The organism is Gemmatimonas sp. (assembly GCF_031426495.1).
In the GTDB taxonomy this organism is placed as follows: Bacteria; Gemmatimonadota; Gemmatimonadetes; order Gemmatimonadales; family Gemmatimonadaceae; genus Gemmatimonas.
Genome location: NZ_JANPLK010000027.1, coordinates 1 through 57671 on the forward strand (window position 1 = coordinate 1; position 57671 = coordinate 57671).

Here is a 57671-nt window from a genome sequence, read left to right on the forward strand (position 1 = left end):
GGTGGGTGCCGTGAGGGGGGGGGGGCCGTGGTGGGCCCGCCGCCGGCCACGGTTGGCGTGGGGACTACGGTGTGTTGCCTCGCAACACACGGAGAGCCTCGGACTTGGCGAGACGCTTTCTGTCTTGCGTAGTCCCTGCGAGTCCACCGCCGCCGCTGCGGCATCAGCCCCGACACAATGACTACTCCAGGTATTGCTGCGCCTGACATGGCCCGGCTGTTTACGAAGTTGGCCACTGTCATGGGTGCCGTCGCACGCGTGCCGAAGAACGGGCACAACGCGTACCACGGGTACCGCTATGTCACCGAGGCTGACTTGGTTGAAGCGGTGCGCGAGCACTTGGCATCGCAGAACGTATGCTTGTTTGTCAGCGCCGACAGCAGCAAGCAAATCGATGCATCGAAAGGGGGGCCGGTGACGCAGGTGCAGATGACGATCACATTCGCATGCGGCGACACGGGCGCCACGTTCACCGTCAACTGGATCGGCGCAGGGCAGGATACCGGCGACAAGGGCGTCTACAAAGCATTCACTGGTGGACTGAAGTACGCATTGCTGAAGTGCTTCCTCGTGAGCACTGGCGACGATCCCGAGCAGGTCGCTTCCGGAAGTGACACGCGTACAAGTAAGCCAGCGTTCGCGCAGTCACGTCCGCCGGTACCCCCAGAGTCGGGGGAGCGAACCTCATCGCGTCCGGTGCGCACGCCCTCGCTCGAGGCAGCGCGCGCGACCCTGATGCCGATGGGGCGCACCAAGGGCAAGCCGTTGTCCGATCTCACGGCTGACGAACTCCGCTCGGCGAGGACGTGGATGGCCCGGAACGGCAGATCCTATCCCGAGTTCGAGGCGGCATGCGCAGTGATCCTCGCGAGTGACGAGAAGGCTGCGTAATTGCTGATGGTGCCGGGGGCTGACCGCCCCCGCGCCCCCACCTCCCATCGCCCTGCTCAACCCGTTACGACGTGAGGCTCCGCCAACCGGCGGCGCAGTTCGAAGGAACTGCCAGCAACGGATCCCCCCGAAGCGTGGGGACGGGGAGCGACCGCCCATGCCCCTTGGCTAGTGATCCCGCAGGAGCGTTGGTGGCACGCCAATCAGGTTCGCCCTACGCTCTGGACGATGCTCGCCGGATACGCCGGTGACCCGTTCTCCAGACCATGAGAGTCCTGTGCTGAAAGCAGTCGGAGTACCCAATTATAAAGTGTCCGCGGTCGCTCGCGAGGATCGCGGGCGTCGGATCTACTTCCAATGGCCACGCGGGGAGGTCAGCGTTAGCGGTCGCCGCGGTGGATACACGAAGCTCGCCTCTGACCTGGTCTGGCCGTCGGATCCTTTGGAGCAAGCTCTCAAGCTGCCGGAGGTCCACGCGCGAGCGAAGTCGCTTTCTCAGGCGCGCCGTGACGGGGCGGACCTCGAGACGCTGGCCGGGCTCGCCGCGCCTACGGCGGTCGCGGTACCCGTGGTCGAATCCGCTCCCGCACCGGCGCCGACATCGCCGGCGGGCATGCTGCATCAAATCACCGTAAGTCAGGTGATGCTGGCCGCCATCGGTCCGTCACCGCGCAACGTGCCGGCTAGGGAGCACGGCAAGCGGGCAGCGTGGTATGCCGAAAACGCCCCGTCCGTTAAGGGGCTGTACAAGGACTGGTCCGATCAGGCTCGCATGGTGCGCGGTCTCGCGGACACCATCGAGGACCGCCTAGGGGCCAACACCCCGTTCTACTCTCTCACCCCCAACGACTTCCGACGCCTCTGGAGTCCTGGCGTGGCGGATAACGCTGTTAAGCGCATCCAAACGCTCCTGCTCGTCAGCGGATGGGCCAGCGTCGAGTACGCCGAGCACGGCTATCGTCAGCTGGCCTCTCCGGCCGGCGCCTGGCAGCAGAACATTCGGCAGAAAACTCGCGCACCAGGTGCCACGCTCGCTCGTGAGGCTCGATATACCGGGGCAGAAGCTGGGCGCGTCTGGCGCGTGTTGCTTGACCCGGAAGCCGCGATCAACCCCGCCCTCCGCCTCGCTGCGCTCGTGGGCGCCGAGGCGCGCTTGGGACAGGTGCTGAACCTGCGAGTGGAGCACTGCGACAAGATCTGGGGCGCCCACTACTTCAAGGCTCCAGAGGCCGGTCGCAAACTTTCCTCGTGGTTGGTCGTGCCCTTGGAGCATCAGGGAGAGTTTGCGGCGGCCTTGGAAGCTGCTGAAGCGCGGGCCGACGGGCGGCTTTTCCCATGCACTCGACGCAATGCACTCTCCGCGTGGCACAAGATCGAGCGGCTCGCAGGCGTGCCGGAGCACGGCTGGTACGCGATGCGACGGGCCATGACCGACCTGTGTGTCACCGCGCTGACGGAGCTGAAGAACGAACCCGACGCCATAGACATCACGGACAGCGTGGTGCTCGATGTCATCTCAGGTCATCAGCCGAATGGCGTCCGCGAGGCGGTGTACATGGACGTGCCCGTGGGAGACCGGCCGCTGCCCACGCGTCGGTCGACGGCGCACAAGTTGGTGATGAGCGCACGGGTGGTGGTCGACCGGGCCCGCGCGATGGCGCTCGCGCAGGCGGACAGTCCGATGGGTTGATGGTTTCTTCGCTTGGTAGAGTGCGAAATGTGAGCATTGAGAAACCGCGTAGTGAGCACGCGATGTGGGGTGCCGATTTCGTCGTGGCACTCCACTGCATCGTTTGTCGGTGCCGAGCGTAGTGATCGCGTTATGGTTGCCGGCGACGAGCGCGAGCGCGCGGCGGGCGAGCACCGCGGCCGAGACCCCAAAAGATTTTGCGCGAGTACGCGCCAACAGTCGACTAGCGTGCATGGCCGTCATTCAGCCGGAGGCCATCACAGGCCCGTGTTGCTAGGTCAATCTCTCGTCAACCAGCGCGCTCGCACGGACCTCGACGAGTCGACCCTCGACCCATCGGTACGCCCGTGGACGCCACGCTCGTTTACGGACGCGCTCCATGATGAGCAGCACCGGTTCGCGACGACCGTAGCTCGGGTTGTGGCTGATCCAGGACATGCTGCCTCGGTCGACGTAGCTCGGCCCTCCAGCATCGGGATGAGAGTGCCACTCGCCGATGTAGTCGTCACGCCCATCGGACGTGTGATGCAGCCTATCCACTTCGGACTGCGCGTAGTCGCCATCTCGTCGAAAGCGGCTGCGCGTATGCACAGCGTTCGGGCCCGGCCCCACAACTGCCGTCACCACTGTGCGACCGTCGCCATCAGCGTGACCAACGAGAACGCCGCCGGTTTCGTTCGGAGATGCACGCTCGGACTCCCGCCGCAGCGTCTCCTCGATGTCAGTGCTCAACACCAACGCAGGCAGTGGCGCGACATCCTCAGCGGACACCGTCGGCTCCATGCGCCACCACATGCACCACCATCTCACGTGACGGTTTCCTAGGCCGTGACGGGCCGCGCGCTTCCGTGCGCATCGTCGCAGCACTCGCACCCCATCACCCGTGCAAACACGTCCCAGTGCACGCCGACCACCGCCAAGTCCCCGGAGACATCTGCCAGCTCTTCATTCACAACCAGCAGGTGATTGCGTGGACCCAACCGATCCTGAAGTAGCCACAGGACAGCGCGCGCAGCCCAGTTCGCGGTTGCCTCCACGTCCAACGCCGGCGCTTCGACGGTCGGGACGCCACACCCCTCGTCAAAGAACTCGCCTTCATCACCTGCGGGCACGATAGGGTAGCGCGTCGATTGCGCGTGCGCCTCGTAGCACAGCAGACATGCATCACGTCCGGGCCGGATAACACGCACACGACCGAACGCCGCGCGACGTGTCGTTTCGACCTGGACGAGCGGGCGACCGGCGGCGACGCAGACCGCATTCAGCAACAGCGAGAAGGGCTGCTCTGCGGTCGCATCTACGACGACATCGGCGCGTGCGACGTACGCGCGCAGTCGCTCGGGATCCCACGTCGCTACGTGCTCTTCGACGTACACATTCGGCACGTGGTAGATGATGTCCATGAACAGCACACTGGTTTTCAACCGCCCCGTGTGGCTGATGTCGCCGACGTGGCGTACCGCGTTGCCAGGCCGGATGCGGTCGCCGTCGACGAGGATGAGGCGTTCGATGCCAGACCGCGCGAGCAGGAGTGCCATGGTGCCGCCGAGCGCGCCAACCCCGAACACGAGAACCGTCTTCCCCTCGACCGCCGCGGCGATTGGCCCCGTGCGACGCATCAGCGCCGCACGGTTGATGGGCACTGTCTCCGACGCCGACACGCCGGCCTGCGCCAACGTCTTCGCCTCACGCCAACGTATGGGTGTGCCCGGCCCCGCTGGCCGTGCCTCGAGGAAGAGCCAGCCCTCCCGCGCGCCGAGCATCGGGTCGGGGTACCCGAGCGCGAGGAAAACGGGACGCTTCCCTCCGGCATCAGCGCCGATCATTCGTCGGCATTCACCAAGTGCCCATCCCGCGTCTTGGCCGCTCGCCCGGTCGATCTCCGCCAGCACCGCGCCGAGCGACCCCCGGGGACCTGGCTCGCGGTCGAGGCGAAACCAGACGCCAACCGCCTCCCGCGCTTGATCATAAAGCCCAAGCACTATGTTCACGCGCTCGTCGGCAGGCTTGGCGGGCACCACACCGACGTCGGCGACCGGGCCATCCGCGAGGACGATGCTCGCACTGCGTCGCCAAATGCCGAAACGGCCGAACCGGGACCCACTCGGGGGCAGCCATCCCTCGCCCACCAACGTCATCGCCGGGTCACCCTTGGCCTGCGGAAACGCGGTGTGCAGGTCGGGCGGCCGGTCGTGCTCGTCCCATTCGCCACTGTGCATGCGGGACAGCAACTCGCGGAGTCTGGCCAGATACTCCTCGCCCGTCCGCCACGGCGCCCAGCCTCGCTGGGTGTCTGGGCGATAGCTGGCGGCATACAGACATAAGGATCCGTTGGGGAGCGGTTGCGCATGTCGGCTGTTCGGCATCGCCTCGCGCGGGTCCATCGCAAATGCCGATGGCGCCTGAAACGGGAATCCAGACCAGAGCGCGATCCGGATCTTGTGGGTCGCCTCACGCTCCTCGCCCGACTCGGGATCGCGCCACTGCGCTATCGCGGTTCCGTCCCAACGCTCGGTGCCGTTGGCCTCTCGCCCGAACAGCGTGAACCCGGCCGCGGCAAGTGCCGCCCGGAAGCGCTCGCGCGCGACCGGGAGTAGTCCGCCGGGTTTGGCCTCGGGCGAGAGAGGGTCACCCAAAGGTCGGGGCCTGCCGAATGTCCGGACGGGTCAGCACCGACGTCGCCGCCAGCTTGCGCGCGTCATCATCCGGGAGCGGAAACTCGTCGCCAAAGATCTGTCGCCAGACCTTCGCGCTCGCCTTGAGGTCAGTCCCCGCAAGGTCCCGGGCGCGCTGCGCCAGCGGGAGCGTCGCGGCCAACTTGTCGTAGAACAGGACGAAGTCGGCGAGCTCCATTCCCGTCTTGATCGTCTCGCCTGGCAGCCCTGGGTCGTTGAACACCGGCACGAGCTGCGCGTCCCGGTACGGCTTCAACGCCGTCACAGTACGCTCCACCCACGCGATGAAGACGTCCGCCCAATCACGCGCGGCAGGGTCATGGTAGTAGCCCGCCATGAGCTCCATCATGTGTCCTTTCGGGTGCCGCTTCGAGCGGAGCTGCTCGCTCTTCCACCAGCGCGCCATTTTCACGAGCGGCACGAAGCGCCCCTTGTCGTTGTCGCTGTCCTTCGTGTCAGCGTTCAGGTTCTGCGTCCACGTGATGTGCCCCTTCGGGTTCGTCGGGAACCACTGCGTCACGTCGCGATCCGGAATCAGCAGCGGTTCGTCCGCGCCGTCGGGCGCGACCGTCGGCACGATGTCCATGTCGATGTTGGACAGCTCGATCTGAATCGAACGACGGCGCGGCGTTGTGCGCGTCTTGTACTTCTTGTTGTCGTCGAGCGCCGCCTTGAGCTTCGTCAGCAACGTCTTCGGATCCTGCGGATCGTACTCGCTCATGGCGCACACCACGACGATGTCCACGTCCTTGATGGGCGTGACCGAGGTGCGGCGCCGGTACGACCCGGCGAGGAACGTTTCGACGTGCGCCGCACCGAACGTCTTGTGGTTCGCCAGCCAATCGCGCACGGGCTCGTGCGCCTTGATGGCTTCAGCGCGCGTGTCCTCGTCCGGCTCGATGTTGCTGAGGAACACGACGAACAGACTGTTCAATGTTGCCATGCGGAATTCTCAGTGAAGGAGCACACGCGTGTGCGCGCGACGTCGCGAGCAGACGTACCACATTTACAGCGCATCGATGGTGCATTCGGACGCACCGGCGTGCCGTAGCTAACCGGTCGCATCACTCTGAATTCCGCGTGGCCACCGGCCGTCGCGTCGCGCCTACCGCGCCGAGCGTGCAAGCGCGCACGTACGACCCCGTAGTGGGATGCCACTGGTGCACGGTGATCCTGCCAACGGCATTGAGTGTGTGTCCCAAGAGCACGCACCATTCGGCTGGCGCCGCGACGTAGAGATGGATGTGCCGGACGCCGTGCTGATCGTGCAACGTCCGCAGGCACTCACCCACCTCCCACGCCGCCGACATGGCCCATGTGGCGTCGACTACGGCCTGTTGACTCGCACCGCTGGATGGCGTGAGTCGCACGGAGTGTCCCGGTCGGTCGCTCAGGCCAGCGGCATGGCCGGCAACCGTCTGGCTCAGGTCCCGCGCGATGGCCACTTCGACCAGCGCCACCGAGCGGTCCGTTCCGGGCGCCGCCAGATCGTGCCGGACGAGCACCGGCGCGCGACGCCGTGGCGCTACGGTCGACCATGCGCCGTTCGCGCCGTCGAACGTCAAGGTGTATTTGGCGGTCGCCGACAGCACCTCACCCAGCGCGAGCGGCGCCGACAGCCGGGCCTGGACGTGGACGTGTGCATGCCGTCGTGACAACTCGTCGAGAACGGCTCGCGTGTCGTGGAGCGCGGGCATAAGCTCATCGCGCCACTCTGTCGCGCTTGGGCACCCCGCCTCGAACGGCGCGGTCCAGTCGAGGTCGAGGTCCACGCCCTGCTCTCCGACCGAGTGCGGCTGCGCACGGAGCAGCAGACGTGGCACGTACGCGGCGTCTGCGGCAATGCGAGGACGAAGGCCGGCGCGCAGCGTGCGCTGGGCGACCCGCCGGAGCTCGGCATTCCGGACCTTCTTGGTTGCCCCAGGGGCGACAGAATGCCCATTGAAGGCACTCAGATCGCCGAGACCGTGTCGTGCACACATCGCGGTCAGTTCTGGCGGCGTGACGCCACAGAACAGGGGAATGATCAGAAATCCGGGGTCGCGCCGGTGCCGCTCGAGCGCCTCGGGGACCTCGACGTTCCAGATGACCGGGCGTGTCAGGAACGTGGGGGTGACGAACGCGATGAAGGCCGAGACTTCCTCTCGGATGGCCCGTCGAATGGCCGCCTCGAAGAGCTCGCCGAGCTCCAGATGGTCCACATCCCGCCATGCATGAAGCCCGCGGAACTGGAGCGCCCGCTGTAGCGCGGCAATATCCGAGGCATTCCCCCGCCAATGGCTCATGAAGAACCGCGGAGGACGGCGAGGTTCCGGCGCCGCCTCGAGCGCCGCGTCGCCGGAATGGGGCAGGAGTGCGTCAGGCATGAAGGGAGCGAGGCGGGAGAAGGCCAGAGGGGGCGGATGCAGACCGCGTCGACGGGTGCCGGTGTTCCTACGGGAAATCTAGCGGGTCTGCGGATCGGAAGGGCTCACGGCACGGGCTGGTATCGGGCTGCCCCCAAGGGCGGTCTTGCCTTCCGTTCACGCGGCGCGTGTCCGTAGCTTGGCCCATGCAAGAGACTGCCGTGGGCACGCTTCGAAGGACCCATCGATCCGGAGTACGATGAACCCTGCGAACTGGTGCTCCCCCCGTGGTCGGCCATCGCGTACCACGCGTTCGCGCGGGACGTCGAAGCGGAATTGTACGAAGCCTTGAGCGACACGCCCTTCAACTACCTCGCGGCCCGGCTCGGTCTCAAGCGCGGTTAGCCCCGGCGGTCCGGGGGGCATCAGCCAGTTTTGCCGCAGCGCGGACGTCCAACGCTGGCCGCCCAACTCGGCCAGGCCACCTGGCCCAGCACCATTTCCTGGTTGCCGGTAACCCGTAGCCCTATTCTCATCTTTCGCGACCTTGCCTGCGCCGCAGAATTTGCGTTAACCCCACGCTAACCCCACCCAACACCATGAAAACAAAGCGGCGCCCCAAATTCTGAGGCGCCACTTCGCGGTAAGTCGTTGCTGTTCAACACTAGAGCGGGAGACGGGACTCGAACCCGCGACATCAAGCTTGGAAGGCTAGCGCTCTACCAACTGAGCTACTCCCGCGTTCTTCGATGCTACCCGCTGGAATGACCGGCGGTCCTGCAGTGGTGAGGGAAGGATTCGAACCTTCGAAGGCTTGCGCCGACAGATTTACAGTCTGTTCTCGTTGGCCACTTGAGTACCTCACCGAGGCTCTCTCCGACGCGCCATTGCGGGCGCGGCTGCCGAGCTTTGAAAGAGCTGACGGTCGGGATTGAACCGACGACCTGCTGATTACAAATCAGCTGCTCTACCAACTGAGCTACGTCAGCAGAACGGGCAAACGGCCCACTCCGGACAAGACGAGCAGGATAATCCGACGGGGCCCCGAATTCAAGCAGCCCCGCGCGGATACCCGATGGATTTTACCCCTTCCGCCAGCGCGTTCCCTCGGGGCCGTCCTCAATGAGGATGCCGCGGGCGGTCAGTTCGGCCCGCGCCGCATCGGCCGCCGCGAAATCCCGGCGCTCGCGGGCAGCCCGACGGGCCCCCAACCGCTCCTCGACCCACGCGGCCAGCTCGGCGTCGATCTCCTGCTCGGGCACGAGGTCGAGCACGCTGTCCATGAGTCGGAAAGCGGCCCGGGCCCGCTCCAGCGCCGGCAGGTCGGTGCCTTGTTCGTCGAGCTCCTTGTTGGCTTCACTGATGAACGTGAACAGCGCGGCCAGCGCCTCGGGGGCGTTCAGGTCATCGAACAGCGCGTCCAGAAACGCCTTCTCGGCCTTCGTCGCGGCGTCGGCGAGCGCCGCGGTGCCCGACGTGGCTTCGGATAGCCGCAGCGCAAACGCGCCGATGCGGTTCACCGCCGCCCGCGACTGCTCGAGCGAGTCGTCGCCAAGGTTGAGCTGCTTGCGGTAGTGCGCGTTGAACACGAAATGGCGGTACACGGTGCCGCTGATCCCCTGATCGCGCATCTCGACGACGTTGGCGACGTTGCCCACTCGCTTGGCCATCTTGGCGCCGTCGGTGAGCAAAAACTCACCGTGGCACCAGCAACGGGCGAACTGCTTGCCAGTGGCCGCTTCCGACTGCGCGATCTCGTCTTCGTGGTGCGGGAAGATGAGATCGATGCCGCCGGCATGGAGGTCGAAGGTTTCGCCGAGGTACTTCATGGCCATGGCGGAGCACTCGAGGTGCCAGCCGGGACGACCACGTCCCCACGGCGAATCCCAGGCGGCGCCGGTCGCTTCGTCTTCCGGTTTGGCCGCTTTCCAGAGCGCAAAGTCCTGCGCGTTTTCCTTGGCATACTCGTCTTGCGCGACGCGCGCGCCGGCGCGAATCTCGCGCTTGTCGAGCTGCGACAGTTTGCCGTAGTCCGGGAAGCGATCGATCGCGAAATACACGGAGCCGTCTTCGGCGATGTAGGCCACGTTGTTGGCCACCAGACGTTCCACGAGCGCGATCATCTCGGGGATATGCTCGGTGGCCTTTGGATACCGCTCCGCATCTTCGATACGGAGATACCGACGGTCGCGATGAAAGAGCTCGGTGAAGGGCTCCGTCACTTCGAGAATGTTCGCGCCGGTGGCGGCCGCTTTCCGGATGATCTTGTCGTCGACGTCGGTCAGGTTCATGACCTGTTCGACCTGCCAGCCGGCCAGCCGAATGACACGCCGCAGCAGATCCTCGAAGAGGAACGTGCGGAAGTTGCCGAGGTGCGCCGGGTTGTAGACCGTCGGTCCACACGTGTACATGCGCACCGTCTGTCCATCGGCAGGTGCGAACGGCTCGACGCGACGCGCGAGCGTGTTGTACAGGCGGAATTCTGGCATCGGCGTGAAGGAGGCGTGGTCCGGGCTGTCGTTCGGGATGTCGCTTCGGGATCTCCCGACGATTTCTTGCGTTCGTTGAATGTAGAAGGTAAGTCACCCATGTTGCCCCCCCACTTCCACCCGGACCGTCTCCATGCAGCCTCGCCAGGATCGCCCGCGCGTGCTCTCGCGCGTTTCTACCGTTGTCGGCATCGGCGCCCTCGTGGCGGTCGCCATGGCGGCTCGCAGTCAGGGTGGCCAGCAGGCCACGCCGCCGTCGGCACCGGCATCGCAGCCCCCGGCCGCAGCGGCCAATGCCGCACCGGCCGTTGCCGACTCGACCATGCAGGACTCCACGCAGCGTGCCGACACCGCGGCGATGGCCGACTCGATGTTGGCCATGCCTGATAGCATGATGATGCAGCACACGGCCGCCGCCCCGGCCCCGCAGGCGTCGGGCACCTGGCCGGTTGACCCGGTGACGGGTCAGACGATCATCAACGGCGAGCCGGTGGTCGGTCGCGTGTTCATCATGCAGAAGACGGATGGAACGGTGAAGCTGGGCACCTGGCAGGCCCAGTACGTCGGGGAGCCGCCCGCACCCGAGGCCGCGAACATCGGGACGTCGTACACGGTACCGGCGCCTGAACACACGCGCCGCATGCGCGGCATCATGATTCAGGCGACGCTCTGGGCGATGGATGGGAAGCGGTCGGCGCGTGAGCGTCACTACTACCGCCCGCAGACCACGGGTGCAGCGCTCGGACAGCAGTAAGTCGCTCGGACTTCGACTCTTGGCGGGGCGTCCTGACACTGTGCAGGCGCCCCGCTCGCAGTTCGAGCCGACGAATCGTGCGCGACGGCTCCACCGGGGGCTCCGACGCATACCACGCGGCCGGCTCGTGCGTTGATCGGACCATTGACGCGTGCGACGCATGGCCGCGGCTGGCCGACAGCGGCGAGCAGGCAATCACGATGCCGTCTCGGCGCTCATGTGCTTCCCGGCCCCATCGCCGCCATGCGGCCGCTTCACGCGGTGTCAGTGCACCGGCGCGTGACGCGCGCAGCAGGTACAACGTGCGTGACGCGTGAGAGGTCGACGGCACCTGCGCTTCCTGCCAGCCGCGCATGATTTCGTGCACCGCATCCAGATGGAGCGCGGCACGACGTATGCGAAGTCCCGGCGCGGCATGGCGCACCGAACGCACGTAGCGATGGCGCCGTGAATGCTCGTGCCCCGCCAGTGCCGCGAGCAGCATGGATTGGCCCATCGCCTCAGGCGCCTGCAGTAGCAGCAGCTCGCCCGCGTGAATGCGCAGTGTGACGTCGTCGAGCACGCGCACACTGACGGCGCAGCGTCCGGGAATGCCGGCCGAGATTTCGGCGCGCGCGCGCGCCACCGAGAGCAGTCGTGGATTCATCATGGGCGACACGATGTGACCGTGCCGCCCATCGTGTGTCACCCAATCGTTGCCGGCCGGGTCAAAACATTGCGTTCCGCCACGCGCTCCACGTGAAACGCGGAAATGGCTTCGGCGATCACGAGTGGTTCGTAGCGCACCGGATCGGTGGTGGGCAGGCCAGTCTCAGATCGCACGCGCTCGATCACGTTGCGTGCTTCGCGGTCGTCGAGATCGAACGTGTTGAGCGCAATCGCGATCACCGGCGATGGTCGAAGCGGTTCCATCGCCGATTCGTACAAGCGGATCATTTCACTGAGCGACGGGATCTGCACCCAGGGATTCCGGTGAATCGTAGTCCGTGATGGCTGCGCACAGAGCACCATGGCGTGTGGCAAGGCCCCATGCATGAGCCCGAGGGTGACACCGGAGTACGCGGGATGAATGAGCGATCCCTGCCCTTCCACCAACACGATATCCGCCCCATCTGCCGCCTCGATCGTGAGCGATTCGGCAGCCCCGGCGATGAAATCGGCGACCACGGCATCCACCGCGATGCCGCGCCCTTCCACCAGAATCCCGGTCTGTCCCGTCGCTGCGAAATTCACGCGATGGCCGAGTTGCCGTACGGACGATTGCACTTGGAGCTGCGCCGTCATCTTCCCGATGTTGCAGTCGGTTCCAACCGTGAGCACGATCGTCGCCTCGAGATCGCGAACGCGTCCTGACGCCACGTCGAGCCCCGACGGCGTCCGCCGCAGGTCGCGAATGGTCGCGCCGGAAGCGGCGGCCAGTGCACCGAACTCCCGGTCGTCACCAAGCATGGTGTGCAGGCCGCTCCAGACATCGAGACCGGCGCGCAGTGCGTCGCACACGATGGAGCGCCACGCATCAGGAAACTGCCCGCCCGCCGGTGCGATACCGATCAGCAACGCCGTAGGCTTGTGCGTCATGCCCTCCGCGAGCGTGGCAACGACGGGAATGTTGCCGCCAAAACCGAGCACATCCTGCGCCCTGCGGCCGGCGGTCCCACTGTCGAGAACAGCCGCTACCTCATCCGGCACATACCGGATGCAAGCGTTGGCCGTCTTGGAGCTGAGCGGGCCGAAGCTACCTTCGGCGAGGATCAGAAAGCGACGCGACAGAGCCATGATGCGGAGGGGCGAATACGCCGACGGCGGCCCTTGGAAGGGAGCCGCCGTTGGCGACCGGAAGGGATTCCGGAAATCTACAGCTGAGTCGCGACCCCGTGAATCACGATCTCGGCTGAATACCGCCGAGCCGTTCGATTTCCGCGATCAACTCCGCTTCACCCGTTTTGGCCTGTTCGGCGGCAGCCGCCGCCGCAGCTTGGGCGGCAGCGGCTTGCGCGGCCGCCGCCGCAGCAGCGGCGGCGGTCGCGGCGGCGTCGGGTCCGGCAGCCAACTGAGCCGGCGCGGCGGCGGACGCCGCCTCGGTGGCTCCCGCGGCCAGCTGACGCGAGGCGGCCGGCGCACCGGCACCCAGCATGCCCATGCGCTGCTTGAGCTGCAGCAACTGCTGATCGGCGTTTACGCCGCCCGACGCCCGCTCGAGCTGCTTGAACTCGCCGGCCAGACGATCGCCGCTGAACTCCTCGTCGATCTCCTGCGCCGCCTGCAGCTGCCGTTCGTTGGCCGTGATCTTCTCTTCCATGCGATTGAACGCATCGAAGGCCGAATTGTCGGAAAGACCGGACATCGTTTGCGAGATGCGCGCCTGCGCCTCGGCCCGACGCTGACGGGCGAGCAGCAGATTCTTCTTGCGCTTCGCTTCTTCGATCTTGTCGTTCAGGTCACGGAGGGACTGCTTGAGCTTCTCCGTTTCCATGCGGTGCGTCTCCCACGTGCTGGCGAGCTGCTGGCCGTGCTCGAGATGCTCCTGCCCGCGAAGCAGCGCCTGCTTCGCCAGGTCGTCGCGTCCCTCCTGCACGGCGAGCATGGCGCGACGCTCCCATTCATCGGCCAGCTTGAATTCCGCATCGGCCTGATCCTTCAGGCGCTTCTCATCGGCGATGGACGCGGCAACCTGCTGCTTGGCCTTGGCCAGCTGGTTACGCATGTCGACGATGATCTGATTGAGCATCTTCTCGGGGTTTTCCGCCGAGGAAATGAGCTCATTCAGATTCGACTTGATGAGAGTCGAGAGACGGTCGAAGATACCCATGGTTCAGCGAGCCTCGCGGAAGGCGGCCAGCTCACGAAGATGTGATGTGAGCGAAAGAGTCATGCTCTCGTACGACGCGAGGAATTCCTCGAAATCGAGATGCGCGAGTTCGAGAGCCTCGGTGAGCACGACGTTGTCCTGATCGATGCCGTAGGAGCCGTGCAGCAAGTCGCTGGCATTGAGCTCGAGCAGGCGCCGGTTGAGCGCTGCCTGATCGGCGGCCTCCGCCGGGAGTGGCATCACCTTCACCCGGAGCAACACCACGGGCGGATTGTGCGTGACCACCACATCGAATTCCAGCGCGCCGCTGGGGCGCACGAGCCATAACCCCGGCTCCAGTTCCTGATGGGAGGCGCCGTCTGCACTCAGTCGATCGAGGAATGCCTCGATATCTTCTCGCGTGACCATGTTCGATTCCTTGAGGTTCGGATATCGGTCTGTACGGCGGTGCCCGCCAAATCGTTTCGTCGGGTGTGTCGAATTGTACCGCCGAAGTATGGCCGTCGCATCATCTGAACGGCAGACCGGACGTCGGCGAATGGCTCAGGGACAGCGTCCGCGATAGAGCTTGGCGCCGCGTCCCTCGTTCACGAGCATGAGCCGGCCATCGGTAAGCCAGGTGATGCCCTCGGCATTCCGCTCGCCCGGTGGAACGGCGCAGCGGGCCACCTGAGCACCCGGTCGACCGGTCACCGGGTCGGCGTCGAACACGTACACCGAGCCGTACGTGAGAATCGCGACCAGACGGCGACCATTAGGCATGACGCCAGAAAGCGAGGCGTCGGTGACCCAATCGCGCGACACCGACGTGCCCGGCACGATCGGCAGCGAATCCATCAGGTGAGCCGTCGCGATGGCCTTTCCTGACCACGCCGCGGCCGACACGCGGTACAGCTGCGACGGGCGCAAGCCCCCGCTGTCGTCGGCATTCGGGCGCTTGGTGGCGAACCAGATGCTGGTATCAGGCGCGACCCACATCGCTTCGACATCGCGCGCGCCACCGGGATACACGATGCGCAGTGACGCAGGGGATTCGGTTTCGCTCGCGCTCGTGACCGGCACGGAAACGCGCCATACGCGCACCTCGGCACGCGCAGCATAGTTGTCACCCACGTCACCGATATACACACATGATCCGCTGGCGCACGGACCGATGGCGATCGCTTCCCAGTCGGTATTGTCGGCGCCGCGCACGCGCACAGTGCCCAACGGCACGCCCGCCGAATCATACGCGTACAGTGTGGCCGCGTTGCCGCGGTCATTCTGCGACCAGAACACACCCGGCTCGGTGACACTCGCCACGACGCCAGACGCTTCCGTGAGTCGTGCGTCGCCCAACATGCCCGTGCGCACCAGATCGCGGAGCGACGGCTCTCCCGGCACGGTCCAGCGGTCGCGCTTCGGCTTCTCCGCACTACTGTCGCCCTTGCCACTCGAGCACGCCGACAGCAGCGAGAGCACGAGCAGCAGCGCACGCGCTCGCTCAGGCACCGGCGCGCTTGATCTCGTACAGACGTTCTTTCGCCAAGCGACGACCGGTTGGCGTCGCGGCGAGTCCGCCGCCGGCGGTTTCGCGGTAGCGCACATCCATGTTCGCGCCGATTTCGCCCATCGTGTCAATGACTTCGTCAGCCGGAATGGCGAACTCGATGCCAGCCATGGCCATTTCGATGGCCGCCATCGCAATCGCCGCACCCGTCGCGTTGCGGAACACGCACGGCAGTTCCACGAGTCCGCCGAGCGGGTCACATACCAAACCAAGCGTGCCCTGCTGCGCGAGGGCGGTGGCGTGTCCGACCTGTCGCGGCGAACCACCCAGCATCTCCACGGCTGCTCCTGCAGCCATGCCCGCCGCAGCACCCGTCTCGGCCTGACAACCACCTTCGGCGCCGGACAGCGAGGCGCGTTCGGCCACGACGGCGCCGATCAGTCCGGCGGTCGCCAGCGCATCGATGACGCGTTCGTCGTCGATGCCACGCGCCTTCGCGATGCCGGTGAGCACCGCCGGCAGAACACCGGCACCACCGGCAGTGGGTGCCGCGACAATCACACCCATCGCGGCGTTCACTTCCTGCACCGCAATGGCGCGCGCGAGCACGTCGCGGAACGGGGTGTTGGCCAGGGGACCATCGGGACCGGTGCGCAGCTTGGCGGCATCACCACCGACCAGCCCCGAGGACGACTTGAGATCACCGATCATGCCGCGGTCGACCGCTTCGCGCATCACCACCAGCGCGCGCCGCAGCGCATCGCGGATGCTCTCCACCGTGCGCCCTTGATCTTTCGCTTCCGCCTCGAGGGCGACCTGCGAGAGCGTGACCCCGCGCGCCTCTGCGTCACGAATGGCATCAGCCAGTGCTCGATACATCAGGCACTCACCTTGTCGAGACGGAACGCCCACTTGACCCAGCCTAGCGCACGGATGGCATCACGCACCGACTCATCGGGCTGCTCGTCGACCTCGATCACCATGAAGGCATCCCCGCCGCGCTCTTTTCTCGAGAGCTTGAGCGTGGCAATGTTGCAGTTCGCGTCGGCGAGAATGCCGGCGATACGGGCCACAGATCCTTTCACATCCTCGGCCACGAGGACGATAGTGTGCAGGTTGCCGGGAATCTCTACCGGATAGCCATCGATCTCGGTGACCATGATGCGTCCGGCGCCAAGTGAAGCGCCGACCATCTGCGCCGTGCGGTCGCCGCGGTCGAGCGTGATGCGCACGGTGTTGGGGTGCGCGTCATCACCGAGCGACGTTTTCTCGAATGCATAGGCGAGTCCTTCGCGCTCCATGATGTCGAGCGCCGTACGCAAGCGTTCGTCGTCGGGGCGAAAGCCCATGAGGCCGCCCACGATCGCCTTGTCGGTGCCGTGCCCTTCGCCGGTTCGGGCGAAAGACCCGTGCAATTCGATGTGCGCCTTTTCGGGCGTGCCGCCAACCAGACACCGGGCGAGCAGCCCCAGGCGGCAGGCACCGGCCGTGTGTGAACTGCTCGGCCCGACCATGACAGGACCGATGATATCGAGGAGAGAGACCATCTGTGGAATGTACTTGCCGTCGGTGCCGTACAACAGAAAGCAGGCGCCCGGCGATACTCGCCGGACGCCTGCTTTTTTGCCGTGCGTCTTACAGCGCGCGATTACGCGTTGTTGCGACGACGGCGTGCCATCATGCCGAGACCGGCAAGGCCCGACGCCATGAGGATGTACGTGCTGGGCTCCGGGACGACCGTGGATACGTTCGCGATCTCAAAGCGCAGGTCGTTGTAGTCGAAGTCTGCGATCGGCACGATGGTAGCCGAGCGGTCCTCGAAGCTGAAGGCTGTCGTGAATGTTCCTCCGCCTGATGCTGCCAAGCCGGAGCCGGCCGAAACAGCCATGTGGAGCGCGTTGTCAGGATTCCGCGATGCGGGGCCGCTGAAGAACCTGTAGTTGGTAAAGTTCGGCCCTACGCCCTGCGTGGTGTTGGTTAAACGAAAGAACACGTTTTGCCCTGAGGAGACGTTCCCGATCTGGATCTGCGTGCCGGGAGCCGAGGCGCCTGCACCGTTATTGGTGAACAGATCTGTCCACGTACCGCCTGCGCTAAAACTGCCGATAGCGCCGATCTGGTAGGCCAAAGTGCTGCGATCTGCGGCCTCGGAGCCAACAAAGCGCACCGTGACAATGCTATTGTTTCCGAGGAAATCAACGGCCGTGGGGACCTGCGCGCTCACGCTCGCCGCGCTACCGGCGACAAACAGCGTCGCGGCGGCAAGACGGTGCAATGAACGAACGAGGGATGTGAGTTGCATTTGGATTGCTCTCTCGGTTGGAAGTGACTGCTCGACTGCAGTGCGTAATCGCGACGTCAACCACACTAGAGCAATAGGCGTGCCCCATCCACCATATCGTGAAACGTTGTCCTGCCCGCTTGACTCGGTGACATATCGCACGGTGATCGCACGCGTTCGTGTCACACTCGGCGCCGACAATTCTTCGCAAGAAGTTTCAGGTACAGCTATTCGCAAACTGCGATGCAGCCTCGTGACTGCTGGTGCAACGCCGCCAGCGCTTACTCAGCAGTGCTTGACAGCATCGGCGCCAGATACCGACCCGTGTGACTCTCTTTCACACGGGCGACCTCTTCCGGCGTGCCCTGAGCCACAATCGTACCGCCGCGCACGCCACCTTCTGGTCCCAGATCGACGATCCAATCGGCGGTCTTGATCACATCGAGATTGTGCTCGATCACCAACACCGTGTTTCCGCGTTCGACCAGCTTATGCAGCACACCCAGCAGCACGCGCACGTCTTCGAAATGCAGACCGGTAGTCGGCTCGTCGAGGATGTACAGCGTGCGTCCGGTATCACGCTTGGACAGCTCCGTGGCCAGCTTCACGCGCTGTGCTTCTCCACCGGACAGCGTGGTCGCGCTCTGTCCAAGGTGGATGTACCCCAGGCCAACGTCGCGGAGTGTTTCGAGCTTCTGCAGGATCCGCGGCTGATTTTCGAACACCGTGCACGCCTCCTCGACCGTGAGATCGAGAATCTCGGCGATGCTGCGCCCTCGGAAGTGCACTTCCATGGTCTCGCGATTGAAGCGTTTGCCTTTGCAGACATCGCAGGGCACAAACACATCGGGGAGGAAGTGCATTTCGATCTTCACCAGTCCGTCGCCCTGACAGCTTTCGCAGCGCCCGCCCTTCACGTTGAACGAGAAGCGACCGGGTCCGTAGCCGCGAATTTTTGATTCGGGCAGTTCAGCGAAGAGTTCACGCACCGGCGTGAAGATGCCGGTATAGGTGGCCGGATTCGAACGTGGCGTGCGACCGATCGGGCTTTGGTCGATGTCGATGATCTTGTCGAGATGCTCCAAGCCCGTAATGCGCGTGTGTGCACCCGGCAGCACGCGCGCCCGGAAGAAGTGACGCGACAGCGTGCGCTGCAGAATATCGGTGACGAGCGTGGACTTGCCCGACCCGGACACGCCGGTGACCGCGACGAACAGACCCAGCGGGAACTCCGCGGTGACATCGCGCAGGTTGTGCTCGCGCGCCCCCTGCACGGTGAGCATACGCGCCACATCGCGCGGCCGGCGCTGCAGCGGCACTTCGATGCGGCGCGTGCCGCGCAGGTACTGCCCCGTGATCGATGCCGGTGTATCGATCACGTCCTGCACCGATCCCGCGGCGATCACTTCGCCGCCGTGCTTGCCGGCGCCGGGACCGAGATCGATCAGGTAATCGGCATCACGGATCGTTTCCTCGTCGTGTTCGACGACGATGACCGTGTTGCCGAGATCGCGCAGCTGCTTGAGGGTGGAGAGCAAACGGCCGTTGTCGCGCTGATGCAAGCCGATGCTGGGCTCGTCGAGGATGTACAGCACGCCGACGAGGCGCGACCCGATCTGCGTGGCAAGCCGGATGCGCTGTGCTTCTCCGCCCGACAGCGACTCGGCGCTGCGATTGAGTGTGAGATAGTCGAGACCAACATCCACCAGAAAGCGCAGCCGCTCGCGGACTTCCTTGAGAATCGGACCGGCAATACCGGGATCGAGTCCCGGATGCCCGGCGCTGCGCACGGGCACGGTTTCGAAGAACGCCAGCGAATCGACCACACTGCGTTCGACGACCTGTCCGATATTCAGACCGTGCACCGTCACGGCCAGTGACTGCGGGCGCAGCCGTCGGCCTTCGCAGGCCGGGCACGGTCCGGCCACCATGAATGACTCGAGATCGAGGCGCACGCCGTCAGAGCTGCTCTCGTCATAGCGACGCTGCACATGCGCGACGATGCCTTCCCATGTGCTCTCCGCAGCCGTCTTCGCCGCGGTCTTCGCAGCCGTCTTGGCGGCTGCACCCTTCACCGCCTTCTTGACCGCCTTGCGCGCGCGCGGCGGCGCGTCACCGACACCGTGCAATAGCTGCTGACGCACCTTGGCCGGAATCTGTCCCCACGGCTTGTTGAGGTCGAAGCCCAACTGCTTGGCAAGTCCGGGGAGAATCACCTTCCGCATGTATCCGTCGGGCTCTCCCCAGGGGAGTACGACGCCCTCGAGAATCGAGATGCTCGGATCGCCCAGAATGAGATCTTCGCTCACCGTGCGCGTGGTGCCGAGCCCGCTGCACATCTCGCAGGCGCCGAACGGCGAGTTGAACGAGAAGTGACGCGGCTCGAGTTCCGGCATGGAGATGCCGCAGGCGGCGCAGCCGTAGCGCTCCGAGAACATCTCGGTGACCGGCTCCGATCCATCGTAGCGCACGACTTCGGCGAGACCTTCGGCCAGTCGCAGGGCCGTTTCCACCGAGTCGGTGATGCGACCACGATCTTCGGTGCGCACAACCAGGCGATCGACCACCACCGACACGGAGTGATTCAGACGCCGGTTCAGCTTTGGCGGATCAGCGAGCTCGATGAGTTCACCGTCCACGACCGCGCGCACGAAGCCCTGCTTGCGCGCACTTTCGAAGAGATCCTTGAACTCGCCCTTTCGCTCTTGCACTAGCGGCGCGCGGATTTCGAGGCGCGTGCCTTCGGGCCAAGCCAGCACCATTTCGGCGATCTGCGTCGGGCTCTGCCGCTGTACGGCGCGACCGCAGTTCGGGCAATGCGGCGTGCCGGTGCGCGCGTAGAGCAGGCGCAGATAGTCGTACACTTCGGTGACCGTGCCCACGGTTGAACGCGGGTTGTGACCGGCCGATTTCTGCTCGATCGAAATAGCCGGCGACAGGCCCTCGATGGCGTCGACATCGGGCTTTTCCATCAGCCCCAGGAACTGCCTCGCGTATGCCGAGAGTGACTCGACGTAGCGTCGCTGCCCTTCGGCATAGATCGTATCGAAGGCAAGCGACGACTTCCCCGAGCCGGACAGGCCGGTCACGACCGTCAACTTGTCGCGTGGGATCGTGACGCTGATGTTGCGGAGATTGTGCTCGCGGGCACCACGCACCACGAGGGCATCGGACGGACGGACCGGTTCGGGCATAGTCGTTGAAGGTGCGGGGACCGCACGGGCAAGACAACCCCGGCCGCGTGCGAATCAGGGCCAGTGCCGAAACGCTCCCCCGGTCCGGAACGCGCATTGGCGCGAAGAAGTTGCGTCGGGGTGCCGCTTGGTCGTCCTGCGGGCATGATCGAGATCAGTTCGCTCTGCAAGCGCTACGGGTCGTTCACGGCCGTGCGCTCCCTGGATTTGGTGGTGCCTTCCGGCGAGCTGTTCGGGTTTCTGGGACCGAACGGCGCGGGCAAGACGACCACCATGCGCATGATCGCCGGCATCCTGCAGCCGACGGCCGGCTCGGTCCGGATCGCCGGACACGACTTGCGGGTCGACCCGCTGTCGGCGAAAAAGGCGCTGGGATTCATTCCCGACCGGCCGTTCATCTACGAAAAGCTCACCGGCATCGAGTTCCTGCGATTCAGCGCGGGCCTGTACGGCGAGCAAGGCCCGGACGTCGAGAAGCGCGGCCAGGAGTTGCTGGCGCTGTTCGACCTCGAGGCGTGGCGTGACGAGCTGGTGGAGAGCTACAGCCACGGCATGCGTCAGAAGCTGATCATCGCCAGCGCGTTCGTGCACCGACCGGCCGTGATCGTCGTGGACGAACCGATGGTCGGACTCGACCCGAAATCATCCAAGATTCTGAAGGACCTGTTTCGCGAATACACCCGCCGTGGACACACGGTCATGATGTCCACCCACACCCTGGAAATCGCCGAGGGAATGTGTGATCGCATCGGGATCATGCAGCGTGGCGACCTGGTGGCGTGCGGCACGATGGACGAGCTGCGGCGAACGTCGGGCGATGACGACGCGCTCGAAGACATCTTTCTGCGCCTCACCGGCGATCATGTGGCGCGCGAGCTGATGGAGGTGCTGGATGCCTGAGGCGGCCGCGCTGCCCAGGACCACGGCGTGGCAACTGCTGGCGCCCAAATGGCAGATGGCGCGACACCGCATGCGGCGCCACGAGAAGGGCGACATTCGCCGCCTGCTGGTGGTAGCCACGTTGGGCGCGCTCTTCTGGCTGGCCGCGTTCGCGATTTCCCTCAAGCTGCTGCGCTACTTCCGCAGCGCCGAGGACATCGGCGCACTGCTGGCCGCGAAGCTGCTGTCGATGATTCTGTTGTCCTTCGGCTCGATTCTCTTGCTGTCGAACACGATCGCGGCACTCTCGAACTTCTTTCTCGCCCGTGATCTCGATCAACTCGCGGCCGCGCCGATTCGCGCCGGGGCGTTGTATCGCGCGCGCTTGCTGGAAACGGCGCTCCACTCGAGCTGGATGGTGGCGCTGCTGTTGATTCCGCTCGTGGCCGCGTACGGCGTCGCCTACAAGGCGAACGCGTCGTTCGTGCTCTTCGCGATCGCCGTGCTCGTGCCGTTCCTGATGATCCCCGCCGCCGCGGGATCAACCGTCACACTGCTATTGGTGAACGTGTTCCCGGCGCGTCGCACGCGCGACCTGCTCAGTGTGATCACGGCGATGGCTGTGTGCGGACTGGTGCTGATGTTCCGCGCCGCCCGTCCCGAGCAGCTGGCGCGCCCTGAGGGCTTTCAAAACTTCGTGCAGTTCATTGCCGCGCTGGAAACGCCGTCGTCGCCGTGGCTGCCAAGTGAGTGGGTGGCCGAATCCATCGTGAAGTTCCTCGATGGCCGCAGTGTGTGGTCGCCCATGCTGCGCCTGTGGGGCGTCGCGACACTGCTGATTGTAGTGGGCCAGCTGCTGCACGGTCGCGGATGGCATCGCGCGTACAGCATGGCGCAGGAAGGGGCGAATTCGCGCGCCAAGCAACGGATCGGGCGTCCGTTGCTTGACCGGATGCTGTCGTTCCTCGGCACTACGCGGCGAGAGCTCGTACTGAAGGAACTGCGCGTGTTCATGCGTGACAGCACGCAATGGTCACAGCTGGTCATGCTCGCCGTATTGCTGGTGGTGTACGTCGCGAATGTGAGATACCTGCCGCTGTCGGGTGCCGGCATGACCGAATTGCTGCGCAACGTGATCCCGTTCCTGAATCTCGCCTTGGCCGGCTTCGTCCTCGCGTCGATCGCGGCCCGGTTCGTCTTTCCGAGTGTCAGTCTCGAAGGACGCGCGCTCTGGCTCCTGCGTTCGAGCCCCCTGCGCATGTCAGATCTGCTCTGGGCGAAGTTCTGGGTGGGCGCGGTGCCGCTGCTGATGCTGGCCCTGGTGCTGGTCGGATGCACGAACCTGATGCTCGGCGTCCGGACCTTCGTGCACATCGTGTCGCTGACGGCGATCACCGCGCTGGTGTTTCCGCTCACGGCATTGGCACTGAGCTACGGCACGTTCTATCCGCAGTTCGACACCGAAAACGCGGCGCAGATCCCGACGTCCTTCGGCGGACTGCTGTTCATGATGACGGCGATCGTGCTGATCGGTGCCGTGGCGTATCTCACCGGTCGTCCGGCCGCGCGATTCGTGGTGGCCGAGCACTTCGGCTGGGCACAAACGCCGACGGATATGCTGCTGCCGTTCGCCGTCGCGGCCACGGCTTGCATCGTGGCGACGGCGGCGCCGCTGATGATGGCACGGCGGCGGCTGGACGCCACTGAACGGGCGTAGCCTCGCGGCCCTCTTTGTTCTTTGAGGGGTCCAGCCACTAGGTTCTTGCCCGATGGCTACACGACACCCTGCTCCGAACGGCCCAACGATCGCGCCCAATGCGGCCACGGCCTTTCGCCGTCGCCTGCACGCCTGGTTCAAGCAGCACTCGCGCGACCTACCTTGGCGGCAGACGCGGGATCCCTACCGCATTCTGGTCTCGGAGCTGATGCTTCAGCAGACGCAGGTATCACGGGTCATCGATTTCTATCGTCGCTTTCTCGACCGGTTTCCCGATCTGTATTCGCTCGCGGATGCGCGACCGAAGAAGGTCATGGAGGCGTGGGAAGGGCTGGGGTATTACGCCCGCGCCCGGAACCTGCACGCCCTGGCGAAGCATGTCACGACCGAGCAGGACGGCGTGATTCCGAGCGAACCGCTTGCACTGCGCGAGTTGCCGGGCGTCGGTGCCTACACCGCCGGCGCGGTCGCCTCGTTCGCGTACGAGAAGCGTGCGGCATTGGTGGACACGAACGTGGCCCGCGTGCTGCACCGCGTGTTCGCGCCGCACCTCCATCCGAAATCCGGTCCGGGGCTGAAGCAGCTGTGGCTCATCGCCGAGCAGCTGTTGCCGCGCACGGGCAAGACCACGTGGACGCACAATCAAGCGCTGATGGAGTTGGGCGCGCTGGTGTGCACGGCGCGGGTGCCACGTTGCGGCATGTGCCCGGTGAAGGCGGGCTGCGCGACCTATCCGATACTGCAGGCGGCCGAACGCGAGGTGCTCAACGCGACTGCGCCGCTTACCCTGAAGGGCAAGCGGCGCAGTGTTGGTGCAAAGAAACCTGCAGTGACGCCGACTACGAAATCGACAGGGAGCGGATCACGCGGTTGAGCATGGTGCGGATCGGCGCGACCTGCAGCTCCGTGAGACCGCGGCTGCGCACGAGCGCGTCGAGCTCGTTGATCAGCGCTTCGAGCTGATTCATCGCCGCGGTTTCGTTGCCACGGCGAATCGAATTGGCGGCCGCATTGAGCTTCGCATTCAGCGAGTTCAACACGCCCTTGTTTACTCGGCCGGTGCCGCCGAGCGCATCGACCATGCTGGCCGTGGCGTCAAGCGCCTGCGCTGGTGAGAGCACCGTCGCGGTGGTCGTCACCGTGTCGGCGAGCCCGCGAATGTCGGTCGCGATCAGACGCACCGTGAACACGCCTGACGTGGTGTACACATGCGACGTGTTCACGCCAATGGCCGTCGCGCCGTCGCCAAAGCTCCAGGCGTAGGTGAGCGCGTCTCCGTCGGGGTCGGTGGACGCCGACGCCGACATGGCCACGGATTCGTCTTCGATGGAGTTGAACGGGCCGTCCACCGCCGCGACCGGCGGCTTGGTGTTGCTCTCGAACGCGATCTCGAGGTCGTTGCGCAGGAGGCTGAGCAGATCGTAGCCACTCAGCGCCTCGACGGAATCGACTGTGGTCTTGTACGTCGCCCACGGGACGTTGCGAATACCCGCCACGTTTGGCATGACCACGGCCACGATCTCGGCGGCGTCGAGCGACGTGACATTGGCGATGCCCTGATTGCGCGGCAGGATCACCGCGACCTTCCAGACGTACTCGGGGATCACGATCTTGCCTTCGTTCTTGACCGTGCCCTTGTTGCCGGCCACGCCGGTCACGATGAACACTTCCTTGTTGCTGCTCTGCGCGCGTGCGCCGAGCTCGTTCTCCAGCGCTGCCCACGGACCCTGATTATTGTCGGCGGCCTGCGGCACGATGTTGCTGAAGTAGAAGGTGCGCGCGTTGTCGAGCGAGCCGGTGGTACGGTCGAACGAGCGCGCCAGGTGGCCGCGATCGATGCCATAGCCGGCAATGGCGCCGGCGCCGGTGTAGTCGGCCGTGGTGTAGCGCGGGTAGTCGGCCGGCAACGCCGGATCGTACGTGAAGCAATCGCAGCGGTCGAACGAACCGATGTGCGTCGCCTCGAGATTGTACGCGACCCAGTTCGGTGTGTTGCGTGACTTGCTGTAGGACACGGTGAACTGCGGGCGGTCGATGATGAAGTCATCGGCTGGCGTGCCGTCGACCGGCGTGCCGAACTCGGTGTTGTTGCCGTAGGCGGCGGTGTTGCCCGCCGTCGCCACGTCGATGGGCAGCGTGTACGTACCGCTCGAGAGTCCGTCGGCCGTGGTGGCGCGAAGCACCGCGTTGCCGACGGCGAGGCCGGTGATCACTCCGTTCGCATCGATGCTGGCGATGGCGGGGGTATCGCTGCTCCACGTGATGGCGCCGGGAACGGCGACGCCAAGTCGCGACGCACTCGCGAAGATCTGATCCTGGAAGCCGACCGGGAGTGCCGGGTCGGCCGGGACACGACCAGAAAAGGTGAAGGCCGTGCGCAGCACACCGGGGGTGCGTCCGTTGCAGCCACCGAAGTTCTCCAGGGCAACGCTCCACGTATTGGCGAGTGAGCGCTGCAACGAGTTGCCGACACCGGGTGCCGGATCTTCCTTGGCGATGAGGTCGATGGACGGGATACCGGCCGCCGGTCCGTCGGTGGCCGTGAAGGCACCTTCGTACGACAGGAATTCCACCACGGTGCCCTGCGCATTCACGAGGGCAACACCATCGGGGGCGCCGTTCTGAATGCCGTCGGTCGGATACTCGAAGTACAGTACGCCACGACCGGTGCAGGTGGATGCCACGACGCCGCTTAGCAAGCGCGTGTTGTAGACCGTGCCGCCGTTGCCGTTGTACAGCAGCAGCTGCCAGCCGGTAAGGTTGGTTCCAGCCGGCGCTTCGATCTCGATCGCTTCGCCGACGTCGGTACCGGCATTGTCGTAGTGGATTTCACTGATGCGCACGGACGGCAATGACGCCGCTTCGGTCACGGTCATCGTGGCCGTGCCGGCGACGCCGTTGGCCGCAATGGCGGTGATGGTCGTGGTGCCGATGTCGAGCGCCGTGGCCACGCCGGTCGTGCTGACGCTGGCGACCAGCGGCGCGCTCGTGGTCCACGTGATCGTGGGGTTAGCCACGACGAGATTATTGGCGTCGGTCGCGACAACGGTGAACGCACGCGTGCCCGCGATCGGGACGGACGCGGTCGTCGGCGTCACCACGATCGTTGCGATCGGGCCAACGACGGGACCGGCCCCGCAGAGCACCGGGGTGGTCGCCCCGTTCCGAGGCGCGGCAGCGCCCGTGGTGAAGTCGACGGCGTTGTTCCGCGTCCACGCACAGCCGCTGGCGGCGCGGAGCGCGGCGGTGGTGTTCGAGAGGGCGGCGGTATTGTCGCTCGCTGGGCAGCTGGAGACACCATAGCCGACGCGATCCACGACTTCGGCGCCATCAGGACATCCGCCTGACTGCACGGCCGTGGTTGAGGAAAGAATGACCTTGCCGCCGCCGCCGCCCATCTGAATGGTGCCCGTCGCGTTCGGCGTGGGCAGATTCACGCTTCCGCCAGCGCCCTGAGATTGCTGCACGAGGTAGAAGCCGCCGGCCGGGATCGTACCCGTCAGCGCGGTCGCCTGCCACGTCGTTCCAGTGAGCGCTGAATACTGCACACTCCATCCCGCGACGCTTACCGGGGACGTGCCGGTGTTGTGCAACTCGATGAAATCGTTTCGGTACACCGATCCTGAGTTACCACCGCCACCATAAACCTGGCTGATCACGACCGAGGGTCGCGTCGACGTGACGGCGAAGCGCGGCGCCGAGGGCGTCGCCGCATCGGGAGTTACGACGTCAGCGCTCGAACACGCCGACGCCAAGAATGCCAGCGCGAAAAGCGCGGCGCGGGAGAGGCCAGAGCTCATGTGGTACCGGAGCAGAAGTGCGAGTGTAGAGGTAGAGCCATATGGTAGCGATGCAACAGCTCGACGGAAAGGAATAAAAAGACGGCGTGACGGTGATGTTACCCGTCACGCCGTTGTTACCGTCAAACGTTTGCGAAACAAGAGCTTACCAGCAGGACCCATCGCATGAAATATGCCCCATCCGTGATATTTGTGACGCTCTATTCCGCTCCCGGAACGCACGGTGCCACCCGCCGTGATTCAGGCCGCCGCGAGCTGATCACCACAACCGCTGCAGAATCGCGATCCCACCAGCTCCACGCTAGTGCCGCACTTTCCGCATGACCCAGGCAGGTAACGCCCGCAGCTCGAGCAGTACGTCGCGTCGGGCTCCGGCCGTGGCCCGCAGACGCCGCAGGAGCGCTGATTCTGGCGCGCCCGACGAATCGCCGCCTCTACAGGGTCGGCAGCGTCGGCCGAGCTGACCGCCGCCATCGCCGCCACCGCCAGACCGCCGGCTGCCGTTGCTTCACGGACATCCGACGCGCGCAGTTCCGCCAACGCCTCGCGCGTATACCGCGTCTTGAGCTCGGCATAGTCGCTGTCCGAGAGCTTGCCGGTTTCGCGATCGAACTCGATCTCGCGCAGCGCGGCCACAGCGCCGTCCAGCTGCTCTTCTTCCCGACCCGACCGCTTGGCCCGCGCGGCCTTCACGCGTGCCGCTTCCGTCGCGGCTTTCTTCTCATCGTCCGCCCGTACTTCCGCCTCACCGCTCAACAGCGGCGAGAGCACCAATGAGAGCGCGCCAAGCGCCAGCACCGTCCCCAAGACCAACGGCACGGCGGCTTCCGGCATCGCAACCAGCGTCATCAGCGCTCCTCCCGCAGGGCGGCCTGAAGGCGCGCCAATTCATCGGGCGTGGCATCGATCGACGTGTCGATTGTCACCGGCTCGGCGGCACGCTTGGCCGCCGCTACATCGGCATTCCGACGCCAGCCACGCAGCAGGGCGCCAATCGCCACCGCGCCCAGCGCCATTGCGGCAAACGGCGCGAACCAGGCCAGCAGGTTGAACCCCTGCTTCCGCGGCTGCATGAGGATGAAATCCCCGTAGGTCTGCGTCATGGCAGCCATGATCTCGTCGGCGTTGTAGCCGCCTTCCACGAGCCGCTGAATATCGCCGTGCACCGCCGGCGAGATGCCACAATTGAAGTCGGTCGTGCGGCACGTGTAGATGTCGAGCGTGCACGGACACGGACAGGCGAGGTTGCGCTCGAACGCTTCGAGCTGCTTCTCGTCCATCTGCTTCACAGCATTTGGCTTGGCGGGGCGCACGACGGGCTTGTACGAATCGGACGTCATCTCCTCGCCGCCGGGCGCGGTGGCGGCCTGCGGCGTCGCGGCGTCCTGCGCCCACGCCGTGCGGGCCAGCAACAGCGATCCGGCCGCGACGACAGCCACCGACCCCGCGTGGGAGAGAAAGACGCGACGTGTAGCGACCGACAAGTCACGCGCCGTGCTCACGCCCCCGCTCCGACCAATGCCATGGTCGACTCCGACGGCAACTCAGCCACGTAGCCACCTTCACGCTCCGCGCGTACCGCCTGCGGCCACATCACGATCAAGCCGCCGAACGCCATGATGATGCCGCCGAACCACACCCACCACACCAACGGATTGAAGTTGATGTGAATCGCCGCCGTTTCGCGATCGACCGCGCCGGTAAAGACGAGATACACGTCCTGCTTCGGCGACTCGAGAATGCCGACTTCCGTTGATGGCTCGAACGTAGGCTCGCCGGCCGCATTCACGTGCTGACGCTTTTCGCTGGACAGGATGCCCATATTCTTGCCGTCGCGCGTGACGTTGAACGATGCGGCGACCACGCGACGATTGAGTTGCTCGAACGAGGAGATGCCCTGACTCGTGAATACCCACTCGCTGCCGTAGGCGTCTTTCGCCTTGACCGACTCACCAGCCTTGAGCGTCGCCGTCAGGTCCTTCTTGAACATCAGCCCGGCGAAGGCGCAGAACAGAATGACCACGCCGAAGTGCACGATGTAGCCACCGTAGCGGCGACGGTTTCGGCCGACCAGGCGCATGGAGGCGCCGAACAGTCCTTCGCCGTACATCCGGCGACGCGCGCCGATGCCCTTGACGAATTCCTGGATGATCGTGCCGAACACGAAGCCGGCCAACAGGTACGACACCAGGGCATACATCTGGCGCATGCCCATCGCGAACAACACCGCGAACGTGACCACACCGGAGATGACGGGCCAGGTGAACTGCCGCTTGAGATTCGACGTGGAGGCGCGGCGCCACGCGATCAGCGGGCCGATGCCGGTGAGCGCGAGCAGCAGCAAACCGAGCGGACCATTGACCGCGTTGAAGAACGGCGGACCGACGGTGATCTTGTCGCCCTTCACCCACTCGCTGAGGATCGGGAAGAGCACGCCCCAGAGCGTGGCGAAGCAGATGCCCACCAACACGAGGTTGTTGTACAGGAACGCTGCCTCGCGGCTCACCATGCTCTCGAGCTCCGCGTTCGCCTGCAGGTCGTTCAGACGCGTGGACACGAGATACGCCGTGCTCACCGCCGCGACAATGAGGAAGCCGAGAAACCAGTCACCGACGGGCGACTGCGCAAAGGCGTGCACGCTCTCGATGATGCCGCTGCGCGTGATGAACGTGCCGAGGATCGTGAGCAGGAACGACATTGCCACCAGCGTCACGTTCCACTTGCGCAGCATGCCGCGCTTTTCCTGGATCATGATGCTGTGCAGGAACGCCGTAATCGTGAGCCATGGCAGGAACGACGAATTCTCGACGGCATCCCAGGCCCAGTAGCCGGCCCAACCGAGTTCCACGTACGCCCACCACATGCCCAGCACGATGCCGATGGTCAGGAAGAACCACGAGAGCAAGGCCCAGCGGCGAACGGCGCCCAGCCACTGCGTATCGAGCTTGCGGGTGACCAGCGCGCCGATCGCGAAGGCGAATGGAATCGCGGTACCGACGAGCCCCAGGTAGAGCATCGGCGGATGGATCGCCATGCCCGGATTCTGCAGCTGCGGATTCATGCCGCGACCTTCGGGCGGGATCCAGTCGAGGCGCTCATACGGATTGGCGCCGAAACACATCGTCATCAGGAAGAACAGGCAGATGATGCCCAGTGTCCCGGTGACGTACGGCATCATGGCACGATTCGTCTTGCGATTCGAAAAGACCGCGATCGCCGAATACGTGGTCAGAATCAAGGCCCAGAACAGCATGGACCCGGACTGCCCGGCCCAGAAGGCCGTGAAGGTATAGATCTTCGGGAGGTTCGAGCTCGTATACGAGGCAACGAACTTGATCGAGAAGTCGTGCAGGAAGAGGGCGGTCCACAACCCGATGGACGCGAGCAACGTGAACCCGAACGTTGCGTACAGCGCCCGCTCACCGCTCTTCACAAGGTCAGGGCGCCCCTGCAGGCCCCCGGAGAACGACACGGTAGTCGTCCAGGCCGCCATTAATAGAGCGACCCAGAGCGACAATTCACCAACGAGAATCATGGGGCCTCGCGCTTACGCGCAGGCGCGCGTCAGTTACGCGCGAGGGGTTGCCGACGTGCCCTGCTTGTAGCCGGGCGTGTCCTTGTACTTCTCGGGAGCGTTCTCGTAGCGCGACGCGCACTTGGCCAGCAGGATCGTGGACTGGAACGTGCCGTTGGTATCGAGTCGGCCTTCGACCACCACATCGACCCCATCGGTAAACGTGTCGGGCACGAGGCCGGTGTGCTCCACGTCGTACGTTTTGGTGCCGTCGGTCATCTTGAAGGTGACCGACCGTCCTGACGCCTCACGAACGATCGTGCCGCTGACGACGCGAGCACCGACTTTCACACCGTTCTTCACGAAGCGCGGATTGTCCGACACTTTGCTCGCGAGCTCAGCCGGCGTCAGATAGTAGGTGGCCGTCTCGTCGATCGAGCTGGCCATCAGATAGCCGGCGGTGCCAAGCACCAGCACGCCGCCAAACAGAAATTTATTTCGAGCTTTCACGGGACCCGTCCTCGTCGTCCGGATGGTGTTCGTAGAAGATAGCTGCGGGACGGTCGTGCGGCAGCTACGCAGCAAACGATCTCGAGAACTTCAGAGTGCCCGATCGGTGTCACGGGCCCAGCTCAGCGCACCACGCACCGCCCGCCGCCATCCGGCATATCCGGCCGTGGCCGTCGGGTCACCGGTAGGGATGAACCGTGTGAAATGACGCCCGGCCAGAAATTCATCCCCGTTCGCCCAAAGCCCCGCCGCCAAACCAGCCAAACCCGCCGCGCCCATCGCCGTGGTCTCCACGATGTCGGGACGCTCTACCGGCACCCCAAGCACGTCGGCCTGAAACTGCATGAGCCAGTCGTTCGCGGTGGCGCCGCCGTCCACCCGCAAGCGATCGAACGGGACGCCACCCTGTGTACGCATGTCACCCAGGACATCGTTGGTGGCGTAGGCCATGGCTTCGAGCGCGGCGCGGGCGAAGTGCGCCCGCGTGGTGCCGCGCGTGAGGCCGACAATCGTGCCGCGGGCGTTCGGCTCCCAGTCGGGAGCACCGAGACCGACCAGCGCTGGCACGAAATACACGCCGTCGTTGCTCACGAGCGAACGCGCCAGCCCTTCCGTCTCGCTGCTGTGGGCGATGATGCCCAGTCCGTCGCGCAGCCACTGCACCGCCGCCCCGGCGATGAAGATCGACGCCTCGAGCGCGTAAACCGGGGCCCCGCGTTCATCACAGGCAATCGTGGTCAGCAAGCCGGTCGAGCTCTGCGGACGCACCGCGCCGGTGTTGAGCAGCAGGAAGGCACCCGTCCCGTACGTGTTCTTGCCGCTGCCCGTGTGCCAACCGCCCTGACCGAACAGCGCCGCCTGCTGATCGCCAGCGATACCCATGATCGGGATCTCGTGGCCGAGCACGGAGGCTACGGCGGTGCCGATCAACCCGCTCGAGGACACGATGCGCGGCAGCATGTCGGCCGGCACGCCGAACAGGGCGCACAACTCGGGCGACCAGGCATGCGTACCGAGATCGTACAGCATCGTGCGCGACGCATTCGTATGGTCGGTCACATGCGACGCGCCGCCGGTGAGATGCCACACCAGCCAACTGTCGATGGTGCCGGCTGCCAGTTCGCCTCGGGCGGCCCGGTCCCGCATACCCGGCTGGTGCAGCAGCCATTCGAGCTTCGTGCCGCTGAAATACGGGTCGGTGACCAGACCGGTCTTCTCGGCGATCATCGCCGCCTGCGGCGCCAGTTCGAGACAGCGATCGGCTGTGCGACGATCCTGCCACACAATGGCGCGATGGACCGCGCGCCCGGTGGCCCGCTCCCACACCACGATCGTCTCGCGCTGATTCGTGATCCCGATGGCAATCGGATCGACGCCGGCATCGGCGATCGCTTCACGGGCGGCCGCGACGGTACGATCGAGTATCTCGTGGGCGTCGTGTTCCACCCACCCCGGCTGCGGGTAGTGCTGCGTGATTTCACGGTACGCGCGTCCAAGAATCCGTCCGTTTTTTCCTATCACGAGGCAGGTCGTGCCCGTCGTGCCTTGATCGATGGCGAGTACGCACGTCATACGCAGCTCATACGCCGGTAGCTCCGGAAAAGGGCGGCTTCACGAAGCCGCGATCAGTGAGGTAACCGCTGATGAGGTCGCGCGGCGTGACGTCGAAGGCCGGGTTCCATACCCGAGCGCCGACGGGAAGGTCGCCGAGTTCGTCAGCGTGACGATGTTCGATCTCAATGTCGGCGCCGATAGCGGTGGCCGGATCGATGGTGCTCCAGGGTGCCGCCACGTAAAACGGAATACCATGCGCCCGCGCGGCCAGCGCTACGCCGTATGTGCCGACCTTGTTGGCGACATCGCCATTGGCCGTAATTCGGTCGGCGCCCACGATCACCAGATCGACCGCGCCGCTGCGCAGCAACGACGCCGCGGCGCCGTCGGGCAGCACGGTGACGGGAATGCCAGCCCGCTGCAACTCCCACGCAGTCAGTCGGGCCCCCTGACGCAGCGGGCGCGTTTCGTCGGCGTACACGTGCACTCGACGGCCTTGCCCGTGGGCCAGATGCACCGGTGCCAACGCGGTACCGATACCAGCGGTCGCCAACGAGCCGGCGTTGCAGTGGGTGAGCACCCGCGCACCGTCCGGAATGAGCTCGAGACCGAACCGGCCGATGGCGTCGCACATGGCCACATCCTCAGCGCGAATCGCCTCGGCGTCGGCCCGCAGTGCGCCCAACAATCCATCGTCGGACGCGCCACCGGCCACCGCCAGCAGGCGATTCACGGCCCACGACAGATTCACCGCCGTGGGGCGCGCCGCGATGAGCCGCTCCGCGTAGCCCGCCAGCACCTCCCGGGCGCGCCGACCCCGCCCTTCGCTTTCCTGCTCGAGGGCGACCACCAGCCCGATCGCGGCCGCGACGCCGATGGCGGGCGCGCCGCGAACGGCCAGAGTGCGAATGGCATCGATCACCTCATCGAGCGTGACAAGGTCCCGGATCACCTCGGCGCCGGGGAGGTGCCGTTGATCAAGAATGCGGAGCGCGCGATGGTCGGGGGACCATCCGACAGCGAGGAGGGGGAGCACGGGCCAAACGTAGCAGGCCGGAGCGTCGATGCCAGCGCCCCGTGTAGATTTGAGGTTCCCCACTTTTCACCCCGCTCCGCACCCGTCCGCCATGTCCTATCAGTTCCTGACCTTCGACGTCTCCGACCGCATCGCTACGATCACGGTCAACCGTCCGGACAAGCTGAACGCGCTCAACGATGCCACCATCGCCGAACTCGGAGTGGCCATCGATGAAGCCAACGCGCGCGACGACGTGGGCGCCGTGCTGCTCACCGGTGCTGGGCGCGCCTTCGTAGCGGGCGCGGATATCTCGGAGCTCGAAAGCCAGTCGCCGTTGGAGGCGCAGCGCCGTGCCCGGGCGGGTCAGGTGATCTTCCGTCGCTTCGAGACGAGCCCCAAGCCCACCATCGCCGCCATCAATGGATTCGCCCTCGGCGGCGGCTGTGAGCTGGCGATGGCCTGCCATATGCGCATCGCGAGCGAGAAGGCCAAGCTCGGCCAGCCCGAAGCCAAGCTGGGCATCGTGCCAGGATACGGTGGCACCCAGCGCCTGCCCCGTTTAATCGGGCGCGGCGCCGCGCTCCGCTTGCTGCTCACCGGCGATATGATCGACGCGACCGAAGCGTACCGTCTCGGACTGGTGGATCAGGTCACGACACCCGACGAACTGATCACCACCGTGCGTGCCGTGCTGACGGCGATGCTGGCCAACGCGCCGCTCGCCATCGCCGGGTGCATCGAGGCGGTGAACCGGGGACAGGACGTCCCACTTGAAGAAGGATGCACGATCGAGTCCGACTTCTTCGGCTTGCTCTCCAGCACGGCCGATATGAAGGAAGGGATGCGCGCGTTCCTCGAGAAGCGCCCTCCCCAGTTCACCGGGCGCTGATCGCCCCGCCGACGTGCTCGCCCGCCTGGTCGCCAAGGACTACCGCAATTTCACGCAGCTCGACCTCGAGGTCCCCTCGACCGGGCTCGTGATCATTGGCGAAAACGGACACGGCAAAACCAATCTGCTCGAAGCCGTCGCCTATCTCGCGTTGTTGCGGTCCTTTCGCGGGGCGCGAGATGCCGACGTGGTGCGCTTCGGTGCACCGGCGTTTCACGTGCGAGCCGAGCTCACGCACCCATCGGCGTTCAACACGGTAACCGTCGGCTTCGAGCGCAACACACGACGCAAACGGGCCACGCTCGACGGCGTGGAGCAGCCGCGTCTGACCAGTGCGCTCGGTGCGGTGCCGTCGGTGGAATTCTCGCCGGCCGATGTGGCGCTGGTGGCCGGTGGTCCCAGTGAGCGTCGGCACTATCTCGATGTGATGCTGGCGCTGTCGTCACGGGCGTACCTGCAGGCGCTGCAGTTGTATCGCGGCGCGCTGCTGCGTCGCAATGCGGCGCTTCGTACGGCGCAGCGCGACGGCGCGCGCAGCGCCGAGCACGAGGCGCGGGTGAGCGTGTGGGAACCGGCGATGGCCGAACACGGCGGCTTCGTGGCGGCCACGCGACACGCCTTCGTGCGCGACCACAGCGAGCGGTTCACACTGCTCTCGGCCGCCATTGGTGAGCGGCAAGCGGTGGTGATGAAGTACGCGGCAACCGGCGGTGAAACGCAGGACGAACAGCTCACGAGCGCCGACGCGCAGGCCGAGGCGTATCGTCGGGCCTACGCGCAGCAGCGCATGCAGGAGCTGCGTCGTGGCGTCACGTTGGTGGGGCCGCATCGCGACGATCTGCAGTTGTTGTTGGGCGGTCGCGATTTGCGCACGTTCGGATCGGCAGGACAGCAGCGGAGTGCGGCGATCGCGCTGCGTCTGCTCGAGCTGGCCACGCTGCGTGATGCGGTGGGCTATGCGCCCTTGTTGCTGCTGGATGATCCCTTCGCCGAGCTCGACCTCGGGCGGGCGGGACGCGTGCTGGCGTTGCTGGAAGATTCCGGCGCCTCGCAGGTGTTGTTGGCGGTGCCTCGTGTGGAAGACATTCCGGCGGCGTTCACGCGTCTCGAACAGCGCGCCATGTGTGACGGCCTGCTGCAACCGCTCTTGAGGCCGGCATGAGTTCCGATCCCAAAAAGCGCGCGCCCGCCAGGCTGGGCGATGTGCTCGCCTCCGTGTTGCAGCACGCCGGGCTCACCGATCGGGTGGCGCAGGCGGCGGTGATTCCGGAATGGCCGTCGCTGGTGGGAGCGCAGATCGCGACCGTGACCGAGCCATTGCTGCTGCAGCAGGACGGTACGCTGGTGGTGATGGTGAAGACGCACGCCTGGATGCAGGAGCTCACGTTCCTCGAGCCCGACCTGCTGCGGTCGTTGAACCGGGACACGTCGCGTCCCCCGGTCACCCGGCTGCGCTGGATGCTGCAGCGCTGAGCTCGCCTCGCTCGCAAGTTGTTCAACAACAACAACTTGCGGTATAACCGCCGAGTTGCTTGCGGAGGCCGGATCGAGTACATTTAGGGGTTGTGTTTGCAGGCCAGTGGAATGGCCGCAGCGGTTCATTTCTTCGGGATATCCCCACCTCATGGCGAATAGCAGCGAACAGCCCGAGAACGGGTACGGCGCAAACAGCATCACCGTTCTCAAGGGGCTCGAAGCGGTCCGCAAGCGCCCCGGCATGTACATCGGCTCCACGTCGGCGCGTGGTCTCCACCACCTCGTGTACGAAGTGGTGGACAACTCGATCGACGAAGCGTTGGCCGGCCATGCCGACCGCGTGCACGTGATCATTCACGAGGACGATTCCATTTCCGTTGAAGACAACGGCCGTGGTATTCCCGTGGACATGCACCCGGTCGAGAAGATGCCGGGTGTCGAGCTTGCCATGACCGTGCTGCACGCCGGCGGCAAGTTCGACAAGGACACGTACAAGGTGTCCGGCGGTCTGCACGGTGTCGGCGTGTCGGTGGTGAACGCGCTGTCGAAGCAGCTGAAGGTGTGGATCAAGCGCGACGGCAAGGAGCATTACATGGACTTCGAGCGTGGCATCACGCAGACGAAGCTCAAAGTGATGCGCAGTGTCGCGGCGAAGGAAACGGGCACCCGCGTGTGGTTCAAGCCTGACGCCGAGATCTTCCAGGAAACGCTGCGCTACGAGTGGGTTACCCTCGCCAGCCGTCTTCGCGAGCTCGCGTATCTGAACAAGGGCATTCAGATCACGTTGCGCGACGAGCGCCCCGACGAAATGAAGGACGGCCAGGCCCGCGAAGAAGTGTTCTTTGCGCGCGGTGGCCTCAAGGAGTTCGTCACGTATCTCATTGGCAACAAGAAGCCGCTGCACCAGGACGTGGTGTACATCGACACGACGCGCGATGATATCGGCATCGAGATGGCGCTGCAGTACAACGACAGCTACGCCGAGAACGTGTTCTCGTTCGTGAACAACATCAACACGCACGAAGGCGGCACGCACCTGACTGGCTTCAAGAGCGCGCTGACGACGGTCATCAACAAGTACATTCAGGAAAAGTCGACACTCAACAAGAAGGACAAGGAAACGCGCTTGTCCGGCGACGATGTCCGTGAAGGACTCACCGCCGTGCTGTCGGTCAAGGTGCTGGAGCCGCAGTTCGAAGGACAAACCAAGACCAAGCTCGGCAATTCAGAAGTTGAAGGCGCCGTACGTAGCGTCTTGAATGAGTTGCTCTCGCAGTACCTCGACGAGCATCCGAAGTCGGCCAACATCATCATCGACAAGGCGATGTCGGCGGCGCGGGCCCGTGAAGCGGCGCGCAAGGCGCGCGATCTCACGCGCAAGAAGTCGGCGCTCGACGTGGCCAACCTGCCCGGCAAGCTGGCCGACTGTTCGCTCTCCGACCCGGCGCTCTGCGAGATCTATCTCGTGGAAGGCGACTCGGCCGGCGGTTCGGCCAAGCAGGGGCGCAAGCGTGACTTCCAGGCGATTTTGCCGCTGCGCGGTAAGATCATCAACGTCGAGAAGGCGCGCTTCGACAAGGTGCTGAACAACGAGGAAATCCGGACGATCATCACGGCGATCGGGTCGGGCATCAAGGAAGAGTTCGACCTGTCCAAGACGCGCTACCACAAGATCATCATCATGACCGACGCCGACGTGGACGGCGCGCACATTCGTACGCTGCTGCTCACGTTCTTCTTCCGTCAGATGCCGGAGCTGATCGACGCTGGGTACATGTATATCGCGCAGCCGCCCCTGTATCGGGTGGCCAAGGGCAAGGAAGAGTACTACGCCTACACCGAGAAGGAGCGCGACGGCTATGTCGAGCGACTTGGAGGTCCCGAAGGCCGCGGCAATATCATGATCCAGCGCTACAAGGGTCTCGGTGAAATGAACCCCGAGCAGCTCTGGAAGACCACCATGGATCCGGAAACGCGCACGATGTTCCGCGTGACGATGGATGACGCCGTGCTGGCCGACCAGACGTTCCAGACGCTCATGGGCGACGAAGTGGAGCCGCGCCGGTTGTTCATCGAAACGAATGCGCGGTTCGTGAGTAACCTGGATATCTAGTACGAGTGCTGCAGCACGTCCGTACGCAAAACCCGACACTCACGAGAGTGTCGGGTTTTGCGTTTACGTCCGGTGAAGCACCCGCGTTCTTACCGCCCGAATGGATTCGAGAACCTCACATCCGTCAGGAACGTGTTGTCCGTGAGCGTCCCCAGGAACGCCACCAATGACGCCCGCTCGGCCGCCGACAGATTGAGCCGCAACGGCGGCGCATTACCCCCGCCACCGGCACGCAACCGGTTGTCGAGCCCCGGATTGTTCTGCACGCCGGTGTCGTAGAAAGCGATCACCTGCTCGAGCGTCTGGAAGCGGCCATCATGCATGTACGGCGGTCTCACGGCGATGTTGCGCAGCGACGGTGACTTGAAGCGTCCGTTCCCCGCCCCGACGTCGGTGATCGTAGCATCGAGACCGGTGTTGTGCACGCCGTCGCTGATGTGCGCGTTCGTGCCGTGACAGCGGGCGCAGCCGGCGCGGCCGTTGAAGAGATCCTGCCCAGCCAGTTCCTGCGCCGTGAAGCTCGCCGCGAAGTTCGGGACGCCGTTCACCCCGAAGGCGCGGTCGAACTTCGAGTTCACGGACACCAGCGACCGCACGAACTGCGAGAGCGCGAGACTCACGCGATCACTCGTGATGTCGCTCGTGCCAAAGGCGGCGGTAAATAGCGCCGGGTAATACGCGGTGGCCGACAACTTCGCGATCACGTTCGGGAGCGTCATGCCCATCTCGGTGGCATCCTGAATGGGCTGCAGCACCTGCGCTTCCAGATTCGCCGCGCGTTCATCCCAGAAGAACCGGGCACTCGCGTAGAAACGCGCGTTGGCCAGCCCCATGCTGTGGCGGCCGGTGAATCCGCCGGTGAATCCACGACTCAGCTTGGCCGTATCGGAGAAGGCAAACTGCTGTTGATGACACGAGCTGCACGACACGCGGTCGTTGGCCGACAGGCGACGGTCGTAGAACAACACGCGTCCGAGCGTGGCGCCGGCGTTCGTGGTGATGTTCGATGCCGGGGTGTTGTCGGCGCCAATCGGGCTCCCGGCATTCGGCGCGGCCTGCGAAAAGTGTCGCGGCAGCGGATTGCTGGCGTCAGCGTAGAGGAGTGCGGTGGCCGGCAACGTCGGCGCCGTGAGATCACCGGCGAACACGACGATCGCGAAGCTGTGCGACGCGCTGCTGCCGCTGTTATCCCGCGCGGTGATCGTCACGGTGTAGACGCCGGGGTCGGCGGCGGTGCCGGCGATACGTCCGTTCGCGGCCGACAGTCCACTCACCGCCGGCGTGAACGACACGGTGTAGGTGAGCCCCGACTTTCTCGGATCGCTGAACGCCGTGCCGCCCTTCGTCGCATCGTACGCAAACGGTACGCCGACCATCGCCGCCTGTGTCGAACTCGGCGACACCACGGTCACCGCTTCGGTGTTGGGGGTGACCGTCGGCGTGTCGATCTGCGCAGGACTGGTGGTCGCGTCACCGGCGCATGCGCCAATCGTGAGCGATACCGTGATGAGGGCAAGGATGTTGAGGTGGCGCATAGCGGAAGTCTCGGCCGTGGAGATCGTGCACTGACGTTCACATGTTGTGATCCTGAACACGGATTCCGCGCCGGGACCCTACGTGCTCACGGGTCGGACCACAAAAAAAGCGCGGGATCATGAAGATCCCGCGCCCTATCGCCCCTATCGCCCTTCGCCCGACTTACGGCGTGAGGAACACACCCTTGGCTTCGCGCGAGAGCTGCTTCGAGAAGTTCAGCGCGACGATGATCAGCGCCGCGAAGATGAACGTGAACGCGATATAGCAGACCGTGGTGACCGTCGGCTCCATGCCGCCCGTCGGGCTCGGAGTCGCGATATACATCAACAAGCCGTACAGGCCGAGAAGCGGCAGCACCGCGGCGGCGGCCACGAGACTAAGCAGACGGTTCGTCTTCGGAGCGATCATGGTATGGCGACGGGGACGCAAAGCGTCGGTGATCAAAAGGCAGCCGCTGCGCGGCTCACCTGCAAAGTATCCGGACTAGCCGTACAGTTCCACCCCCGCCTCGGTGACCCGATGCGAGATCAGGGGCAGCGGAGGTTCGGCCTCTTCGCCGATGCTGATCGATCGGCGCAGGGCTGCCAGGCCGGCGTCCACCCCGGCTCGGTCCTTGGCGAATATCGTCGCGAGGGGCTCTCCCGCCCGCACGATGTCACCGGGTCGGGCGGTGATGACGAAGCCCACGCTGTGGTCCACGCCGTCCTCGACCTTGGTGCGCTGGCCACCGAGTGCCGTGATGCCACGGCCGATAGCCTTGGGCTCCACCTGCGCGATCACACCGTCGCGGGGCGCCAGGAATAGCTCGCATTCGGCGGCCTGCGGCAAGATCGACGGATCGTCGATGACTCTGGGGTCGCCGCCCTGCGCCGCGATGATCTCCTGGAACTTGGCGGCCGCCCGTCCACTTGAAATGGCGACTTCCATGCGCCGAAGGGCGTCATCGCGGTCGGCGGCCACGCCGGCCAGCACCAGCATCTCGGCTCCGAGCGCATACGTGACTCTCATGAGGTCGGGTGGCCCCTCGCCACGGAGCGCCATGATCGACTCCTCGACCTCAAGGGCGTTGCCACAGGCCCGACCGAGCGGCCGGTCCATGGCCGTGATGAGTGCCACCACCGGGCAGCCGTGATCGGCCCCGAGCTCGATCATCGTGCGGGCCAAGTCGAGCCCGCGGTCGAGCTCCGGCAAGAAGGCGCCCGAGCCGCGTTTGACATCGAGCACGAGCCCCGTGAGGCCTTCGGCGAGCTTTTTCGACATGATGCTCGCCGAGATGAGCGGAATGCTCTCCACGGTCGCAGTGGCGTCGCGCAGGGCATACAAGCGGCGGTCGGCCGGTGCGATCTCGCGCGTCTGCCCGATCAGCGCGCAGCCGATCCGTTCCAGCTGCTCGGTGGCACGGGCCAACGACAAATCGGTACGAAAACCGGGGATCGATTCGAGCTTGTCGAGGGTACCGCCCGTATGCCCGAGTCCGCGGCCCGACATCATGGGTACCGCGACACCAAGGCAGGCAACCAACGGCGCCAAAACGAGCGACACCTTGTCGCCCACACCGCCGGTGGAATGCTTGTCGACCCGTGCCATCGTGAGATGGTTGAGATCGAGCGTCGCGCCGCTGTGCAGCATGGCATCGGTGAGCGCGCCGATCTCGTCGCGATCGAGCCCGTTGAAGTAGATGGCCATCGCCAAGGCGGCCATCTGGTAGTCTGGAACTTCGTCTGTCGCGTACTGCGACATGAGCGTGCGCCACTCGGCGGGAGTGATTCGACCGCCGTCGCGCTTTCGCTCGATCAGTGCGCGTGCCAACATAGAGTGCTCATGATGCAGCCAACCTACATCCTCGCCGTCCGCACCGCACGCCGATGGGCGATCGGACTCACCGTCGGGGCCGCATCGGTCGCGCTGCCGGGACTGCTCTTTGCTCCGCGCCTCCTCATCGCGCAGAGCGTGAGTGATCTACTCAGCGCCGGCGATCGAGAGAGCGTCGCGCGTCGACCGTCGGCCGCGCTCGGCAACTACGAGCGAGCCGTGAAAGCGGAGCCCACGTCATACGTGGCGCTTTGGAAGGCCGCGCGCGAAGCCGTAGACCTCGGCGAATTCGAGAAGAATCCCGAGACTCGTACCGCGCTGTACGCGCGCGCGACGGACTATGCACGACGGGCGGTCACGGCCAATGCGAACGATGCCGAAGGGCATTTTCAGCTGGCGCGTGCAGTGGGCCGCACCGCGCTGGCGGTGAATCCGCGCGAGCGTGTGAAGTATGCAGTCGAAGTGCGCGACGAGGCGCTGAGGGCGCTACAGCTGCACCCGAAACATCCCGGTGCGCTGCACGTGCTGGGCGTGTGGAATGCCGAGGTGATGCGACTGAACGGATTCTCGCGCGCGGTCGCCAAGGCTTTCCTGGGCGGTCAAGTGCTGGGCAGCGCGAGCTGGGCGGAAGCGATCCGGTATATGGAGCTCGCCGTGACGGCGGAACCCAATCGATTGGTGCACCATTTGGATTTGGCGCGCGTGTACCGAGACGCCGGGCGTCGGAACGAAGCGCGCGCCGCCTATCAGGCCGCACTGCGCGCTCCGCTCCAGGACGCGAACGACGATCAATACCGCAAGCAGGCCGACGAGGAGCTGAAGAAGCTCACGTAAGCCCGCGCGGCGAACTTACCACGGCGCCACGTCGCGGGCCCGGTCACGGACGCGCACGGCCGCCTTGCGACCCTCCTTCATGCCCCGACGCGCCAGACGACGCGCCGATTCGTCGGCATCATCCCACCAATTGGACAGCGTGTCGCCGCTCTGGTCGGCCAAACGACGTGCATTGCGCCGAAGTTGGCGACGCGTCTGTTCGCCAGTCGCCGGTGCCATCAGCAAGGCAGCGCCGGCACCAATCGCGGCGCCGATGAGCAGTCCCAGCCCGAGTGCGCGACCATCCATTCGATCCCGCTTGCTGCTGTTGAACATGCGACCTCCCGCGCCGGAGCGCGTGAATTATTCGGTGATTGTGTCGTGATGACGCATCTCTCCAGAAGAGATACATTCCGCATATGAGCGTCGTTCCATCCCCCACCGTACAGCGCGCCGCGGAATTGCGCGATCTGTTGGCCCGCGCGCAGCACGAGTATTACGTGCTCGACCGTCCTGTGCTCTCGGATGCCGATTACGACCGGCTGTTCCGCGAGCTACAGGCGATCGAGCAGTCGCACCCCCTACTGCGTACGGAAGATTCTCCCACGCTCCGTGTGGGTGCGCCAGTGCAAAGCGCGTTCCAGACCCATCGACACCTGGTGCGGATGCTGTCGCTGGACAACGCGTTCGACGATGCCGAGTTGCTGGCGTTCGAGCAGTCGCTCGAACGCGTGGTGGGCGCGTCGGTGCACAGAGGCGGCTATACGGTCGAGCTCAAGATCGACGGGGCAGCGATCGCGCTCACCTACCGTGATGGCGTGTTGGTGACCGGCACCACGCGTGGCGACGGGACCGAGGGCGAGGACGTGACCGTGAACATCCGCACGATACGCGGCGTGCCGCTGAGGCTGCTGGGCGACGGGTATCCGCCACTGATGGAAATACGCGGCGAGGTCTACATGCCCTTCGCCGGCTTCGAGGCCATGAACGAAACACGCGTAGCGGCCGGTGAACCGGTGTTCGTGAACCCACGCAATGCGGCCGCCGGTGCCCTGCGCCAGCTCGATCCGTCGATCACCGCACAGCGTCCGTTGCGGTTTTTCGGCTATGCCGCCGTGCTTCCCGACGGCAATGCGCCCGCGCGCACGCAGTGGGATCTACTCGAACAACTGAGCGCGTGGGGCATTCCGGTAGCGCCACACCGCGAGCGATGCCGCACGATGGCCGAGGTATCGGCGTGGGCACACATCGTCGAACATGACACGCGGGCGAAACTCGGCTTCGCGATCGACGGTGGTGTGGTGAAGGTGAACGACATGTCGTTGCAGGACGAACTCGGTGTGCGCAACGATCGCACGCCGCGCTGGGCGATTGCCCGCAAGTTCGCGCCCGACATGGCGGTCACGAAACTGATCCGCATCGACGTGAGCGTGGGACGCACGGGTGTGCTCACGCCCTTCGCCGTGTTGGAGCCGGTGGATGTGGGTGGGGCGACGGTCACGTATGCCTCGCTGCACAACGCCGACCAGATCGCGAAGAAGGATTTGCGCGACGGGGATTGGGTGCAGGTGGTACGCGCTGGCGATGTCATTCCTTACGTGCTCGGTCCGGTGCCGGAGAAACGTGACGGCAGCGAGCAGCCGTGGACCATGCCGCCGCGCTGCCCGCGCTGCGACTCCCCCACGCATCGGTACGGCGATGACGTCGCGACCTATTGCCCGAATGTCGCCTGCCCCGGACGTCAGCTCGAGGGCCTCGTACATTTCTCGAGCAAAGACGCGCTCGATATCGACGGTCTGTCGTATGCGCGCATTCAGCAGTTCCTCGAAGCGGGCTTCATCACCGACTTCGCCGATTTGTTCGGCCTCACGGTGGAGCAGCTCGTGTCACTCGAGCGCTTTGGCACGAAGAGCGCCGACAATCTGGTGGCGGCGATCGCCGCCGCAAAGCAGCAGCCGCTGTCGCGATTGCTGTTCGGACTCGGCATCCGACATGTCGGCGCCCAGGCCGCGCAGTTGCTCGCCAAGCAGTTCGGCAGCATGGACGCGATCATCTCCGCCACGCCGGAGCAGCTGGGCGCGGTGCGCGGCATCGGCGACATCATTGCCGCGTCGGTGCGGTCGTATTTCGACGATCCGACGTCGCGCGCTCTGGTGGAGCGGTTGCGCGAGCGCGGTGTGCGCTTCGACGAGCCGAACGCGGTGCAAGCCGACGGCCCACTGACCGGGGCCACCGTGGTCCTCACCGGCTCGCTGCCTTCGCTCTCCCGGACCGACGCCGCCGCCTTGGTGGAGGCGGCCGGCGGTCGGGTCACGAGTAGCGTCTCCAAGAAGACCACGTTCGTCGTGGCCGGCGAGGAAGCGGGGAGCAAGCTCGATAGGGCAGTCGAGCTGGGCATCGAGGTGATCGACGAAGCCGAGCTGATCCGACGGTTCGGGCGATGAGACCGATACGCTCCCGGCATCGTCCATCACGCCGCCCCCGCTTGACGTGACCGCTGCATTGGGCGAGCGTCACGGGAACATGAGCACTTCGCTTCCTTTCCTGACTACCCGCACCGTCACGGTGCCGGTCGAATTCTTCGACGGGCTTCGCCGGTCCACGCAGCAGGCGCATCCGGCCGTTCCGGTCGATGCCGTCCGTGACGCGGGCTATGCCGCAGGGCAGGCGCTGTTCGACCACTTCTCGGCGTGGCTGGCGGATCGCAGCGAGCATGGCCCCGACGACTTACTCGACAGCCGATTTCCGATCCTGCTTCGGGAGTACTTCTTCGAGATCGGCTGGGGGCTGGTCCACCTCTCGTCGCTGAGCGAAGCGGTGATGGTACTCGACGCGAACAACTGGGGCGAAGCGGCGGCCGAGGCCGAGGGCTGCCCGGTATCCACGGGGCTGTTCGCTGGCTTCTTCGGACGGCTAGCCGACGCCCCGATCTCGGTGCTCGAAGTCACCTCCGATTCCGCCGCCGAAGGGCAGTGCCGCTTCCTGCTTGGCTCGATCGACGTGCTCAACTACGTCTGGGAAGCGATGGAACGCGGCATCCCCTACGAGCGGGCGGCCACCAGCGCCTGAGGGCGCTGGTTACCGACGGCTCACACGTCGGGGATAAGCCCCGCGTACTTGGGGTTGGGTCGGAGTTCGCCGTCGATCAGGATTTCGCGGTCCCACGGCAAGACGATCATGCTCTGGGTCGCCAGCGCGAAGTAGTCCGGGGCGAAACTGCCGGTCTTGAAGCTGACGGCGGTGCGCACTTCCTGGGCGCCGCCGTTTCCGACCGCGGCGACCGCCAGGCGCATCGTCTGGCCGGAGTCGCAGGTCTCGTCCACGACGAGCACGCGCTTGCCCCGCACTTCGAGCGGCGCCGCGCCGAACACCGCCGGCGTGTCGCGCACCGGCGAAGCGCTGTAGCGCCGCGACACCAGAATCGAATGGAACGGCAGGTCGAGAATGGCCGCCACCGCCGCGCCTGGCACGACACCGGCCGTCGCGATACCGACGACGAGTTCCGGCGCCCACTCGCGGGCCACGCGCACGGCGAGGGCGCGGGCCAGCTCCCCGAAAAGCGGCCAATCCACGATCATCACGCCCTTGGACGGGTCAGGTGCGTACGGCTGTGGTGCGGTCATCGTGGTGCTCCGGTATGGGATCCCGCAGTGTACACCGAGTGTAGCCCCACGGGGGGAATATTCCCCCGACAACGGGTTAGGCAACTTGTTGGCAACGCGCTGTCCCGATAGCTTAGCGCATCGATCGCAGCTCTCCTTTTTTCTTTCTCCGATCCACTGCGAGCGCATGACTTGGTGGCGCCGCCTCGTGGGCGGCTCGTCCGGGCGCGATCCGCGCCACACGGACTTCCTGGCTGAAGCGCTCGATCTCGAGTCGCGCGGCGATTATGCAAATGCCCTGACGTCGTATCGTCTCGCCCTGCGCGAACGACCCGACGACCTCGGTGTTCTGCAGAATATCGCGATCGCGTTCTCGAAGACCGGGCAGCCCGAAGAGGCCATTCGGACGTATCGTCGCGCCCTGCAACTCGATGCAGAATCGCCGGGGGCCCACTACGGCCTGGCGTTTCTGCTCCTGAAGCGGGGAGACACGGCGCACGCCGCTATGCATCTCGAGTCGTTCCTCCAATTCAGTACCGAACAGGATCCGACATCCGCACGGTTCCGTGCCCACGCCGAGCGCACGCTGGCGCAGTTGCAGGGTGCCCCGGACGATTCCGACGGCCAGTATCAGGATCCATCAGCGCGCTCCGGCGATGACGATGGATCGGCCTACACGGACGAGGGCTGACGTGGGACGCGTGCTCTCCATCGTGAGCCAAAAGGGTGGCGTCGGGAAGACGACCACCGCCGTGAATCTGGCGGTCGCCTTCGCGCGCCGCGGGCTCAAGACGCTGTTGATTGACGCCGACCCCCAGGGAGCGGTGCGGTATGGCGTCGGCCTGCGCCGGGGACATCCCACGGTCGGGTTCGATGACTATCTGCGCGGCGAGAAAGCGCTGCGCGAAGTAATCCTGCCTACCGCGCTGCCGTGGCTTCGCGTGATTCTCGCCGGCAGTGTCAGCGAGTCGGCGGACCACTCGGACTTTCAGCATCGCGTCGGCGAGAGTACGGTGTTGGCCGATCTGCTCGCCATGGCGCGCGAACGCTGTCACGTGGTCGTGGTCGATACGCCACCGGGACTTGGCGCGATTACCCGACGCGTGCTCGCGGCCAGTCAGCACGTGGTCGTGCCGCTGCAGTGCGAGCCGCTCGCCTTGCAGACGACCCCGCAGATTCTGCGCGCGATCCAGGACGTGATCAGCATCAACGATGAGCTCACGCTCGAAGGGATCCTCCTCACGATGTTCGAGCAGGGGAATCCGGCGTCGGAGCGTGTCGTACACTACGTGCGCGAACATCTTCCACAGCATCTCGTTTTCGACACGCCGATTCCGCGCACGCCCGCCACGGCCGACGCCTTCGCCGCCGGTCAGCCCGTCGTGCTGCGGAATCCGGCCGACGCGGCGAGCCAGGCGTACGTGAACATCGCCACGCGGCTGGCCGAGCGCTTCGCGTGACACCGTCGGTCCGTGCGCGTCGTCGCGCCAGTGCGCTCATCGTCACGGCCGTCATGGCCGCCACCGGCATCGGCACGGCGTGCTCCGAGGTCGGTCTCGGTCCGAACGAAGCGGCGGCCATCGAACTCGATCCATTCCCGTCACCGTCGGTGGTGGTCGGCGACACGCTGCGCAACATCGATGGAGTCGTGACGCCGGTGCGCGCCCGTGTCTTCAACGTGCGCGGCGACGTGATCGACGATGCCGCGCCGCGGTACTTGTACGCCGACTTCAACATCGATTCGGCGCTCGCGATCGATTCCGCCACCGGCGTCGTCGTCGCGAAGAAGCTCGTCTCGGGAGACAAGCGGATTGCGGCACGCATTGGCGGATCGCTGCAAGTATTGCGCGGCATTCGCGTCGTGACCCGCCCAGACTCGGTGGACGGCACGAGCCTCACGGATGTTCTTGGCACCTCCCTGCCGGATACGGGCCGTCGAGGTCTCGATAGCAACTCGACCAAGGCGCTTACCGTCACGGTGCGTCATCTCGAGGCGACGGCGGTTACCGGTGTGCGCTCGTGGCCCGTGCGGTTCGAGTTGCTGAATCCGGTCAATCCGACCAACGACACCACGGCTGCGGCGTATCTGATCGACGATCAGGGACGGGCCAGTACGCTCGACACGACCGATGACAGCGGTGTGGCTGGCCGCCGTGTACGCGTGCGCGCCCTGCGATTTCCGGGCGGCGCCGACACGGAGTCCGTCGTGGTCCGCGCAACTGTGACATACAGGGGGAAGCCGCTCAAGGGATCGCCGGTGCGGATCACGGCCCCCGTTCGACGTGGGTCCGGATCGTCCTGAGGACTCCCGCCAGACGACGTCCGGGGGCAATTTCAGTTCATCCCACCTGGCGTCGCTCCGGTTCGTTGTACCGATGCGCCTCTGCCCTGCCTTTCGCTCCACTCGGAGATGGCGATGACCTCGGTCACGGCTGATTCCCACCCTGCCCTGAACGTGACGATGAACGGCCTGCCGGCCTCGTCACGCTACGCCTCCGGCGGCCCGCGTCCGCCGCACGGCACGATCAACGCGCTGTTCTTCGACGCCGTCGAGCGGTTCGACCGCGTCGATGCACTGAGCACGAAGGTGCGCGGAGTGTGGGAGCCGATGTCTCACCGCACCATCATGGATCGCGTGCGCCGCACGGCGCTCGGCCTCGCCGAGATGGGGATCGTCGCGCAGGATCGTGTGGCAATTCTGTCGGAGAACCGCCCGGAGTGGTTGATCGCGGATTTCGCCTGCATCTGCAGCGCGATCACCGACGTGCCCATTTATCCCACACTCCCCGCCGATCAGCTGCCCTATCTGCTGAACAATTCGGGAGCACGTGCCATCTTCGTATCCAACGCCGATCAGGCACGTAAGGTCGCGTCGATTCGCAGTGAAGTGCCCGGCCTGCAATGGATCATCGGCTTCGCCGCCACCACCGCCGACGGCTGTGATCTCACGCTCGCCGACATCGAAGCCAAGGGTGCCGCGGTCGACAACGCCGAGCGCGCGACCACGTTCAAACGTGACGCGCTGGCGGTGACGCCGGATCAGCTGGTCACGCTGATCTACACGTCGGGCACCACGGGCAATCCGAAGGGCGTGATGCTCACGCAGGACAACCTGTACTCGAACGTCATCGCCACGAAGACGACGCTCCACGTGAGCACGAGCGACCTCGCACTCAGCTTCCTGCCGCTCAGTCATATTTTCGAACGTACCGGCGACTACTTCCTGTTCACGAATGGCGTGCGTATCGCGTATGCCGAGTCGATCGACACGGTGCCGGTCAACATGAGCGAAGTGAAGCCGACGATGATGATGTCGGTGCCGCGACTGTACGAGAAGATCTACGCGCGCGTGGTGGAGAACGCGGTGGCGGGCGGCGCGCTGAAGAAGCGCATTTTCTTCTGGGCCAAGAATGTCGGGGAGAAGTGGGCCGACGAAAAGCTGGCCGGCCGCGAACCCGGCGGACTACTGGCGATGCAATACGGGCTCGCACAGAAGCTCGTGTTCTCGAAGCTCAAGGAACGCACCGGCGGGAACCTGCGCTTCTTCGTGTCCGGCGGCGCGCCACTCTCACCCGACATCGCAAAGTTCTTCTATTCGGCGGGGTTGATCATCCTCGAGGGGTACGGCCTCACGGAGACGTCGCCAGTGATTTCGACGAACACTTTCGAGAATTACCGGCTGGGCAGCGTAGGCCGACCGATCCCCGGCGTGGAAGTGATGATCGCCGCCGATGGCGAAATTCTGTCGCGCGGACCACACATCATGCGCGGCTACTACAACAATCCCGAGGCCACGAAGGACGCCATCAATGACGAGGGATGGTTCCACACGGGCGACATCGGCGAACTGACCGACGGCTTCCTGCGCATCACCGACCGCAAGAAGGACATCATCGTGACGGCGGGCGGCAAGAACATCGCGCCGCAGCCGATCGAAAACATGCTGCGCACCAACAAGTACGTGTCGCAGGCCGTGATGATCGGTGATAAGCGCAAGTTCCCCGTCGTGCTCATCGTGCCGAACTGGGATCAGCTCGAGAAGTGGGCCGCTTCGCAGAGCATCGTGTGGACGAGCCGCGCCGAGTTGCTGGCCATGCCGACGATCAACGCGAAGATAGAGAAGGAAGTGAAGACACAGCTGGCCGGCCTCGCGAGCTACGAGACGCCCAAGAAGATCGCGCTGCTCGAGCACGACTTCAGCGTGGAGCGGGGCGAACTCACGCCGACGCTCAAGGTGAAGCGTCGCGTGGTCGACAAAACCTACAAGCCGCTCATCGACCGTTTGTACGAGGAGTAGCCTTACAGCACCGATTCAGGTGCGCGGCGGCGGAGTTCGATCAGGCCGCTGGCGCGCATGGTCGTTTCCGCGACCCACTCCGAGTCATCACGCGCGAGCTCGCGCATGCCGTCGGGGAGCGGCGCATCGGCTGGTGCGACCAGACGGCCGCCTACACGCAGCGCGCGTGACGCGCTCTCGAGAAAGGCGGGGCTGGCGTGGGCGGCATCGACTGCGATCGCGGCCAGCGACTCCACACCGAGCGGCAGGCGATCGGCGACCATGATGCGTGACGCATCCGCGGTATGGATCGCGGGTGCGCTGTTGATCAACAGCTGCGGTGCTGATACAAACGACGCCAGCACGCCGCTGGCGGCCGCGTACCGACCAACCAACGCTACCGGCAACTGGCTCTCGGCCACACCCAACAGCGCCGCCAGTCGCAGCACCATATCGCTCGTATACGGCTCGGCGGGCACCGCGGGCGTATGCGGTGCGAGCGATGGGGGGCTCGTGAAGTACGCCACGCCGTCGTCGATCCGAAACTCCGCGCCACACACTGGACAGGCCAGTTCGGCAACACGCAACGTCGAGCCGCTGGCCTCGAGGACCATGGCCACCAGCCAGCTTTCTTCGTGGGTGCCGGGACAGCGCAGGGCATCGAGCAGATCGCGTTGCATACCGGAAACTAGCGAAGAAGTGGTTGCTGGTCCGACGCGGGCACGGTCGCTGTGGCCGGCTTGAGATACCGGTCGTACCATCCGGTGAGACGATTGTGCCAGTCGGTAAACTCGGCAGCATTGGTCATGGGAATGCCGTGTCCGCCGTTCGTGTAGTTCACCCACTCCACCGGCTTCCCGAGCCGACGCAGCGCGAAATACATCTCGCGTGTGTTGATCGCCGGCACATTGTGGTCTTCTCCGCCCGTGACAAGCAGCAGCGGCGTCTTGATCCGGTCGGCGAACATCACGGCACTGTGCTGTACGTACTTCTGCGGCTGCTCCCACATCGTGGCGCCGATGCGATCCTGCGTCTTCTCGGCCGCGTTGATGTTGCGCACACCGAGCCGAGGCGAGTCGGTGTAGAAGGACACCAGATCGACCTTGCCCGAAATATTGATCGCCGCCTTGAAGCGATTGGTCTGCGTGATGAGCAGGTTGGTGGCGTAACCACCGTAGCTCGTGCCGTGCACGCCCAGCTTACTGCTATCAGCCACACCCATTTCGATGAGCTTGTTGGCGCTCGCCGTGACGCCCTTCAGCCACGCTTCGCCAGGATAGCCGGTCTCGAACGTGACCGACGGTTTCATCACGGCGTAGCCCCGACTCGCCAGCAGCATCGTGGTGGCATCGAAGCTGTCGTCGAAGAAGTCTTCGTACACACTGAACACGGTGGGGAGGGCGCGCCCGACGCCAGCGGGCAGCGTGAGCACGCCGAACTGCGCTCGGCCGTCCGCGTCGAGGTACTCCACCAGCTGCGTGGTGGGCAGCGCGCGTGAGGCCAACTGGGGATTCGACTCAATGACGCGCTTCGGTCTGAACATCACGGCATCACCAAGCCAGAGGTCCGGCGGACGGCCGTTCTCGCCGATGGTGACGGCCACACGCGCACCATCCGGGCTCAGCTTCGGCGCGCCGTACAATCGACCGTCGCTTACGAGGGTTTCCGTGCGGTTCAGGGCCAGATTCACGCGGAGAAGCGCGCGGTTCCACGTGCTTCGTGACGACATGCTGACCAGCAGACTGCGCCCGTCGCGGCTCCAATCGGCGAGCGTGAAGCGCGGCCCGCGGATAGTGTCGGTGACCGCACCAATCGTGTTGCGCGCGCCGTCCGCGACGCGAACCAGGTGCAGCCCTGTGCGCGATGCAACGACGACATCGCCTCCCGTCGGCGAGAAGCCGACCAGCGTGTAGCGTTCCTCGGCGGTCCGCGCCGTCGAGTCACGCGGTGCCGTGCTGCGCGCGCTGTCGCCGCGCGCACGGGGGGCGGGACCGATCAGCCGGCGGGGCGTGGTGTCGGTGAGACTCGCGACATAGATCGCGCCGTCGCGGCCGAACGCGTACCGCTCGCCATCGGCGGCGTGCAGGAGCGTGACACCACGCATCGAGGCGAATACCACGCGGGCGCTATCGCGTGTGCCATCGCCCACGCGTCGTGCCAGCAGGCGGGATTCATTACTCGGTCCGCCATCGTAGTTCGTCTTGGCGTTCCGGTCTTCTCGCCAACTGATGCGCTGGCCATTGGGCGCGATGTTCCAGCTCGTGATCTGCGACGCGGGGATGAGCGTATCAAGACGGGCCGTGGCGGGTGTCAGTGCCACCACGATGGCGCGGTTGCCGAGCCGGCGCAGCGCGTCCCAGGCGAGAAATGGTTCGGTGCCGACCTGCACCGAAATCGGCCCCCGCACGAGCGAGTCGAAACGCGCCTTTACCTCGGGTAACCACTGCCGTTCGCGGATCGCCAGGACGAGCCGTCCGTCGTCGGTCCATGACAGATCGCTGTTCTCGGCCAAGCGTGCACCGGAGAGCGATTGCACGCGAAGCCGACGGCTGGCGGCATCCCAGATCAAGAGTTGAGGAACAGTGTCTCGGGTGGCGATCGCGAGGCGATCACTCTGCGCCGACCAGGCGAGCGTCCCGATCGTGCGCGGCGAACTGAGGATGGCGGTCGTGTCCCCGGTCGCGGTGTTCAGGAGCAGCAGACGCGAAGGCGCCGGGCGCGTGTAGCTCGGATCGCCATCGCGGGCCGCCACAAACCCCAAGCCATCGCCTCGGCGGGCCAGCCGAACGACCAGCCACTTCCCGTCGGGTGAGTAGTCGCCTGCCGACACCGTACGCGCGTCCAGCAGGTCGGCCGGCGTCAGCGCGGCGGAAGGTACGGTGCGCTGCGCGGCGAGGCGGGAGGGACCTGCGATGGCCGCGAGGGCCAACGCAATACTGGTTGCCGTGGCACGTAGCGCGCGGCGTGCGCGTGCGGAGGGGAAGACGGGCATGAGTCGGTCGGGAAAGTCAAACGGAGGCATTCAGGCGGACGTGCACCGCCTTGAAGCTGTAGCCGCTGGCGACGTTCGGCGAGTCGCCCGCCGGCCGGACCGAGCGGCTCGCGCCTCAGGCCCGACTGAGGCGCAGTTCGTCGACGTTGACGTGCACCGGCCGGGTCACCGCCCACAGCACGGCATCCGCTACGTCCTCGGGTCGCAGCATCGCGGACCGTGGCGGGAAGCCTGGCGTGTTGTCGGGGTCGATGGGATCCCAGATCGGTGTATCCGTGGCCGACGGTGCAATGAGCGTGGCGCGAACCCCGCTGCCGCGCAGCTCTTCGCGCAGTACTTCGTGCAGTGCACGGGCGCCGAACTTGCTGGCCGAATACGCGCCATTGCCGCTGTAGATGCTGCGATCGGCCACCGAGCCGATCGTGATCACGTGGCCGCGTCCGGCCGCCCGCATGTGCGGCACGAAGGCATGCAGAAAGCGAAACGGCGCCAGGAGGTTGGCTTGCAGCGTCTGTTCGAAGCGTGCGGGATCGATGCTCTCGATGGCACCGATCGGAAAGACGCCGGCGTTGTTCACGAGCACCGACGGCCCCTCCCTGCGATGCGCGCGGATGCACTCCACCGCACGCTCCACCGCAGCGGCATCGGTGACGTCGCATGGCACAGCGACGGCGCCGGCGCCGATCTCGGCCGCGACTACATCAAGATCGGCGGCCGACCGGGATATCAGGAACGGTTGCACACCGGCGGCCGCGAGGGTTACGGCCACGGCTCGGCCAATGCCTCGCGACGCGCCGGTTATCACGGCGGACACGCCGTGCAGCATCAGAAGGCGGCCGACGGACCGTGCGCCAGGCGCAAGAACTCGCTGCGCGTTTTCGAGTCGTCACGGAACAGGCCGCGCAGCGACGACGTGATCGTGCGCGAGCTCTGCTTCTCGACGCCGCGCATCATCATGCAGAGGTGCACCGCTTCGATCACGACGCCCACACCCTTGGGCTGCAGCACTTCGTCGAGCGCGTTGGCGATCTGCTCACCGAGGCGCTCCTGTACCTGCAACCGGCGCGCAAATACTTCGACGACGCGCGGGAGCTTGGACAGTCCCACGATCTTGCCGTTGGGGATGTACGCCACGTGCACCTTGCCGAAGAACGGGAGCATGTGATGCTCGCACATCGAATACATCTCGATGTCGCGCACCATCACCATGTTCTCGTGATTCTCCTCGAACATCGCGTCACCGATGACCTGGCGCGCGTCGAGATCGTAGCCGCGCGTGAGCCACGCCATCGATTTCGCGACACGGCTCGGCGTCTTGAGCAACCCATCGCGCATCGGGTCCTCGCCAAGCAGCTCGAGCTGTCGGCGGATGAGCCCTTCGAATTCCACCTGCGTCGCGTCGTCCGTCTCCATGTCGTCGGGATCGACCGTCGCCATGCTTCCGCGCGCCGCCATTGTCGGTCGGATCACGTTTTTACTCCCCCTCGTAGTCGACATAATTATTTTCGGTTTCCCAGAGTCGCAGGCGCACCAGCTTCCCGGGCGCCACGACGGGTTCCAGCACGCGCCACATGCCCACGACCACATTTTCCGTGGTCGGGTTCACGCCCTGCATGTAGGGCACGTCGATGTTGAAGTTGCGGTGGTCGGTGACACCGACCACGTGCCGTTCCACCGTATCGCGCAGCATCCCGAGATCGATCACATAACCGGTGCGCTCGTCGATCGGCCCCTTGACCGACACTTCGAGCGTGTAGTTGTGACCGTGCCAGTTCGGGTTATTGCACTTGCCGAACAGGCGGGTGTTCTCCTCGTCGGAGAGGGCGGGATTGTGAACGCGGTGGGCGGCGTTGAAGCGCAGCAGTCGCGTCGCGGTGACGATAGGCATATCGACCGAACAGCCTAAAAGGGGGAGAGGTTCCATCCCCAAACTCGTACCCCCCGTGCGCCTCGGCAACCGGGTCGGTCCCTGAAAACACGAAAGCCCCGCCGATTGGCAGGGCCTTCGCTAAAGATACGGAACGAAGAGGAGGTCTTGAAGCCCAAAGAATACTGATAAGGTCCTCACCACGCGGTCGCCTTCCCCGCACTGGGGCATGACGTGAACGCAGTCTGTCGGACCTTTTCTTAGGACTTATCGGCTCAAGAGGTAATTCTCTCCGCCCCGCACACTGGTCGAGTATCGACGCCGGAGGGGTCGTACTACACGCCGATATTGTACATGGTGCGCCACGGCGCGCGCAATGCGAGATTACAGGATGGACTTCTACATGCTTGCCGGAATCGTGATGCTCGTCGCATGGGGCGGTATCACCTATACGACCGATGCCCCCGGTTGGATCCATCTGATGCTTACCGGCGGCGTCTTTCTCATTATCTGGCGCATCGTCGTGCGCGATACGCCCTCCGGTCCCGACCAGAAGCGCTAGCGGGCGGTCCTAGATCTCCCAGTTCGAGAGCACCATGCCGTCGACGGGCGGGACCTCGCTCCAGCCGTAGGCGCTCATCCGCAGGTCCGTCCACCGCACGCGCGCACCCAGCGCGACGAGTGTGCGGTACGCATCCGGATAGTCGCCCTGCAATCGAATGGCGACGCGACGTGTCCCCGTGCGCCGCGCCAGATCCGCCAGATTGCCCAGCAACTGCGGCAGACTGCTTCGGCGGGCCAGCACGAGCTTGAGCACGCGCAGCTCTTCCCGCGTCCGACCTTCGACCAGCGGCGCCGTATGGCACACGGCGAAACCGGTGGGCGCGTCGAGCGGCCCCATCAGAATGGTATCGCCCAGCGTTAAGCGGTCGGTGAGTTCGAGCTCACGCGTGAAGTCGTACCCCGGCATCACGCGCATCGTGAGCTCGCGGCAGGCGGCAATCGCGGCTTCTTTCTCGAGTGCGGACAACCGCGACAGGAGCTCGGGCCCCCGCTCCCCCAACGCCGCATCGAGCGTGAGCGTGACCGTGAGATGTCCGGGAACGAAGCCAAGATTCGAGTAGAAGCCGATGTTGTCCATCGTGCGCGGCATCGTCTCGAGTCCGATCACCTTCACCGACTGCTGACGCAGCCACCGCATACCACTCTGCACGATGATCTTGCCGAGTCCGGCGCCCTGGCTGTCAGGGCGGACGCATAGCGGCCCCATCCAGCCCTCGGTGCCCGAGTGATGCACGATGTTGAAGGCGGCAATGCGTCCACGTTCGTCACGCCAGCAGAGCGCACCATCGCCCGCATCCTCGATGGCGTAGCGCCAGATCGCTGGATTCAGCGGCGGCACGCGCACGCCAGTCATACCGTCCTTGCGATACCGCTGGGTGAACGCTTCGGCGAACACCTCGTTGAGCTGTGGGATATCCTCGACGGTGGCCACCATCGGTCCCTCGAGCGGACGGGTGTTACGCCACGTGCGCGACGACACGGTCATGCGTGCACCGGCGACAGCGTATCGCCGCTCGACTCTGCAGCGAGTGCGGCGGTACCGAACGGATCGACACTGTGCGCGCGCGCGCTGGTGCGCACGACACTACATCCGCGTGAATCGTCATACTCGACCATGAGTACGCGATCCAATCCCTCCTGGACCTGCTCGATGTGCGTGATCACGATGACCTGCTCGAATCGGCCGTGAAGGTTTCGGAGTAAATCGACAACATTGGCTCGGCGACCCTCGTCGAGCGAACCGAACACCTCATCGAGAATCAGCAAGGAAAATGCCTGTCCAGCTCTTTCCGCGATCATCTGCGAAATTGCCAGCCGGAGCACGAGATTGCACAAATCTTCCTCGCCGCCCGAAATCACGGGTTTCGGAATCTCGTCTTCCATGATCAAGACGCGGTAGTCCTCGTCAAACTCGAGTTCACGATAGCGTCCGTCGGTAAGCTCGCCGAGGAAGCCGCTGGCGATGGTGGCCAGTTCCGGGCGCAGTTGGAAGTTGAGATCGGTGCGCAGGTCGGTGAGCGCGCGATCGAGCTCGTCATGCAACTGTTTGTCCTTCTCAAGGGCGTCGAGCGTTTCCTGCAGCCTCGCGAGATCGCGCCGGCCCTGCTCGGCGCTATCGAGGGCGGCCCGCGCCCGCTCCGCTTCGCCCGCGGCACTGACCGCATCGAGCTCAGCACGACGGGCTTCGGCGGCGGCGCGCTCGTGGGCGTCACGCACGCGCTGATACGATGTGTCATCCATACCCAACGCGGTGCGTTGACGCTCGAGCTCCACGACCTTCGTACGCGCCGCATCACGCACGACCGATACGCGCAGGCGCTCCGTGCGCGTGACATCCTCGCGCTCCACGAGACCGCCCACACGCGCCGCCTTCGTTTCAAGCTCCTGCAATCGCACCACCTCGTCGCGCAGGGCGCGATGGCGCAGCGCGTCGTAGCCCAGCGGCAGCGCTGCCAATTGTTCGGTGGCTTGCGCGAGTCGCGCGGCGAGCTCGGTACGCGCATCGGCCACCTGCGTGGCCTCGGTGAGCGCGTTCTGAATCTTCAACAACCGACGCTCAGCCGCCGACAGTTCCGCCTGCATGGCACGACGCTGTTCGTCCATCGCCTCAATGGCGGCCGGG

52 protein-coding genes and 3 tRNA genes (1 of these 55 running past the window's edge) are annotated in these 57671 nt (G+C 65.2%); 19 read left to right on the plus strand and 36 right to left on the minus strand.

Features of this window, described 5'->3' with window-relative positions:
- The first annotated feature begins 177 nt into the window (after positions 1-177).
- Together RMP10_RS07515 and RMP10_RS07520 are read left to right on the plus strand one after the other, a co-directional pair.
- Positions 178-891, plus strand: a complete 714-nt coding sequence (locus RMP10_RS07515) for an ERF family protein (protein WP_310569745.1) — start codon at positions 178-180, stop codon at positions 889-891.
- A gap of 310 nt (positions 892-1201) precedes the next feature.
- Positions 1202-2581: a hypothetical protein gene (locus RMP10_RS07520; RefSeq protein ID WP_310569746.1), complete on the plus strand. Its 1380-nt coding sequence runs from the start codon at positions 1202-1204 to the stop codon at positions 2579-2581.
- A gap of 273 nt (positions 2582-2854) precedes the next feature.
- Here the strand turns inward: RMP10_RS07520 and RMP10_RS07525 are convergent, their stop codons facing one another.
- The 4 genes from RMP10_RS07525 to RMP10_RS07540 form a co-directional block, all read right to left on the minus strand.
- Positions 2855-3313, minus strand: a complete 459-nt coding sequence (locus RMP10_RS07525; RefSeq protein WP_310569747.1) for a Mov34/MPN/PAD-1 family protein — start codon at positions 3311-3313, stop codon at positions 2855-2857.
- 89 nt (positions 3314-3402) lie between these two features.
- Positions 3403-5217, minus strand: coding sequence for a ThiF family adenylyltransferase (locus RMP10_RS07530; RefSeq protein WP_310569748.1), 1815 nt, complete (start codon positions 5215-5217; stop codon positions 3403-3405).
- Entirely contained in the window at positions 5210-6199 is a 990-nt protein-coding gene (locus tag RMP10_RS07535) for a hypothetical protein (RefSeq protein WP_310569749.1), read from the minus strand. The genes RMP10_RS07530 and RMP10_RS07535 overlap by 8 nt, the downstream gene beginning before the upstream one ends.
- Positions 6200-6320: 121 nt before the next feature.
- Complete coding sequence (locus RMP10_RS07540) at positions 6321-7622, minus strand: SAVED domain-containing protein (protein WP_310569750.1); 1302 nt, start codon at positions 7620-7622, stop codon at positions 6321-6323.
- A 255-nt stretch (positions 7623-7877) separates the two neighbouring features.
- Between RMP10_RS07540 and RMP10_RS07545 the strand changes: the two genes are divergently transcribed.
- On the plus strand, positions 7878-8006 hold the full coding sequence (locus RMP10_RS07545) for a hypothetical protein (RefSeq protein WP_310569751.1): 129 nt from the start codon (positions 7878-7880) through the stop codon (positions 8004-8006).
- Positions 8007-8269: 263 nt separating this feature from the next.
- On the opposite strand, the gene RMP10_RS07550 is transcribed toward RMP10_RS07545, so the two are convergent.
- From RMP10_RS07550 to cysS, 4 genes are all read right to left on the minus strand, one after another.
- Positions 8270-8342: transfer RNA gene (locus tag RMP10_RS07550), tRNA-Gly, on the minus strand.
- Between the two features lie 42 nt (positions 8343-8384).
- A tRNA-Tyr gene (locus RMP10_RS07555) sits at positions 8385-8467 on the minus strand.
- A gap of 50 nt (positions 8468-8517) precedes the next feature.
- Positions 8518-8590: transfer RNA gene (locus tag RMP10_RS07560), tRNA-Thr, on the minus strand.
- Between the two features lie 93 nt (positions 8591-8683).
- Complete coding sequence (gene cysS / locus RMP10_RS07565) at positions 8684-10090, minus strand: cysteine--tRNA ligase (RefSeq protein WP_309672259.1); 1407 nt, start codon at positions 10088-10090, stop codon at positions 8684-8686.
- 133 nt (positions 10091-10223) lie between these two features.
- Between cysS and RMP10_RS07570 the strand changes: the two genes are divergently transcribed.
- Positions 10224-10844, plus strand: a complete 621-nt coding sequence (locus RMP10_RS07570) for a hypothetical protein (protein WP_310569752.1) — start codon at positions 10224-10226, stop codon at positions 10842-10844.
- Here the strand turns inward: RMP10_RS07570 and RMP10_RS07575 are convergent.
- From RMP10_RS07575 to uvrA, 9 genes are all read right to left on the minus strand, one after another.
- Positions 10741-11493, minus strand: coding sequence for a hypothetical protein (locus tag RMP10_RS07575; RefSeq protein ID WP_310569753.1), 753 nt, complete (start codon positions 11491-11493; stop codon positions 10741-10743). The genes RMP10_RS07570 and RMP10_RS07575 overlap by 104 nt on opposite strands.
- A gap of 35 nt (positions 11494-11528) precedes the next feature.
- Positions 11529-12620: a DUF1611 domain-containing protein gene (locus tag RMP10_RS07580; RefSeq protein WP_310569754.1), complete on the minus strand. Its 1092-nt coding sequence runs from the start codon at positions 12618-12620 to the stop codon at positions 11529-11531.
- 103 nt (positions 12621-12723) lie between these two features.
- Positions 12724-13653 carry a PspA/IM30 family protein gene (locus RMP10_RS07585; protein ID WP_310569755.1) on the minus strand — a complete coding sequence of 310 codons (930 nt, stop codon included), beginning with the start codon at positions 13651-13653 and terminating at the stop codon, positions 12724-12726.
- A gap of 3 nt (positions 13654-13656) precedes the next feature.
- On the minus strand, positions 13657-14061 hold the full coding sequence (locus tag RMP10_RS07590; protein WP_309672263.1) for a YbjN domain-containing protein: 405 nt from the start codon (positions 14059-14061) through the stop codon (positions 13657-13659).
- 135 nt (positions 14062-14196) lie between these two features.
- Positions 14197-15144, minus strand: coding sequence for a hypothetical protein (locus RMP10_RS07595; protein ID WP_310569756.1), 948 nt, complete (start codon positions 15142-15144; stop codon positions 14197-14199).
- Positions 15137-16021, minus strand: coding sequence for an L-serine ammonia-lyase, iron-sulfur-dependent, subunit alpha (sdaAA, locus tag RMP10_RS07600; protein ID WP_310569757.1), 885 nt, complete (start codon positions 16019-16021; stop codon positions 15137-15139). Before sdaAA ends, RMP10_RS07595 begins: the two co-directional genes overlap by 8 nt.
- Positions 16021-16689 carry an L-serine ammonia-lyase, iron-sulfur-dependent subunit beta gene (sdaAB, locus tag RMP10_RS07605; RefSeq protein ID WP_310569758.1) on the minus strand — a complete coding sequence of 223 codons (669 nt, stop codon included), beginning with the start codon at positions 16687-16689 and terminating at the stop codon, positions 16021-16023. The genes sdaAA and sdaAB overlap by 1 nt, the downstream gene beginning before the upstream one ends.
- Positions 16690-16790: 101 nt before the next feature.
- Positions 16791-17444: a PEP-CTERM sorting domain-containing protein gene (locus RMP10_RS07610; RefSeq protein ID WP_310569759.1), complete on the minus strand. Its 654-nt coding sequence runs from the start codon at positions 17442-17444 to the stop codon at positions 16791-16793.
- A gap of 260 nt (positions 17445-17704) precedes the next feature.
- Positions 17705-20617, minus strand: a complete 2913-nt coding sequence (gene uvrA, locus RMP10_RS07615) for an excinuclease ABC subunit UvrA (protein WP_310569760.1) — start codon at positions 20615-20617, stop codon at positions 17705-17707.
- A 144-nt stretch (positions 20618-20761) separates the two neighbouring features.
- Here uvrA and RMP10_RS07620 point away from each other — a divergent pair, with 144 nt between their 5' ends.
- From RMP10_RS07620 to RMP10_RS07630, 3 genes are read left to right on the plus strand one after another with little or no spacing between them, the layout of a single operon-like run.
- Positions 20762-21517, plus strand: a complete 756-nt coding sequence (locus RMP10_RS07620; RefSeq protein WP_310569761.1) for an ABC transporter ATP-binding protein — start codon at positions 20762-20764, stop codon at positions 21515-21517.
- Positions 21510-23213, plus strand: coding sequence for a hypothetical protein (locus tag RMP10_RS07625; protein WP_310569762.1), 1704 nt, complete (start codon positions 21510-21512; stop codon positions 23211-23213). The genes RMP10_RS07620 and RMP10_RS07625 overlap by 8 nt, the downstream gene beginning before the upstream one ends.
- A gap of 52 nt (positions 23214-23265) precedes the next feature.
- On the plus strand, positions 23266-24087 hold the full coding sequence (locus RMP10_RS07630; RefSeq protein ID WP_310569763.1) for an A/G-specific adenine glycosylase: 822 nt from the start codon (positions 23266-23268) through the stop codon (positions 24085-24087).
- Here the strand turns inward: RMP10_RS07630 and RMP10_RS07635 are convergent.
- The 7 genes from RMP10_RS07635 to mtnA form a co-directional block, all read right to left on the minus strand.
- A complete protein-coding gene (locus RMP10_RS07635) occupies positions 24053-27013 on the minus strand; it encodes a DNA/RNA non-specific endonuclease (RefSeq protein WP_310569764.1) in 2961 nt (986 codons plus the stop codon). The two genes, RMP10_RS07630 and RMP10_RS07635, sit on opposite strands and share 35 nt — an antisense overlap.
- 240 nt (positions 27014-27253) lie before the next feature.
- The gene (locus tag RMP10_RS07640; RefSeq protein ID WP_310569765.1) at positions 27254-27862 is read right to left on the minus strand and encodes a zinc ribbon domain-containing protein; all 609 of its coding nucleotides are present in this window, start codon (positions 27860-27862) and stop codon (positions 27254-27256) included.
- On the minus strand, positions 27862-28515 hold the full coding sequence (locus RMP10_RS07645; protein WP_309670933.1) for a cytochrome c-type biogenesis protein CcmH: 654 nt from the start codon (positions 28513-28515) through the stop codon (positions 27862-27864). The genes RMP10_RS07640 and RMP10_RS07645 overlap by 1 nt, the downstream gene beginning before the upstream one ends.
- Complete coding sequence (locus RMP10_RS07650; protein WP_309670934.1) at positions 28512-30548, minus strand: heme lyase CcmF/NrfE family subunit; 2037 nt, start codon at positions 30546-30548, stop codon at positions 28512-28514. Before RMP10_RS07650 ends, RMP10_RS07645 begins: the two co-directional genes overlap by 4 nt.
- Positions 30549-30581: 33 nt before the next feature.
- On the minus strand, positions 30582-31037 hold the full coding sequence (locus RMP10_RS07655) for a cytochrome c maturation protein CcmE (protein WP_310569766.1): 456 nt from the start codon (positions 31035-31037) through the stop codon (positions 30582-30584).
- Positions 31038-31127: 90 nt separating this feature from the next.
- Positions 31128-32609 (minus strand): glycerol kinase GlpK, encoded by a 1482-nt coding sequence (glpK, locus tag RMP10_RS07660; protein WP_310569767.1) that lies wholly within the window; start codon positions 32607-32609, stop codon positions 31128-31130.
- Positions 32610-32616: 7 nt separating this feature from the next.
- Positions 32617-33627, minus strand: a complete 1011-nt coding sequence (gene mtnA / locus RMP10_RS07665; RefSeq protein ID WP_310569768.1) for an S-methyl-5-thioribose-1-phosphate isomerase — start codon at positions 33625-33627, stop codon at positions 32617-32619.
- Between the two features lie 91 nt (positions 33628-33718).
- Between mtnA and RMP10_RS07670 the strand changes: the two genes are divergently transcribed.
- The 4 genes from RMP10_RS07670 (at position 33719) to gyrB (ending at position 38087) form a co-directional block, all read left to right on the plus strand.
- A complete protein-coding gene (locus RMP10_RS07670; RefSeq protein WP_310569769.1) occupies positions 33719-34498 on the plus strand; it encodes an enoyl-CoA hydratase-related protein in 780 nt (259 codons plus the stop codon).
- Between the two features lie 13 nt (positions 34499-34511).
- Complete coding sequence (recF, locus tag RMP10_RS07675) at positions 34512-35660, plus strand: DNA replication and repair protein RecF (RefSeq protein WP_310569770.1); 1149 nt, start codon at positions 34512-34514, stop codon at positions 35658-35660.
- Entirely contained in the window at positions 35657-35971 is a 315-nt protein-coding gene (locus tag RMP10_RS07680; RefSeq protein WP_309670570.1) for a DUF721 domain-containing protein, read from the plus strand. The genes recF and RMP10_RS07680 overlap by 4 nt, the downstream gene beginning before the upstream one ends.
- A 151-nt stretch (positions 35972-36122) precedes the next feature.
- Entirely contained in the window at positions 36123-38087 is a 1965-nt protein-coding gene (gyrB, locus tag RMP10_RS07685; RefSeq protein ID WP_310569771.1) for a DNA topoisomerase (ATP-hydrolyzing) subunit B, read from the plus strand.
- An 89-nt stretch (positions 38088-38176) separates the two neighbouring features.
- Here gyrB and RMP10_RS07690 read toward each other — a convergent pair whose 3' ends face one another.
- The 3 genes from RMP10_RS07690 to RMP10_RS07700 all read right to left on the minus strand — a co-directional run bounded on the left by RMP10_RS07690 (position 38177) and on the right by RMP10_RS07700 (position 41435).
- Positions 38177-39622, minus strand: coding sequence for a cytochrome c peroxidase (locus RMP10_RS07690; RefSeq protein ID WP_310569772.1), 1446 nt, complete (start codon positions 39620-39622; stop codon positions 38177-38179).
- Positions 39623-39785: 163 nt separating this feature from the next.
- Positions 39786-40031: a hypothetical protein gene (locus RMP10_RS07695; RefSeq protein ID WP_310569773.1), complete on the minus strand. Its 246-nt coding sequence runs from the start codon at positions 40029-40031 to the stop codon at positions 39786-39788.
- Between the two features lie 75 nt (positions 40032-40106).
- On the minus strand, positions 40107-41435 hold the full coding sequence (locus RMP10_RS07700) for a thymidine phosphorylase (RefSeq protein WP_310569774.1): 1329 nt from the start codon (positions 41433-41435) through the stop codon (positions 40107-40109).
- Positions 41436-41444: 9 nt separating this feature from the next.
- Here RMP10_RS07700 and RMP10_RS07705 point away from each other — a divergent pair, with 9 nt between their 5' ends.
- Positions 41445-42269 (plus strand): hypothetical protein, encoded by an 825-nt coding sequence (locus RMP10_RS07705; protein WP_310569775.1) that lies wholly within the window; start codon positions 41445-41447, stop codon positions 42267-42269.
- Positions 42270-42284: 15 nt separating this feature from the next.
- On the opposite strand, the gene RMP10_RS07710 is transcribed toward RMP10_RS07705, so the two are convergent.
- Entirely contained in the window at positions 42285-42584 is a 300-nt protein-coding gene (locus tag RMP10_RS07710; RefSeq protein ID WP_310569776.1) for a YtxH domain-containing protein, read from the minus strand.
- Positions 42585-42667: 83 nt separating this feature from the next.
- Here RMP10_RS07710 and ligA point away from each other — a divergent pair, with 83 nt between their 5' ends.
- Both ligA and RMP10_RS07720 read left to right on the plus strand, forming a co-directional pair.
- Positions 42668-44692, plus strand: coding sequence for an NAD-dependent DNA ligase LigA (gene ligA / locus RMP10_RS07715; RefSeq protein WP_310569777.1), 2025 nt, complete (start codon positions 42668-42670; stop codon positions 44690-44692).
- 79 nt (positions 44693-44771) lie between these two features.
- Entirely contained in the window at positions 44772-45317 is a 546-nt protein-coding gene (locus RMP10_RS07720; protein WP_310569778.1) for a hypothetical protein, read from the plus strand.
- A 20-nt stretch (positions 45318-45337) separates the two neighbouring features.
- Here RMP10_RS07720 and RMP10_RS07725 read toward each other — a convergent pair whose 3' ends face one another.
- Complete coding sequence (locus tag RMP10_RS07725; RefSeq protein WP_310569779.1) at positions 45338-45871, minus strand: phosphoribosyltransferase family protein; 534 nt, start codon at positions 45869-45871, stop codon at positions 45338-45340.
- Positions 45872-46037: 166 nt separating this feature from the next.
- On the opposite strand from RMP10_RS07725, the gene RMP10_RS07730 reads away from it, so the two are divergent.
- The 4 genes from RMP10_RS07730 (at position 46038) to RMP10_RS07745 (ending at position 50147) form a co-directional block, all read left to right on the plus strand.
- A complete protein-coding gene (locus RMP10_RS07730) occupies positions 46038-46541 on the plus strand; it encodes a tetratricopeptide repeat protein (RefSeq protein ID WP_309669293.1) in 504 nt (167 codons plus the stop codon).
- A 1-nt stretch (position 46542) separates the two neighbouring features.
- The gene (locus RMP10_RS07735) at positions 46543-47310 is read left to right on the plus strand and encodes a ParA family protein (RefSeq protein ID WP_309669294.1); all 768 of its coding nucleotides are present in this window, start codon (positions 46543-46545) and stop codon (positions 47308-47310) included.
- Positions 47307-48152, plus strand: a complete 846-nt coding sequence (locus RMP10_RS07740) for a hypothetical protein (protein ID WP_310569780.1) — start codon at positions 47307-47309, stop codon at positions 48150-48152. Before RMP10_RS07735 ends, RMP10_RS07740 begins: the two co-directional genes overlap by 4 nt.
- Before the next feature lie 114 nt (positions 48153-48266).
- Positions 48267-50147, plus strand: coding sequence for a long-chain fatty acid--CoA ligase (locus tag RMP10_RS07745; RefSeq protein ID WP_310569781.1), 1881 nt, complete (start codon positions 48267-48269; stop codon positions 50145-50147).
- A gap of 2 nt (positions 50148-50149) precedes the next feature.
- Here RMP10_RS07745 and RMP10_RS07750 read toward each other — a convergent pair whose 3' ends face one another.
- The 5 genes from RMP10_RS07750 to RMP10_RS07770 all read right to left on the minus strand — a co-directional run bounded on the left by RMP10_RS07750 (position 50150) and on the right by RMP10_RS07770 (position 55006).
- On the minus strand, positions 50150-50806 hold the full coding sequence (locus tag RMP10_RS07750) for a hypothetical protein (protein ID WP_310569782.1): 657 nt from the start codon (positions 50804-50806) through the stop codon (positions 50150-50152).
- An 8-nt stretch (positions 50807-50814) separates the two neighbouring features.
- Complete coding sequence (locus RMP10_RS07755) at positions 50815-53118, minus strand: prolyl oligopeptidase family serine peptidase (protein ID WP_310569783.1); 2304 nt, start codon at positions 53116-53118, stop codon at positions 50815-50817.
- A gap of 115 nt (positions 53119-53233) precedes the next feature.
- Positions 53234-53944 carry an SDR family oxidoreductase gene (locus RMP10_RS07760; RefSeq protein ID WP_309669303.1) on the minus strand — a complete coding sequence of 237 codons (711 nt, stop codon included), beginning with the start codon at positions 53942-53944 and terminating at the stop codon, positions 53234-53236.
- Complete coding sequence (gene folE / locus RMP10_RS07765) at positions 53944-54531, minus strand: GTP cyclohydrolase I FolE (protein ID WP_345785785.1); 588 nt, start codon at positions 54529-54531, stop codon at positions 53944-53946. Before folE ends, RMP10_RS07760 begins: the two co-directional genes overlap by 1 nt.
- 61 nt (positions 54532-54592) lie before the next feature.
- Entirely contained in the window at positions 54593-55006 is a 414-nt protein-coding gene (locus RMP10_RS07770; protein ID WP_309669305.1) for a 6-carboxytetrahydropterin synthase, read from the minus strand.
- Between the two features lie 370 nt (positions 55007-55376).
- Here RMP10_RS07770 and RMP10_RS07775 point away from each other — a divergent pair, with 370 nt between their 5' ends.
- A complete protein-coding gene (locus RMP10_RS07775; protein WP_171225435.1) occupies positions 55377-55547 on the plus strand; it encodes a hypothetical protein in 171 nt (56 codons plus the stop codon).
- A 9-nt stretch (positions 55548-55556) separates the two neighbouring features.
- On the opposite strand, the gene RMP10_RS07780 is transcribed toward RMP10_RS07775, so the two are convergent.
- Together RMP10_RS07780 and RMP10_RS07785 are read right to left on the minus strand one after the other, a co-directional pair.
- Positions 55557-56534 carry a GNAT family N-acetyltransferase gene (locus RMP10_RS07780; protein WP_310569784.1) on the minus strand — a complete coding sequence of 326 codons (978 nt, stop codon included), beginning with the start codon at positions 56532-56534 and terminating at the stop codon, positions 55557-55559.
- Positions 56531-57671 carry the 3' end of an SMC family ATPase gene (locus tag RMP10_RS07785; protein ID WP_310569785.1) on the minus strand. The gene runs 1340 nt beyond the window's last position, so only the last 1141 of its 2481 coding nucleotides appear in the window; its start codon lies beyond the right edge, outside the window; its stop codon occupies positions 56531-56533. Before RMP10_RS07785 ends, RMP10_RS07780 begins: the two co-directional genes overlap by 4 nt.

Coding starts and splice junctions, on each gene's coding strand:
- RMP10_RS07540 (WP_310569750.1), bottom strand. CDS start 7,622: ATGCCTGACGCACTCCTGCCCCATTCCGGCGACGCGGCGCTCGAGGCG.
- RMP10_RS07775 (WP_171225435.1), top strand. CDS start 55,377: ATGGACTTCTACATGCTTGCCGGAATCGTGATGCTCGTCGCATGGGGC.
- RMP10_RS07700 (WP_310569774.1), bottom strand. CDS start 41,435: ATGTTGGCACGCGCACTGATCGAGCGAAAGCGCGACGGCGGTCGAATC.
- RMP10_RS07690 (WP_310569772.1), bottom strand. CDS start 39,622: ATGCGCCACCTCAACATCCTTGCCCTCATCACGGTATCGCTCACGATT.
- RMP10_RS07650 (WP_309670934.1), bottom strand. CDS start 30,548: ATGATTCTCGTTGGTGAATTGTCGCTCTGGGTCGCTCTATTAATGGCG.
- RMP10_RS07635 (WP_310569764.1), bottom strand. CDS start 27,013: ATGAGCTCTGGCCTCTCCCGCGCCGCGCTTTTCGCGCTGGCATTCTTG.
- RMP10_RS07580 (WP_310569754.1), bottom strand. CDS start 12,620: ATGGCTCTGTCGCGTCGCTTTCTGATCCTCGCCGAAGGTAGCTTCGGC.
- ligA (WP_310569777.1), top strand. CDS start 42,668: ATGAGCGTCGTTCCATCCCCCACCGTACAGCGCGCCGCGGAATTGCGC.
- RMP10_RS07515 (WP_310569745.1), top strand. CDS start 178: ATGACTACTCCAGGTATTGCTGCGCCTGACATGGCCCGGCTGTTTACG.
- RMP10_RS07695 (WP_310569773.1), bottom strand. CDS start 40,031: ATGATCGCTCCGAAGACGAACCGTCTGCTTAGTCTCGTGGCCGCCGCC.
- RMP10_RS07625 (WP_310569762.1), top strand. CDS start 21,510: ATGCCTGAGGCGGCCGCGCTGCCCAGGACCACGGCGTGGCAACTGCTG.
- RMP10_RS07770 (WP_309669305.1), bottom strand. CDS start 55,006: ATGCCTATCGTCACCGCGACGCGACTGCTGCGCTTCAACGCCGCCCAC.
- RMP10_RS07590 (WP_309672263.1), bottom strand. CDS start 14,061: ATGGTCACGCGAGAAGATATCGAGGCATTCCTCGATCGACTGAGTGCA.
- RMP10_RS07725 (WP_310569779.1), bottom strand. CDS start 45,871: ATGACCGCACCACAGCCGTACGCACCTGACCCGTCCAAGGGCGTGATG.
- RMP10_RS07585 (WP_310569755.1), bottom strand. CDS start 13,653: ATGGGTATCTTCGACCGTCTCTCGACTCTCATCAAGTCGAATCTGAAT.
- RMP10_RS07620 (WP_310569761.1), top strand. CDS start 20,762: ATGATCGAGATCAGTTCGCTCTGCAAGCGCTACGGGTCGTTCACGGCC.
- glpK (WP_310569767.1), bottom strand. CDS start 32,609: ATGACGTGCGTACTCGCCATCGATCAAGGCACGACGGGCACGACCTGC.
- RMP10_RS07710 (WP_310569776.1), bottom strand. CDS start 42,584: ATGTTCAACAGCAGCAAGCGGGATCGAATGGATGGTCGCGCACTCGGG.
- RMP10_RS07670 (WP_310569769.1), top strand. CDS start 33,719: ATGTCCTATCAGTTCCTGACCTTCGACGTCTCCGACCGCATCGCTACG.
- RMP10_RS07640 (WP_310569765.1), bottom strand. CDS start 27,862: ATGACGCTGGTTGCGATGCCGGAAGCCGCCGTGCCGTTGGTCTTGGGG.
- cysS (WP_309672259.1), bottom strand. CDS start 10,090: ATGCCAGAATTCCGCCTGTACAACACGCTCGCGCGTCGCGTCGAGCCG.
- RMP10_RS07575 (WP_310569753.1), bottom strand. CDS start 11,493: ATGATGAATCCACGACTGCTCTCGGTGGCGCGCGCGCGCGCCGAAATC.
- RMP10_RS07570 (WP_310569752.1), top strand. CDS start 10,224: ATGCAGCCTCGCCAGGATCGCCCGCGCGTGCTCTCGCGCGTTTCTACC.
- RMP10_RS07755 (WP_310569783.1), bottom strand. CDS start 53,118: ATGCCCGTCTTCCCCTCCGCACGCGCACGCCGCGCGCTACGTGCCACG.
- RMP10_RS07535 (WP_310569749.1), bottom strand. CDS start 6,199: ATGGCAACATTGAACAGTCTGTTCGTCGTGTTCCTCAGCAACATCGAG.
- RMP10_RS07630 (WP_310569763.1), top strand. CDS start 23,266: ATGGCTACACGACACCCTGCTCCGAACGGCCCAACGATCGCGCCCAAT.
- sdaAA (WP_310569757.1), bottom strand. CDS start 16,021: ATGTATCGAGCACTGGCTGATGCCATTCGTGACGCAGAGGCGCGCGGG.
- RMP10_RS07730 (WP_309669293.1), top strand. CDS start 46,038: ATGACTTGGTGGCGCCGCCTCGTGGGCGGCTCGTCCGGGCGCGATCCG.
- RMP10_RS07720 (WP_310569778.1), top strand. CDS start 44,772: ATGAGCACTTCGCTTCCTTTCCTGACTACCCGCACCGTCACGGTGCCG.
- RMP10_RS07610 (WP_310569759.1), bottom strand. CDS start 17,444: ATGCAACTCACATCCCTCGTTCGTTCATTGCACCGTCTTGCCGCCGCG.
- sdaAB (WP_310569758.1), bottom strand. CDS start 16,689: ATGGTCTCTCTCCTCGATATCATCGGTCCTGTCATGGTCGGGCCGAGC.
- RMP10_RS07780 (WP_310569784.1), bottom strand. CDS start 56,534: ATGACCGTGTCGTCGCGCACGTGGCGTAACACCCGTCCGCTCGAGGGA.
- gyrB (WP_310569771.1), top strand. CDS start 36,123: ATGGCGAATAGCAGCGAACAGCCCGAGAACGGGTACGGCGCAAACAGC.
- folE (WP_345785785.1), bottom strand. CDS start 54,531: ATGGAGACGGACGACGCGACGCAGGTGGAATTCGAAGGGCTCATCCGC.
- uvrA (WP_310569760.1), bottom strand. CDS start 20,617: ATGCCCGAACCGGTCCGTCCGTCCGATGCCCTCGTGGTGCGTGGTGCC.
- RMP10_RS07750 (WP_310569782.1), bottom strand. CDS start 50,806: ATGCAACGCGATCTGCTCGATGCCCTGCGCTGTCCCGGCACCCACGAA.
- RMP10_RS07705 (WP_310569775.1), top strand. CDS start 41,445: ATGATGCAGCCAACCTACATCCTCGCCGTCCGCACCGCACGCCGATGG.
- RMP10_RS07745 (WP_310569781.1), top strand. CDS start 48,267: ATGACCTCGGTCACGGCTGATTCCCACCCTGCCCTGAACGTGACGATG.
- RMP10_RS07760 (WP_309669303.1), bottom strand. CDS start 53,944: ATGCTGCACGGCGTGTCCGCCGTGATAACCGGCGCGTCGCGAGGCATT.
- RMP10_RS07680 (WP_309670570.1), top strand. CDS start 35,657: ATGAGTTCCGATCCCAAAAAGCGCGCGCCCGCCAGGCTGGGCGATGTG.